Genomic DNA, 56,775 nt, shown 5'->3' with positions numbered 1-56,775 from the left:
GTCCACCCGGACATCCGCATCCATGAGAACGGACACCCCGCCAGCGCCCGTCGCCGGCCGCGGCATGCTGATCGCCATTGCGATCGTGTGCTGCGGAATCGAAGGAACGCTGTGGCTGGCCGATTGGGGCCTGTTCGGTCCCTATCGCTGGCGCGTGATGTCGCTGGAATACGGGGCCTTCTGGCGCGGATTGTTGCTGAACTGGAAACCGAACTATCCCGGCCAGCCCCAGGCGATGTTCGTCACCTATGCGTTCCTGCATGGCGGACCGCTGCATCTGCTGGGCAACATGCTGGTGCTGGCCTGGATCGGTCCGCAACTGGCCGACCGGGTGGGACAGGCCCGGTTCGGACTGGTCTGGCTGGTCTCGCTGCTGGGCGGGGCCGTGGCCTTCGCGCTTCTGTCGGCATCGCTTTCGCCCATGGTGGGGGCGTCCGGGGCGCTTTTCGGGGTCATCGGCGCGCTGGTCGCGCTGCGCTGGCGGACCGACCGCGACTGGCGCCGGGTCGCCTGGGCCAGCGGGGGGCTGGTGCTGCTGAACCTGGTGACGTTGATCGCGCAGGGCGGCATCCTGGCCTGGGAAACGCATCTGGGCGGGTATCTGGGCGGGCTGCTAGCGGGGGCGAGACTGACTTACCGACAATTCGACGAAGATGAGTGGCATTCGGATTTCGGGCGGTAAGAAACGCTTTACGATTGTCTTTCATCCCTTTGGGCAAGACCCGGAGGAACGGCATGATCATCGCACTCGTCATCATCGGTATCGTCAGCGGACTGGCCAGCAGCATGGCCGCGGCGCTGGCGGGGTTCGGCATCGCGCTTTGCCTGCTGGCCTATCCTGCGGGCGGGCTGCTGGGGATGGGGCTGGCCATCGCCTTTCTGCTGTCGGGCGGTCCCCGGACGGGGCAAAGCGCCATCGCCGCGGCGCAGGCCGCCGGCTGAAGCCGGGTTTGCCGCCCCGACCCCGCGCCGCTAGACCGGACGCATCGACGGGGTGTCGGGATGCAGGACGGAACGGCTCCGGGCAACAGGGCGGGCGGCGGATTGTCCGCCCTCTGGCGGCGGCTGACGCGGCGGATCGCCGGCGGCCCTGCCCTGCCCCGCCCTGGGGATCCGGTCTGCCTGATCGGCGATATCCACGGGCGCGCCGATCTTCTGCTGCGGATGCTGGCGCTGATCGAAGCGCAGCCCGGCGCGGCGCAGGCGCGCGTCGTCACGCTGGGCGACATGATCGGCCGGGGGCCGGCCTCGGACGCGGTTCTGGCGCTGCTGCGCGACAGGCAGCAGGCCGATCCCGTGCGGACGATCTGCCTCATGGGCAATCACGAACGGATGCTGCTGGATTTCCTGACATCGCCCGACGCCCATGCCGGCTGGCCGCACGCGGCAGGCCGGCAGGTGCTGGCCGCCTTCGGCGTGGCGGCGGACGGTCCCGAAAAGACGGCGCGCGCCCTGCGCGCCGCCCTGCCCGCCGGGACGGAAGCCTGGATCGCCGCGCGACCGCTCTGGTGGCAGGCGGACGGGATCGCCGCGATCCATGCCGCCGCCGACCCGCGCCTGCCCCTGCCGCATCAGGACGAGGCCACGCTGCTCTGGGCGCGGCCCGACCGCATGCGTCGGCCGCGCCCGGACGGCCTGTGGGTGGTGCATGGCCATACGGTCGTCGCGGCGCCGCAGCTGTCGCCCGGCCGCGTCGCGGTCGATACCGGCGCATGGAAGCACGGCGTGCTGAGCGCGGCTTGGTTCGACGCGGACGGACTTCGGTTCCTGCAGGCGACCGCCTGAAGATCAGCCTCGGCCCGCGGTGTCCGTCCCGTAGGCGTCCTGCAAAAGCGCCACGGCCTTTTCCAGCGTCTCGCCCAGCCCCCAGCCCTGCGCGTCGGCCACGGCGCAGAAGGCGGCGATCGTCTCGGGGCGCGCCTTGAGGTTGAACTGCGCGTTGCGGCCCGTCCGGCGGCGGCGCGGCTGGCCTTCGGGTGCAGGGCCGGGCACGGGTGCGGATACGGGGCCGGACATGGGCGCAGGCGGCGGCACCGGCGCGGCCCCCTGCCCCGCCTCCCGGCTGCGAAAGCCGGTCCGCGCCGCGATCTCGCGGGTCTGTGCCGCCTCGGGCCTGGCGCGCGCCGCCGGATCGGGCGCCCATTCCGCGGGATCGAACGCGTCCAGCGCGTCGCCGAAGCCCAGATCCGCCCGTTCGCGTGCCATCACGCGACCCCCTTGGCGGGTTCGGCCGCGTCGCGCAGACGGGCCACGACCTCGGCGGTATAGGCGCGGGCATTGGCGCGGGCCTTGTCCACGTTGCTGACCTCGGCACTGGGAAGATCGGCCAGCAATCCGCCGTAATCGAAGATGTCGCGGAAGGCCGCGCGCTCGACGATGCCGTTGGCAAACATCGGGATGCCCGCCGCGTCGAGTTGCGCGCGCACATTGCGCAGTGCCCGGCTGGCGACGGCGGCCGAGATGCGGGTCATCAGCACCGCATGCGCGATGGGCCGGCGCGTCATCCGTTCCTGGTTGCGGATCAGCTTGATCATCTTGGCCGCCCCCTTGGCATCCATCGACCCGCCCTGCGTGGGGATGACCACCAGATCGGACATGCCGACGGCATTGGCGACCATCAGGCTAGCCGTGCCTTCCAGGTCGATGATGACGAATTGCGTCGCGGCTGCCTCGTCGGCGATGACATCGACGATGTCCTCCTCGCCCACGCCCTCGACGATGCGGATCGTGTCGGGCTTGCCGGGCAGGCGGCCCCATTGCGAGATCCAGCGTTCGGGATCGGCGTCGATGATGGTGACGCGCGCGCCCTTGCTGGCCAGTTCCGAGGCCAGCAACAAGGCGGCGGTCGTCTTGCCTGCGCCCCCCTTGGGGTTCGCGAAAGCGATGACGGGCATGATGCACTCCTGCTCGATGGTGCGGTTTTTTCGTCATTCTGGCACGAACGGATAGCTAGCGGGTAGCTATCCGCTATGGCCGCGGTCTTGGCGCCAGACTGTTGCCGATCTGCCGGAAACAACTGAAATGCCTCGCTAGCTAACAGCTAGCTATCCGTTAGCTAGTGGAATGCTATCCGATAGCTATCCGGATATCCCAGAGCTACCCGATAGCTATCGGGTAGCCGGCTAGGACGGGTTTCCGTTGCGGCTTTGCCAGGTCGTGCAGAACTTCAGAAACAGCGCGTCGGGATTGCGCGGCACCGGCTTGCCGATGCGGCCCCACCAGGCGGCGAAGGTATCGGCCAGGTGGTGCACGTCCCAGCCCGGCGCAGCATCGCGCGCGGCATCGAAGCTGTCGGGCGACAGCCGTTGCAGGATCGCGCGGGCGTCGGCCTCGGCCTTGTCGCGGTTGCGGGGCATAGTGTTGCGGTTGATGAACGTCACCAGATCCGCCGTCTCGTCGTAGACGATCATGTAATCGGGCAGATAATCGCCCTCGATGATCGGCTTCATCTGGCGGCGGAACTCGCGCAAAGTGCCTTTCGATCCCGACTTGTGATGCAGCGTGGTCATCAGGAAGGCCCAGCTTTCGTCCTGGCCCACCGCCTTGCGCGCGATCTCGTAGATCCGCCGCTCGATGGGGCGGGACAGGCGGAAATAGTCGCGATGCAGCGTCAGAACGTTCATCTCCTCGACCGAGCTGACGACCATGTCGCTCAGCTTCAGCTCTAGCGACTTGACCTTGCCGGTGCGGTCGTCGGTCTTCATCTTGGCGCCGTCGATCAGACCCATCCATTCGTCGGTGCGCGTGCCCTCGAACAGGATGTTGGTGCGAAAGCGCGTGCCGTCGATCCGGTCCAGACTGTCGCAAAGCGCGTCGTAATCGCGGCCGCCCACGCCGCGCTGGGTGAAGACCAGGAAGGCATAGGGGTCGATCAGGACGCGCTTCGAGATGGCGCGCCCTTCCTTCATGCCGGCGATCAGCTGGCTGATGGCATAGATGATGAGATCCTTGTCGTAGATCGTCGGCATGCCCTTGATGGACGGGCGGAACTCGATCCACTGGCCCTTCCATTCATAGCGGCGCGGATCGCGGTCGGGCTTCTTGGACAGAGAATAGAACGGGTGCTCCATCGAGGCGAGGTCGTCCTTCAGGATGACGTCGGTGATGTCGCAGACGAAAAGATCCCCCTGCGGATGCTTGATGGGCTTGAGGTGCTCGCTCATGGCGTTCTCCGGTTTTGCGCCGCTTCGCCCGCAAGGGCAGGGGTGTGTGCAAGTGTTCGGGAAACACACACACCCTGCCATTACCATTCGGGAATCACACACGGTTGGCAAGGAAAAACTCGGGATTTACACATGGAGTCGGCGGTTCGATCTCTGCCGGCAGGGATACAGAGCGACCGGAGGGTCGCCTGGATCGTGCGAAACCGAATCGGACCCCGCCGACAAAGCGAATCGGATTCGATCAGGGGACGAATCGGGATTTACACACGCAATTTCGGGATTCACACACGCCCGAGTCGGGATTCACACACGGGCAAGGTCGGAAATTGCCTTCCAACCCCTTGTCGCCCAAGGATTATTCGGAAGGTTCGGATCCCTAAACACTATATTCAAACACATAAAAACACCCGCAAAGTCGGGATGGCACGGAATGGACCATGAAACGATCCACCTTCGGACATGAAATCGGCCGATTCGGCTTGCAGGGAATGACAATCCGAATCGGCGGCGAAAAGGACGGATTTGCCGATTGGCCCGACATAGGGAACAGACATGGGGAACAGACACGGGGGGCGACCGGGATGGGCGCGGGGGATAGATCTGGCGCGGTCCTTTCCATAGAGGACGCACATCACCGGCCCTGGCGCCGGACGGACAGGCAGGGGACGCCATGAAAATCCTTGTGACCGGCGGATCGGGCTTCATCGGATCCGCCGTGGTGCATCTGGCCCGCGCGCGCGGCCACCGGATCGTCAATCTCGACGCGATGACCTATGCGGCCAGCCCTGCCAGCCTGGCGGATCTGCAAGGCGATCCCGATTACCGGTTCGAACAGGCCGATATTCGCGACCGTGCCGCGCTGGACCAGATATTCGCCGCCCATGCCCCCGATGCGGTGATGCATCTGGCTGCCGAAAGCCATGTGGACAGGTCCATCGACGGCCCCGCCGCCTTCGTCGAGACGAACGTGCTGGGCACGTTTCACCTGCTGGAGGCCGCGCGTGCCTGGTGGACCGGGGCAGGGCGCCCGGACGGCTTCCGCTTCCACCATATTTCCACCGACGAGGTGTTCGGATCGCTGGGCGAGACGGGCCGCTTCGACGAGACGACGCGCTACGATCCGCGGTCGCCCTATTCGGCCAGCAAGGCGGGCAGCGACCATCTGGTGCGCGCCTGGGGCGAAACCTATGGCCTGCCGGTGGTGCTGACCAATTGCTCGAACAATTACGGACCGCGGCAATTCCCCGAAAAGCTGATCCCGGTCACGATCCTGAACGCGCTGGCCGGCCGGAAGCTGCCGATCTACGGGGCGGGCGACAACGTGCGCGACTGGCTGCATGTCGAGGATCATGCCGACGCGCTGCTGACCGTGCTGACCCGCGCGGCCCCCGGCACCACCTATGCCATCGGCGGGCAGGCCGAAGCGCGCAATATCGACATCGTGCGCAAGCTTTGCGCCATCCTCGACGATCGCCGGCCTCAGGGCGCCCCTCACGCCGATCTCATCGAGCATGTGACCGACCGGCCCGGCCATGACCGCCGCTATGCCATCGACCCCGCGCGCATCCGCGACGAACTGGGCTGGCGGCCTTCGGTGACGCTGGACGAGGGGCTGGAACGGACGGTGGACTGGTATCTGGCCAACGAAGCCTGGTGGCGTCCGTTGCAGACGCGTCAGGGCGTGGGCGAACGGCTGGGCCGCGCCTCGTGAAGGTGCTGGTCTTCGGACGGACGGGACAGGTCGCGCGCGCGCTGATCGACCGAGGCCCCGGTCGCGGCATCGCGGTCGCGGCGCTGGGACGCGATGCCGCGGATCTGTCCGATCCCGCCGCCTGCGCCGCGCGGATCGCGCGAACGGATGCCGATGCCGTCGTCAACGCCGCCGCCTGGACGGCGGTGGACGCGGCCGAGGCGGACGAGGATGCCGCGCGCATCGTCAATGCCGACGCCCCCGCCGCGATGGCCCGCGCCTGCGCCGCGCGCGATCTGCCTTTCGTCCATATCTCGACCGATTACGTATTCGCGGGCACGGGCACCGATCCCTGGCGGCCCGATGATGCCACCGCCCCCGTCAATGCCTATGGCCGCACCAAGCGCGCGGGCGAGCAGGGCGTGCTGGAAGCCGGCGGTCGCGCGGTCGTCCTGCGCACGTCGTGGGTCTTTTCGGGGCAGGGGGCCAATTTCCTGACCACCATGCTGCGTCTGGCCCGGACCCGCGACGCGCTGGATGTGGTCGAGGATCAGGTGGGCGGCCCGACGCCCGCACCCGCCATTGCCGATGCCTGCCTGACCATCGCGGACCGCCTTGTGCGCAGGGAAGGGCAGGGGGGCATCCACCATCTGTCGGGCGCCCCCGATGTCAGCTGGGCGGATTTCGCCCGCGCGATCTTCGCCGTCAGCGGCGACCGGGTGGCCGTTACCGGCATTCCCACCGCCGCCTGGCCTACCCCCGCGCCGCGACCGGCCAATTCGCGGCTCGACTGTTCGGGTCTCGCCGCGGCTTTTGGGATCGGCCGGCCCGACTGGCGCGCGGTCCTTCCTTCCATGATCGAGGATGCAAGATGCGCACACGCAAGGGATTGATCCTGGCCGGCGGCACGGGGTCGCGGCTCTATCCGATCACGATGGGGCTGTCCAAGCAGCTGATGCCGATCTACGACAAGCCGATGATCTACTATCCGCTGTCGGTGCTGATGCTGGCCGGCATCCGCGAGATCGGGATCATCACCACCCCCGAGGATCAGGCCCAGTTCCGCCACCTGCTGGGGGACGGGTCGCAATGGGGCCTGTCGATCGCCTGGCTGGTGCAGCCGCGCCCCGAAGGTCTGGCGCAGGCCTATCTGGTGGGCGAAGATTTCCTCGACGGCGCACCCTCGGCGATGGTACTGGGCGACAACATCTTCTTCGGTCACGGCCTGCCCGAATTACTGGCGCGGGCGGGCGCGCGGGATGCGGGCGGCACCGTCTTCGGCTACCGCGTGGCCGATCCCGAACGCTATGGCGTGGTGGCGATGGACGGCGCGGGCCGCGTGACCGGCATCGTCGAGAAGCCCGACCGCCCGCCTTCGAACTATGCGGTGACGGGGCTTTACTTCCTCGACGGCACCGCGCCCGAACGCGCGCGCGCCGTCACGCCCTCGGCGCGCGGCGAACTCGAGATCACGACGCTGCTGGAAAGCTATCTGGCGGACGGTACGCTCAACGTCGAAAGGATGGGCCGCGGATTCGCCTGGCTCGATACCGGGACGCATGGCAGCCTGCTGGATGCGGGCAATTTCGTGCGCACGCTGCAATCGCGCCAGGGCATGCAGACCGGCTGCCCCGAGGAGATCGCCTATGACGCGGGCTGGATCGACCGGGCGGCGCTTCGGGCGCGGGCCGAGATGTTCGCCAAGAACGCCTATGGCACCTATCTGGCGGGATTGCTCGACGGATCCTGAGCGCTGTCAAATAATCCCGAAAGAACCTTTCGCGTTCTTCGGGCTTCCCATGCAATCGCGAAGCGCCATCCTAGGGCCCAACCGAACCAGCGGAGCGTTCCGATGTCGTCTTCCCGTTACTATGCCCCGACCGGGGGCCATCCGCCGCAGACCGATCTGCTGACCGACCGCGCGGTCTTCACCGAAAGCTATGCGGTTCTGCCCAAGGGCACGATGCGCGACATCGTCACCAGCTTCCTGCCTTTCTGGGACGATACCCGCCTGTGGATCCTGGCCCGTCCTATGACCGGCTTCGCCGAGACGTTCTCGCAATACATCATGGAAGTGCAGCCGGGCGGCGGATCGGACCGACCCGAAACCGACCCGGCGGCCGAGGGCGTGCTCTTCGTGGTCGAGGGCGGCTTCACCCTGACGATCGGTGGGCAGACCCACGATCTGGGCGAGGGCGGCTATGCCTATCTTCCCGCGGGGATGGACTGGACCTTGCGCAACCGCACCGGCGCGGTCGCCCGGTTTCACTGGATCCGCAAGGCCTATGAAGCCGTGGAAGGGTTGGACCGCCCCGATCCGCTGGTCCTGAACGAGGCCGACATCGCGCCGTCGGTCATGCCCGGCACCAACGGCGCCTGGGCCACGACGCGCTTCGTCGACCCGAACGACCTGCGCCACGACATGCATGTCACCATCGTCACCTTTCAGCCGGGCGGCGTCATCCCGTTCCTGGAAACGCATGTGATGGAACACGGGCTTTACGTGCTGGAAGGCAAGGCGGCCTATCGCCTGAACCGCGACTGGGTCGAGGTCGAGGCGGGCGATTTCATGTGGCTGCGCGGATTCTGCCCGCAGGCCTGCTATGCGGGCGGTCCGGGGCCGTTCCGCTACCTGCTTTACAAGGACGTGAACCGCCACGCGGCCTTTCTGGGGCGCTGATCCCCGTCAGTCCCGCGCGCCCATCCCCGCCGAGACCGACGCCGCTGCCGTCATCACCCGCACGGCAAGCGCTTCGGTCTTGTCGGGGGTCATCCGGCTGATCGGACCCGAGACGGACAGCCCGGCAATCACCTCCTGATGGGCGTTGCGGATGGGGGCGGCGATGCAGCGCATGCCCAGATTGCGCTCCTCGTCGTCAATGGCATAGCCGCGTTTGCGGATCGCTTCCAGATCGGCCAGCAGCGCATTCGGCTCGGTCAGGGTGCGCGGCGTATAGCGCGTCAGCCCCGCCGCGACGATCCGTTCCAGCCGCGGGGCGTCCATCGCGGCCATCAGAACCTTGCCGATCCCCGACGCATGCATCGCCGATCGCGTGCCGGGCGGAAAGAAGGCGCGGATCGGGGCGTGGGTCTCGACCTGGCTGACGAACAGCACCCGGTCGTCGCTGGCGATGCCCAGATTGGCGGTCTCGCCGCTTTGCTCCATCAGCCGGCGCAAGGCGGGGCGGCTGCGCTCGACCAGGCTGGTGCGGCGCAGGAAGGCCGATCCGATCAGGAAAGCGCCCGGTCCGACATGCCAGGTCTGCGCGGCCTCGTCCGCCTCGACGATGCCGTGGGCTTGCAGCGTCACCAGCACACGGTAGACCGTGGCCGGCACGTCGCCCGTTTCCTGCGCCAGGGCGGTCAGCGTCGCGCCGTCCATCCGCGACAGCGCCCGCAGGATGTCCATCGCCCGGTCCAGCGCCTTGATGGTGTTCTGCTCGGTCTTTTCGTCGAAGGCGCGGGGACGGCCGCGGGGGCGGCGGCCGGTCGGCTCCGGCGCGCCATTGTTCGGGGAATCCATAAGCTGCTGCCTCCGAAACCTGAAACTGCCCAAAGCCGAGTGAAAAACCCAAGGGTCTGGAAAGACTAGCCTATCCGCCGAGACTCGAAAACAAAAAACGTTTTCAAAAAAATATGCCCAAGGCGGCGGCGTCTGTAGGGTCGACCGGAACATATCCGACGGAGGATCCCATGAGCTTTCAGAACCCGGTCTTCATCCCCGGTCCGACCAACATGCCCGAGGCGATCCGCCAGGCCTGCTACATGCCGACGATCGACCACCGCTCGCCCGTCTTCGGCCGCATCCTGCATCCCTGCCTCGACGGTGTGCGCCGGGTGCTGAAATCGGAATCCGCCCATATCTTCATCTTCCCCTCGACCGGCACCGGCGGCTGGGAAACGGCGCTGACCAACACGCTGTCGCCCGGCGACACGGTGCTGGCCGCGCGCAACGGCATGTTCTCCCATCGCTGGATCGACATGTGCCAGCGCCACGGTCTGACCGTGCAGGTGATCGAGACGCCTTGGGGCGAAGGCATTCCCGCCGGCAAGATGGAGGAGGCGCTGCGCGCCGACAAGGACCGCGCGATCAAGGTCGTGCTGGCCACCCATAACGAGACGGCGACCGGTGTGAAGTCCGACATCGCCGCCGTCCGTCGCGCGCTCGATGCAGCAGGCCATCCCGCGATGCTGTTCGTGGACGGCGTCAGCTCGATCGCGTCGATGGATTTCCGCTTCGACGAATGGGGCGTGGACGTGGCCGTGACCGGCAGCCAGAAGGGCTTCATGCTGCCCGCGGGCCTGGCCATCGTCGGCTTCAGCGAAAAAGCGATGAACGCGGTCGAGACCGCCAGGCTGCCGCGCACCTTCTTCGACGTGCGCGACATGGCCAGGGGCTATGCCAACAACGCCTTCCCCTATACGCCCCCCGTCGGCCTGATGAACGGCCTCAAGCTGTCGCTTCAGATGATCGAGGACGAGGGACTGGAGAACGTCTTCGCCCGCCATCGCCGCATCGCGACGGGCGTGCGCCGCGCCGTCGATGCCTGGGGGCTGGAACTGTGCGCCGTATCGCCCGACGTGCAGTCCGACACCGTGTCGGCCATCCGCACGCCCGAAGGGTTCAACGCCACCGACATCGTCACCGTCGCCGCGCGCGACTATGGCATGGCCTTCGGCGTGGGCCTGGGCGAGGTCGCGGGCAAGGTCTTCCGCATCGGCCATCTGGGCAGCCTGACCGACGCGATGATGCTGTCGGGCCTCGGCACCGCCGAGATGGTGATGGTCGATCTGGGCCTGCCCATCAAGCTGGGCTCGGGCGTGGCCGCGGCGCAGGACGTCTATCGCCGCGGCGGCGAAGCCAGGAAGGCGGCCGCGTGATGAAGGACGCGGAGATGCAGATCCCCACCTATGACGACATGCTGGCGGCGCATGAGCGGATCAAGCCGTACATCCGCCGCACGCCGATCCGCACCTCGGATTACCTGAACGAGCTGACCGGCGCGCAGCTGTTCTTCAAGTGCGAGAACTTTCAGGAGCCGGGCGCCTTCAAGGTGCGCGGCGCCTCTAACGCGGTCTTCGGTCTGAGCGAGGAGCAGGCGAAGCTGGGCGTGGCCACCCATTCCAGCGGCAACCATGCTTCGTGTCTCAGCTATGCCGCGATGCGCCGCGGCATCCCTTGCAACGTGGTGATGCCGCGCACGGCGCCGCAGGCCAAGAAGGACACGGTCGCGCGCTATGGCGGCAGGATCACCGAATGCGATCCCTCGACCAGCTCGCGCGAGGCGACCTTCGCCAAGGTGCAGGCCGAGACGGGTGGCGACTTCGTCCACCCCTATAACGATCCGCGCGTCATCGCCGGGCAGGGCACCTGCGCCAAGGAGATGATCGAGCAGACCGATGGCCTCGACATTGTCGTGGCTCCCATCGGCGGCGGCGGCATGATTTCAGGCACCTGCCTGACGCTGTCGACGCTGGCTCCCGAAACGCAGGTCATCGCTGCCGAACCCGAGCAGGCCGACGACGCCTATCGCAGCTTCAAGACCGGTCACATCATCGCCGACGACGCACCCAAGACCATCGCCGATGGCCTGCTGGTGCCGCTGAAGGACCTGACCTGGCATTTCGTCAGCAATCACGTCACCGAGATCTTCACCGCCTCCGAGCAGGAGATCATCGACGCCATGAAGCTGACATGGAAGCACCTGCGCATCGTGATGGAGCCCAGCTGCGCCGTGCCGCTGGCGGTCATCCTCAAGAACCCCGAAATCTTCGCAGGCCGCCGCGTCGGCGTCGTCGTCACCGGCGGCAATGTCGACCTCGACAAGCTGCCCTGGATGCAGAAATGAAGGACACGAACATGAAAGACATGGATTATTCGGATCTGGATGTCGGCTTCGACGTTCCCGCGATCCCCGGCATGGACGAGGCCGACATCCAGACGCCGTGCCTGATCCTCGATCTGGACGCGCTGGAGCGCAACATCAAGAAGATGGGCGACTATGCCAAGGCCCACGGCATGCGCCACCGCAGCCACGGCAAGATGCACAAGTCCGTGGACGTGCAGAAGTTGCAGGAGGAACTGGGCGGTTCGGTCGGCGTCTGCTGCCAGAAGGTCTCCGAGGCCGAGGTTTTCGTGCGCGGCGGCATCAAGGACGTGCTGGTCTCCAACCAGGTCCGCGATCCCAAGAAGATCGACCGGCTGGCCGCGCTGCCCAAGCTGGGCTCGAAGATCACCGTCTGCATCGACGACGTGGCCAACGTGGCGGATCTGTCTGCGGCGGCGGTGAAGCACGGCACCACGATCCATTGCTTCATCGAGATCGATTGTGGCGCGGGACGCTGCGGCGTGACGACGACGCCCGCCGTGGTCGAGATCGCAAAGGCCATCGACGCGGCCGAGGGGCTGAAGTTCACCGGCATCCAGGCCTATCAGGGCGCGATGCAGCACATCGACAGCTATGACGAGCGCAAGGCCAAGATCGACGCGGCCGTGGCGCAGGTGAAGGATGCCGTGGACGCGCTGACCGACGAGGGCCTCAAGCCCGAATTCGTCTCGGGCGGCGGCACCGGCAGCTATTACTTCGAAAGCAATTCCGGCGTCTACAACGAGCTTCAGTGCGGATCCTATGCCTTCATGGATGCCGATTACGGCCGCATCCACGACAAGGACGGCAAGCGCATCGACCAGGGCGAATGGGAAAACGCGCTGTTCATCCTGACCAGCGTCATGTCCCACGCCAAGTCCGACAAGGCCATCGTCGATGCCGGCCTCAAGGCGCAGTCGGTCGATAGCGGCCTGCCCTTCGTCTACGGGCGCGACGACGTACAATACGTCAAGTGCTCGGACGAACACGGCGTGGTCGCCGATCCCCAGGGCGTGCTGAAGGTCAACGACAAGCTGCGTCTGGTGCCGGGTCACTGCGATCCGACCTGCAACGTGCACGACTGGTATGTCGGCGTGCGGAACGGAAAGGTGGAAACGCTCTGGCCGGTCTCGGCCCGCGGCAAGGCGTACTGAGCGCGTCCACTTCAAGGCAGGCGCCCCCGATCCTCGGGAGGAGGCCCCGAAAGGGGCGGGGGCGCCTGCGCCATTAAAAAGGAACCGCCATGATCATCGTTCCCGAAGCCGCGATCGCCAACCTCGTCACGCCCGAAGCCAGCTTTGCGGCGGTCGAGAAGGTCTTTGCGTCGATGGCCGCGAAATCCGCCTACAACTTTCCGGTCATCCGCGAGGCGATCGGCCATGCCGACGCGCTTTACGGCTTCAAGTCGGGGTTCGATCGCGCGGCGCTGAACCTGGGGCTGAAATCGGGCGGCTACTGGCCGGGCAACGCGGACAAGGGGCTGACGAACCACCAGTCCACCGTGTTCCTCTTCGACGCCGATACCGGGCGCTGCCGGGCCGTGGTGGGCGGCAACCTGCTGACCGCGCTGCGCACCGCCGCCGCCGCCGCCGTCAGCGTGGCGCATCTGGCGCGGCGCGACGCCAAGGTTCTGGGCATCGTCGGCGCGGGCCATCAGGCCGCGTTCCAGTTGCGCGCCGTGGCCGCGCAGCGCCCGTTCGAGCGCGTCGTCGCCTGGAACCGCTCGCCCGAAAAGCTGTCGGGGTTGCGCGAGGTCGCCGAAGGGCTGGGCCTGGCGTTCGAGACGGTCAGCCTCGACGATCTGGGCGCGCAGGCGGACGTGATCGTGACCATCACCTCCAGCTTCGACGCGATCCTGGGCGCGGATCAGGTCCGCCCCGGCACGCATCTGGCCTGCATGGGCACCGACACCAAGGGCAAGCAGGAGGTCGACGCCGCCCTGCTGGGCCGCGCCACCGTCTTCACCGACGAGATCGCCCAATCGACCACCATCGGCGAGGCGCAGCACGCCATCGCCGACCTGACCCTGCGCCTGGAAGACATCGTCGAACTGGGCGCCGTCATCAACGGCGATCACCCCGGCCGCAGCTCGGACGACGAGATCACGCTGTTCGACGGCACCGGCGTGGGCCTTCAGGATCTGGCCGTGGCCGCGGCGGTCGTCGATCTGGCCGTGGAACGCGGCGTCGCCACCGAGGTGGAGTTCTAGTCTTGATGAGCCTGCGCGTCGCCATCAACGGCTTCGGCCGCATCGGGCGCACCGTGCTGCGCGCGCTGGCGACGGCGCGCAAGGACGCGGGCGTGGATGTCGTCGCGATCAACGACATCGCGCCGCTGGATGTCTGCGCGTATCTGTTCGAATTCGACAGCGTGTTCGGCCCCTTTCCGGGCCGGGTCGAAACCGGCGCCGGCAGCCTGATCGTCGATGGCCGCACCATTCCCTTCCACCGTGCCGGATCGCTGGCCGATCTCGATCTGTCGGGCGTCGGCGTGGTGCTGGAATGCACCGGCCATGCCGGCACGCGCGACGTGGCCGAACTGGGGCTAGCGGCGGGTGCGGCGCGCGTCCTGATCTCGGGCCCGTCCGATGCCGCCGATGTCACGGTCGTGCCGGGCGCCAACGACGCCGTGCTGGATACGCAACGCATCGTATCGGCCGCGTCCTGCACCACCAACGCGCTGGCGCCGCTGCTGCGCCTGCTGGAGGATGCGTTCGGCGTGGAAAGCGGCCACATGACCACCATCCATTGCTATACCGGCAGCCAGCCCACCATCGACGCGCCCAGGGGCGACGCCGCGCGCAGCCGGGCCGCCGCGCTGTCGATGGTCCCCACCGGCACCAGTGCCGGGCGGCTGATCGACACGGTGCTGCCCGATCTGGCGGGCCGGGTCACGGCGCGCGCGGTGCGGGTGCCGGTGCCCAGCGTCTCGGCGGTGGATCTGACGGTGCGCCTGCGCGACCGGGCGGATTTCGACGCGCGGCTGCGCGCGGCCGTCGATGCGTCCCCGGTGATGGGCCGCACGGCGCGGCCGCTGGTCTCGACCGACCTGCGGGGCCGGCCGGAATCGCTGGTTCTGGCCGAATCCGAGACGGTGCACGGACGCGATTTCACCCGCCTGTTCGGTTGGTATGACAACGAATGGGGATTTTCCAATAGGATGATCGACATGGCGCTGCGCATGGGCGCCGTGCCGCAGGGAGGATTATGAATGTCGCTGGATGACACCAAGAAGACCGCCGAGAAGCAGGCGGCGCTGAACTATCACGAATTTCCCCGCCCCGGTAAGCTGGAAATCCGGGCGACCAAGCCGATGGCCACGGGCCGCGACCTGTCCCGCGCCTATTCACCCGGCGTCGCCGATGCCTGCCTCGAGATCGAGAAGAACGCCAAGGACGCCTTTCGCTATACCGCCAAGGGCAATCTGGTGGCCGTCATCTCGAACGGCACGGCGGTGCTGGGTCTGGGCGATATCGGTGCGCAGGCCTCCAAGCCGGTGATGGAGGGCAAGGCGGTCCTGTTCAAGAAGTTCGCCGGCATCGACTGCTTCGACATCGAGGTGAACGAGACCGATCCCGAACGTCTGGCCGATCTCGTCTGCCGGCTGGAGCCGACCTTCGGCGCCGTCAACCTCGAAGACATCAAGGCGCCCGACTGCTTCATCGTCGAACGCCTCTGCCGCGAGCGGATGGGCATTCCGGTCTTTCACGACGACCAGCACGGCACCGCCATCGTCGCCGCCGCCGCCGCCACCAACGCCCTGCGCGTGGCCGGCAAGCGGTTCGAGGATATCAAGGTGGTAGCGCTAGGGGCAGGGGCCGCCGGCATTGCCTGCCTCAAGATGTTGATGGTGATGGGGGTCCAGAAGGACAATATCACCATGCTGGACAGCAAGGGCGTCGTGCATGACCAGCGCAACAACCTGACCCCCGAAAAGGCCGAATTCGCCCGCGCCACCGAGATGCGCACCACCTCGGACGCGATGGAGGGGGCGGATCTGTTCCTGGGCGTGTCGGGCCCCGGCCTGCTGACGCAGGACATGGTCCGCAAGATGGCGGCGCATCCGATCATCTTCGCGCTGGCCAACCCCACCCCCGAGATCATGCCGGAACTGGCGCGCGAAGCCTCGCCCGACGCGCTGATCGCCACCGGCCGGTCGGACTATCCCAACCAGGTCAACAACGTCCTGTGCTTCCCGTTCATCTTCCGCGGCGCGCTCGATGTGGGGGCGACGCAGATCAACGACGAGATGAAGGTCGCCTGCGTCGAGGCCATCGCCGGGCTGGCCCGCGCCACCGCCAGCGCCGAGCTGGGCGCGGCCTATCAGGGCGAGCGGCTCAGCTTCGGTCCCGAATACCTGATCCCCAAGCCCTTCGATCCGCGCCTTCTGCCGACCGTGGCCGTCGCGGTGGCCAAGGCCGCGATGGAAAGCGGCGTGGCGACGCGGCAGCTCGACCTCGAGGAATACGCGCGCGGGCTGCAAGGCCAGGTCTATCGCTCGGCGCTGGTGATGCGCCCGGTGCTGATCGCCGCGCGGCAGGCCAAGCGGCGCATCGTCTTCGCCGAAGGCGAGGAACCGCGCGTGCTGCGCGCCGCGCAGGCCATCAACGACGAGGGCGTCGGCCGTCCCGTGCTGATCGGCCGACCCGAAGTGGTCGAGGCCCGGATCGAGCGCGAGGGCCTGTCGCTGGTCGCGGGTCAGGATTTCGAACTGGTCAATCCCGAAAGCGACACGCGTTATCGCGATTACTGGACGACCTATCACGGCATCATGGACCGGCGCGGCGTGACGCCCGATCTGGCGCGCGCGATCCTGCGCACCAACACCACCGCCATCGCCGGCGTGATGGTCCAGCGCGGCGAGGCCGACAGCATGATCTGCGGCACGGTCGGGCAGTATCTGTGGCATCTGGACTATATCCGGCAGGTGCTGGCCAACGACGACCTGCATCCCGTGGGCGCGCTGTCGCTGGTGCTGCTGGACAAGGGGCCGCTGTTCGTCGCCGACACCCATGTCAACGCCGAACCCTCGCCCGACGACGTGGCCCAGACCATGGTGGCGGCCGCGCGCCATGTGCGCCGCTTCGGGATCGAGCCCAAGCTCGCGCTCTGTTCGGGGTCGCAGTTCGGCAACCTCGACAGCCGCTCGGGCCGGGTCGCGCGCGGCGCGCTGGCGATCCTCGACACCTTGTCGCCCGATTTCGAATACGAAGGCGAGATGCATACCGACGCCGCCCTCGATCCCGAATTGCGCGAACGGCTGATGCCGGGCAACCGCCTGACGGGCCGCGCCAACGTGCTGGTCTATACCAATACCGACGCTGCGGGGGCCGCGCGCAACCTGCTGAAATCGGTGGCCGACGGGCTGGAGGTCGGGCCGATCCTGATGGGCATGGGCAACCGTGCGCATATCGTCACCCCCGGCGTCACGGTGCGGGGACTTCTGAACATCGCCGCACTCGCCGGAATGCCGGTGGCGAGCTACGGCTGAGACATCAACAGGGACATGAGGGAGGAAACCAAGAAATGTCAGTGACCTACGATGAAACCACGCCGTATAACGATCCGGTGAACGAACGGATCGCGGCGCCGAAACTCTTCACGCTCGGGTTGCAGCACGTGCTGGTGATGTATGCCGGCGCCATCGCCGTGCCGCTGATCGTCGGGCGCGTCTTGGGGCTTGCGCCCGTCGATGTGGCCTTCCTGATCTCGGCCGACCTCTTCGTCTGCGGGGTTGTCACCATCATCCAGTCGCTGGGCGCCTCCAAGTGGTATCGGCGTCAAGCTGCCGGTGATGATGGGCGTGACCTTCGCCTCCGTCGGCCCGATGGTGTCGATCGCGGCGTCCAATCCCGGTGCCGAAGGCGCGCGCATGATCTTCGGCGCGATCATCGGCGCGGGCATCATCGCCATGCTGATCGCGCCCCTGGTCAGCCGCATGCTGCGGTTCTTTCCGCCGGTCGTGACCGGAACGATCATCCTGGTCATCGGCGTCACGCTGATGCGGATCGGCATCAACTGGATCTTCGGCCTGCCCGTCGGTCCCACCGCGCCCAAGCTGGTCGATCCCCAGCACGCCGCTTGGCTGGAACAGGTTCGTGCGTTGACCGACGCGCCCGCCATTCCCGGCGGCCTGGCGCTGGCCCCCTCGGCCGAGAATCCGGCCTATGCGACCGTGCAGAACATGACCATCTCGGGCATCGTGCTGCTGACGATCATCCTGGTGATGAAGTTCGCGCGCGGCTTCTGGGCCAATATCTCGGTGCTGTGCGGCATCGTGGTGGGTGGTCTGCTGGCCGGTTTCCTGGGTCTGATGCACTTCGACCACGTGGACGAGGCGAAGTGGTTCGCGCTGATCGCGCCCTTCCACTTCGGATTGCCGATCTTCGATCCGATCATGATCCTGACCATGACGCTGGTGATGATCGTGGTGATGATCGAATCGACCGGCATGTTCCTGGCGCTGTCGGAAATGTGCGGCAAGAAGCTGGAGCGGCCGTCGCTGTCGGCGGGGCTGCGCACCGACGGTCTGGGCACGCTGATCGGCGGCATATTCAACACCTTCCCCTACACCTCGTTCAGCCAGAACGTGGGCCTTGTCGGCGTGACCGGCATCCGGTCGCGCTATGTCTGCGTGATGGGCGGTGCGATCATGATCGTGCTGGGCCTGACGCCCAAGATGGGCGCGCTGGTCGAGGCGCTGCCGGTGGCGGTGCTGGGCGGCGCGGGTCTGGTGATGTTCGGGATGGTCGCGGCCACGGGCGTACGCATCCTGGGCGGCGTGGACTTCAAGGTGAACCGCTATAACGGCCTGATCGTCGCGATCTCGCTCGGCATGGGGATGATCCCGCTGATCGCGCCGGACTTCGTAATGCACCTGCCCCATTCGATCCATCCGCTGATCGACAGCGGCATCCTGCTGGCCTCGATCTCGGCGGTGCTGCTCAACGCCGTCTTCAACGGCACCTCGCGCGCCGAGGCCGAGGCCGAGGCGCGTCGGGCGGCCATGGCGTCGGACGGCGGCCACTGACCTGACGACGGATCCGGCGGCATCCCCGCCGGACCCCCATTTTCCGGGCGGTGCCATTCCGGCGCCGCCCGTTCCCGTTCGGAGAGACGACATGCTGCTGGGTCTGGCACTGCTTTACGTGGGCGTGGTCCTCTACATCAACGGTCTGTGGATGATGGACCGGATCGAGGATCGCGAGATCGTCCTCGTCAACCTGGCCGCGGCCTTCGTCACGCTGGTCGTGGCGCTGTCCTCGGCGCTGGGGTTCGGGGCGGACATGGCGGCGGTGAAATCGGCGGCGCTGACGCTGCTGTTCAGCACCACCTATCTGTGGGTCGCGGTGAACCGGATCATCGGCGCCGACGGGCGGGGGCTGGGCTGGTTCAGCCTGCTGGTGGCCATCACCGTCGTGCCCGTCGCCGTCCAGAGCCTGTTGGCCGCCCACGACCTGCGCAGCGTCTGGCTGGGCCTCAATTGGGCGGTCTGGGCGGTGCTCTGGGCGATGTATTTCGCGCTTCTGGCGCTGCATGTCCCGATCCGGCGCGCCACCGCCTGGGTCACGCTGCTGTCGGGCATCTTCACCGGCTGGCTGCCGGGCCTGCTGCTGCTGAACGGCGCGCTTTAGGGCGCGCGCACCGTCCAGGGATCGGCCAGCTTGTGTTCTTCCAGATTGGCGCCCGTGCCGATCCGGTCCACCACCGCGAAAAGGCCGGGATCGGCCAGCGGGCAAAGCACCCCGTGCCAGACGCCCCGGTGCAGGTTGACCGCCTGTCCGGGGCCGGCAAGGAAGGCCACCGGCGTGCCGGGCGTGCCGTCCTCGTCGGGGGCGGCGATCACCAGCCAGGGATTTTCGTGCATCGGCATGAAGGCCTGGCTCCCTTCGGGGTGCCGTTCCAGCAGATCCAGCCGATAGGGCAGGGCGCGGGCCTGCGCCTGAAAGATGCTGATGCCCGCGCGTCCGTCGGCGAAATCCAGCCGCGCGCGGTCGTGAAAGCGCCCGCACATGCCTTCGTTGATCAGCCTGTCGGGCGCGCCCGCGGCTTCCAGAACGTCGCCGAAGGGGGCGAAGGACGCGGCGTCCAGCGGGCGGGCGATAAGGGTGCGGTTCATGGCATCATGTCCTTCAGACGCAGTTCGGCGATGCGTTCCACCTGCGCGCAGGCGGCGGCGAATTCGGTGTCGCGGTCGTTGTCGATGCGCCGCTCGAACGCGGCCAGGATGCCCGGCTTGTCGTTGTCGCGCACCGCGATGATGAACGGGAATCCGTGCTTGGCGACATAGGCGTCGTTCAGCCGGGTGAAGGTGCTGCGTTCCTCGTCGGTCAGCGCGTCCAGCCCCGCCCCCGCCTGTTCGGACGTCGATTCCGCCGTCAGCTGCCTGGCCGCCGCCAGCTTGCCCGCCAGGTCGGGGTGGGCGGTCAGAACGCCCAGGCGTTCCTCGTCGGTGGCGCTGCGAAAGACGCGGACCAGCGCGTTGTGCATGCCCGCTGCGGTGTCGTGGGCCGGTCCCAGTTCCAGGCCATGGGCGCGCTCGGCGATCCAGGGGCTGTGCTCGAACACGCCGCCGAAGCGCGCGACGAAGGTGTCGCGGTCCATCGCGCTCGGCCGTTCGCGGCGCTTGTGGGGATGGGTCCGCGCCCAGTGATCGGCGATCTGCTCGCGCGTGGCGAACCATACGCCCTCCTGCGCGCGCACATGGTCGAGGAAGCGTCGCAGCGCCAGCGCCCGGCCCGGACGGCCCACCAGCCGGCAATGCAGCCCCACCGACAGCATCCGCCCGCCTTCTTCGTGCAGGCAGTCGAAACTGTCGCGCAGGTAGCAAAGGAACTGGTCGCCCGAATTGAAGCCCTGCGGCGTGGCGAAGCGCATGTCGTTGCAATCCAGCGTATAGGGCACGATCAGCTGGTCGCGGTCGCCGAATTCCGTCCAGTAGGGCAGATCGTCGGCATAGGCGTCCGCGACATAGGCGAATTGCCCCGTTTCGGCGGCCAGGCGGATCGTGCGTTCGGACGACCGGCCGGTATACCAGCCGCGTGGGGCGCGGCCCGTCACTTGCGTATGCAGGCGGATCGCCTCGGCGATGGCCGCGCGTTCCTCGTCCTCGGGCATGTCCTTGTGCTCGATCCATTTCAGGCCGTGGCTGGCGATCTCCCAGTCCGCCTCTTTCATCGCAGCGACCTGGGCGGGGCTGCGCGCCAGCGCGGTGGCCACGCCATAGACGGTGACGGGCAGGTCGCGCAGCATCCGGTGCAGCCGCCAGAACCCGGCACGCGCCCCGTATTCATAGATGGATTCCATGTTGGCGTTCCGTTGTCCCGGCCAGGCTGCCGCGCCCACGATCTCGGACAGGAACGCCTCGGACGCGGCGTCGCCGTGCAGGATGTTGTTCTCGCCGCCCTCTTCGTAGTTCAGCACGATCTGCACGGCCGTGCGCGCGCCGCCGGGCCAGTGCGGATCGGGCGGATTGGCACCATAGCCGTGCATGTCGCGGGAATAGCGCATCGAACCCTCCTCATTTTGCGTTGCCGGATATACCCGAAAGACGCCCGCTTCTTTCAAGAAAAACGAGAAGCAGCCTCGGGCAACGAAGGCTGTCGTTTTCCGCCGCCATCCCTATTCTTCGGGACGATCGGCAAAAGGGACGCGTCATGGCAGGATACCTCACCACGCATGTTCTGGACACGGCGCGCGGTTGCCCCGCCGAAGGACTGGAAATCGCGCTTTACCGGATCAAGGGCGAAACGCGCCGGCATCTGGTCACGATGACCACCAACGCGGACGGGCGCACCGACGCCCCCATCCTGAGCCAGGACGATTTCGCCGCCGGCACCTACGAACTGGTGTTCCAGGCCGGGGCCTATCTGGACCGGACCGGCACGCCGCCCGAAAACCCGCGGTTCCTCGATGCCGTGCCGCTGCGCTTCGGCATGTCGCAGGCGTCGCATTACCATGTGCCGCTGCTGCTGTCGCCTTTCGGCTATTCCACCTATCGCGGCAGCTGATCCGGCCCCGATCCGGTCTCTTTCAGGGCGGTGCCGATCCGCGCGATCATGAAATCCATGAACAATCGCGTCTTGGGATCCTGATGGCGGCGATGGGTGTAAAGGCATGCCATCTGCACGGGCAGGGGGGGCGTGTCCTCGGCCACCGCCACCAGCCGCCCCGCGCGCAGATGCGCCGCCACCTCGAAGACGGGCTTGAGCGCGATGCCGTGCCCGGCCAGCGCCCAGTCGGTCAGCACGTCGCCGTCGTCGGTCTCGAACCGGCCCGATACGGCGAACTTGCGCGGACCTTCGGAGGTGCGCAATTCCCACTGGAACTCGGCCGCGCCCGGAAAGCGCAGATTCAGGCAATTGTGCCGTCCCCCCGCGATGTCGTGGCCGGTGCGCGGCATGCCGCAGCGCGCCACGTAATCGGGACTGGCGCACAGCACCCGGCGGCATTCGGCGATATTGCGGATGCGCATGTCGCTGTCTTCGGGCCGGCCCAGGAAGAACGCCACGTCCAGCCCTTCGGTCGTCAGGTCGATCCGCCGGTCGCTGAGCCGCAGGCGCAGGGTGATCAGCGGATAGGTTTCGGCGAAGGCGGGGATCTGCGGCGCGATCAGCCGCCGCCCCAGCCCCAGCGGCGCCGCGACGAACAGCGTGCCGCGCGGATTTTCGGTGGCGTCCACCACCGCCGCCTCGGCCGCGTCGACCGATGCCAGCACCGCGCAGGCCCCTTCGTAGAACAGATGCCCGTGCTCGGTCGCGTTCAGGCTGCGGGTCGTGCGCTGGAACAGCCGCACCCCCAGATGCCCCTCCAATTGCGAGATCCGCGCCGACGCGACGGCGGGCGAAATCCGCTGGTCGCGGGCCGCCGCCGACATGCTGCCCAACTCGAAGACGCGCACGAAGGTCCTGACATTGTCGAGGTAGGACATTATTCGGACTTTTTTGACGCTGCTTGGTCAAGCACCAGCCTACCGGGATAATCAACCCTGCGATAGCCTGGACGCATAGCTCAAATCGGATTCGGGAGGAGTCCTCGATGTATGACGTCGCCATCCTGTGGGATTGGTTCGCCTTCGCGGTGCGCTGGTTGCATGTCATCACCGCGATAGCCTGGATCGGCTCGTCGTTCTATTTCGTCGCCCTGGACCTGGGGCTGAACCGCAATATCAAGGGGCCCGCCGACGGCGAGGAATGGCAGGTCCACGGCGGGGGTTTCTATCACATCCAGAAATACCTCGTCGCCCCCGAGACGATGCCCGAGCATCTGACCTGGTTCAAATGGGAAAGCTACGCCACGTGGCTGTCGGGCGCGGCGCTGCTGATGATCGTCTACTGGGCCGGGGCGGAACTGTTCCTGATCGACCCCGAAAAGGCCGATCTGGCGCTGTGGCAGGCTATCCTGATCTCGGCGGGCTTCATCGCGGTGGGCTGGCTCGGCTACGACTATCTGTGCCGTTCGCCGCTCAGGGAATATCCGACTGCGGTGATGCTGGTGCTGTTTCTCGGCATCGTGGTGGTGTCCTGGGCGCTGAACCACATCTTCACGGGCCGCGCGGCGCTGCTGCATCTGGGGGCGATGACCGCCACGATCATGACGGCGAACGTGTTCTTCGTCATCATGCCGAACCAGCGCATCGTGGTCGACGACCTCAAGGCCGGCCGCAAGCCCGATCCGAAATACGGCAAGATCGCCAAGCTGCGCAGCACGCACAACAACTATCTGACGCTGCCGGTTCTGTTCCTGATGCTGTCCAACCACTATCCGCTGGCCTTCGGCACCGAATATAGCTGGATCATCGCGGCGCTGGTCTTCCTGATCGGGGTCAGCATCCGGCACTATTTCAACACCATGCACATGCGCCAGAAGGTGCCGACCTGGACCTGGGCCGTCACGGCGGTGCTGTTCATCTCGCTGGCGTGGCTGTCCACCGCCAACACCTGGGACGGCGATTTCGGCGCGCTCGAGGCCAAGCCGCTGACCCCGCACGAACAGGAATATGCCGCCGCCGCCGGTTTCGCCGACGCCGCCGACGTGGTGATGGGCCGCTGTTCGATGTGCCATGCCCGCGAACCCGTCTGGGAGGGCGTCCGCTGGGCCCCCAAGGGCGTCTATCTCGAGACCCCCGCCGACATCGCCCGCGAGGCGCGCCAGATCTACCTCCAGGCGGGTGTCAGCCACGCCATGCCGCCGGCCAACATCACCGGCATGACCGACGCGGACCGCGAGACGATCGCCGACTGGTTCCAGGGCGTCAACGAAGGCCGGATCGCGGGTCTCGTCCGCTGATCCCGGCCCTGTCCGGCGGCGCGTCGAAAAGCCGACGCGCCGTCGCCCTGCCGCAGGATTGCGGCGCCCGATCTGCGGCCCCCGGCCCTCTGCCACAGGGGCACGGGCGCCCGTCCGCCCCGGCGATTGCGCGACAATCCCGTCCGGCGATTTCCAGAACCCTTCACTTTTTTCGGAACCGGATCCCCGGTGCCGGTCCTGTCCTGACAGCACGATCTTCGTCGTTCCGTTTCGTATTGCCCGCTCCAGCCGAGGAGATGACACTATGAACCGCACCCCGTTCCTTTCATTCCCCGCCACTTCCGTTCACGCGGCCTTTCTGGCGGCCTTGCTCGGCCTGTCGCCGGCCTCGGCCCAGCAGGATCAGGGCAGCCAGCAAAATCAGGGAAGCGCCGCGTCGCAAGGCGGTTCCGGGCAGGATCAGGGCGGTCCGGCCCCCCAGGACGGACAGGATGCCGACCCGTCGAACGACACCGAAACGACGGTGCGGACGCCCGCCGACGGCCCCTCCTTCGTGGCGGTGCTGGATTTTACCGTCGAACTCGGGGCCGACATCGATCCCGTCGCGGCCGTGACCCAGATGGCCCAGTCCGAACATCTGGCCCGTCTCGACACCGATCCCGATCTGGCCATCGGCACCAGCGGCAAGCTCGTCTTCCAGGATCCGGCCGATTACGCGACCTGGCTTCAGGAAGAGGCGGATACCTTCTTCGGGCCGGTGGGCGGGCTCGAGGCGGTGAATCTGAACGCGCTGGTCTTCCGCCCGGACCTGCTGAGCATCAGCGATCCCGAGGCGCTTCTGGCGGGGCTCGAAAACCTGTCGATCCGCTATGTCAACATGGGCAACCGCTCGGACGGGGATGCGGATATCGACGCCGTGACCGTGGTCTGCACGGGACGCGGGGCCGACTGCAAGCCAAGCAACTGACACGAGGAGGCGCGGATGGAACGAGCGACATTCCTCGGACGCGGCGGGGCCGCCGGTCTGGCATCGGCCGCAATGCTTCTCGGCGCCTGCGCCGAAACAGGGACGACCGTGCTGCCGCCCTATCAGCTTGCGAACGGGCGGATGCTGCAGGACGTCGTGTCGGTCGCCTCCGATCCGTCGGGCGGCGCGCCGGTCATCACGTCGCTGACGACGTTCGATGTCGGCGCGTCCGAAGGGGTGCGGGTGATCGCGCGGGATACGGCATCCTCGCCGGGCGTCGGACAATCGCTTGCGAAGGGCCTGGGCAGCGCCGCGATCTCCACCGCGGCCATCGTGGTCGCCGCGGAGGTGGCCAACAACAACGACGACAGGGGCACCACCGTCAACGCCAGCTATGCGACATCGGGAAACACGGCCACGGGCGGCGGGGATGCGGGCGATATCGACGCGCTTACCGTGGGATGCACGGGACGGAACCCGAACTGCACCCCCAGCAACTGAGACCGGGCAGGCGCCGTCCCGCCCGCCGCGACGGATTTCCGCCGATCCGGCGAATCCCTGAAAACCCCTGTCCCGACGCCGCGAATCGCCACGCCGCCGCATTGGGATCGCAGCCCATCGGCAGGAAATGGCCCTCCCGGCGCGGTTTGGCGTCAACGGTGTTGTCGGAAGGGGTCCGCTGGTCCACATTGAAGCGACAATGTCCAGCAGGCCCAGCATGATCGACGTCCCGTTCCGTACGGACCCTTGCGGCGAAGCGAGGCCGTAAACCATTCGTTAAGGTCCCGAGAGTAGCTCTGACAGCGATCTCGGATCATGCAGACGTTCCTGGAAAACTGAGACTCCCCGCTTTTCACGGAGGTTCGATGTCGGCCCTGAATCCAACGCGCGCGGAACTTCTGCGTACCTTCGCCCTCGACACGCGGCTTGTGCGCGGTTCGGGATGCCACCTGTTCGACGATCAGGGGCGGCAATATCTGGACTTCCTATCGCAATACGGTGCGCTGCCGTTCGGCCACAACCATCCCCGGCTCTGGTCCGGCCTGATGGCCGCGCAGCACGACGAGCTGCCATCGCTGGTCCAGCCCCTGCACGCGGTCGAGGCCGAGCGTCTGGCCCAGCGTCTGGCCGACATCGCGCCCGGCGATCTGGGCATCACCACGCTGACCAACAGCGGCGCCGAAACGGTCGAGGCGGCGATCAAGCTGGCGCGCGTGCGCACCGGCCGGACCGAAATCCTGTCCACCTCCAACAGCTTTCACGGCAAGACGCTGGGCGCGCTGTCGGCGACCGGCAAGCCGCTCTATCAAAAGGGGTTCGCGGCCCCCGCGCCCGGCTTCGGCTATCTGCCTTACGGCGATCTCGACGCGCTGCGCGCCCGGCTCGAAGCGGGCGCCGACCGTCTGGCGGCCTTCATCGTCGAACCGATCCAGGGCGAGGGCGGCGTCGTCCGTCCGCCCGAAGGCTATATCGACGGCGCGATCGCGCTGTGCCGGTCCCATGGCGTGCTGACGATCCTGGACGAGATCCAGACGGGTCTGGGGCGCACCGGCGCGCTGTTCGCCTGTTCGCGCGGCCGCGAAGTGCCCGACATGCTGCTGCTGTCCAAGGCGCTCGGCGGCGGGATGATGGCGATCGGGGCCTGCATCGTGCGCCCGTCCGTCTGGGACGACCGGTTCGGCCGCCTGCACAGCTCGACCTTCGCCAACAACAACCTGGCCTGCCGCGCGGCGAACGTCACGCTCGACCTGCTGCTGGAAGACGACGGCGCGCTGGTCGAAAGCGTGGCCTGGAACGGCGTCCATCTGGAAAACCGCCTGACCGACCTGCAACGCGCCTATCCCGAAGTCATCCGCGAGGTGCGCGGTCAGGGCTACATGATGGGTGTCGAATTCCACCGCTTCGACGACCGCATCGATTCGGCGACGATGGCGTTTTCCAGCCTCAACGGCGGCGTGACGCCGCTGATCAGCTCCTACCTGATGAATATCGAGGGCGTGATCACCGCGCCGTTGTTCAACGACAGCCACGTTCTGCGCCTGCAGCCGCCGCTGATTTCCGGCCGGGCCGAGATCGACCGCGCCGTCGATGCGCTCGGCGCCGTCTGCGATATCGTCGCCGGGCGCGACTATTACCGGATGGTGCGCCATCTGGTGGCGACGCCGCCGCAACTGCCCGATGCCGCGCCCGCCGATGCCGGTCCGGCCGCCGCCGCCGTCGATGCCGCGACCCCGGTGCCGGGCAAGTTCGCCTTCCTCATCCACTATACCGAGGAAGAGGACATCTTTCGCTCGGATCCCTCGTTCCGCCAGTTCGACGAGGCCGAGCTGGGCAATTGGTGCGACTGGGTCAAGCAGCTCGGGCCGGGCTATGTACGCCGCATCCCGCCCGTCACCTCGCTGACCGGGCAGACCGCCGAGGGCTGGATCCTGTCGGTGCCGATGCTGCCGCGCGACATGCGCGGGCGCGAACGCGCGGTGGCCGCCGCGATGATCCGCGACGCCGTGGACATGGCGCAGGATGCCGGCGTGTCGCGCCTGGGCCTGGGCGCCTTCACCTCGATCGCCACACGCGGCGGCGAAATGGCGACCGGGCGCGGCGTGCCGATCACCAGCGGCAACACCCTGACCACCGTTTCGGCGGTGCGCGCGATCGGTCGGATGGCGGAACGGTCGGGGATGGACATGGCGAACGCGCATGTCGCGGTCGTGGGGGCCTCGGGCGCCATCGGCCGGCTGGGGGCGCTGATGCTGTCGCGCCTCTGCGGTCGCATGACGCTGGTGGGCAACGCGAAAAACCCCTTCTCGCCCAAGCTTCTGGCGCATGTCGCCGACGAGATCTGCGCGACCCTGTCGGTCGCCGATACGGACCGCGCGAATGGCGCGATGGCCGGCACGATACGCGGCGGCGCGTCGCGGTTCGGGCTGGCCGGAACGGACGTGAAGGGTCTGGCCGAACGGTTCGACACCGCCTTCCGCACCACGGGCCGTCAGGCGCCGCTCGACTGGACGACCGATATCGACGCGGCCATGGCCCATGCCGATATCGTCCTTGTCGCGACCAGTTCCGAAACCGCCGTCATCGACACCGACCGGCTGAAGCCGGGCACACTGGTCTGCGACGTGGCGCGTCCGCAGAACGTCGCCAAGGCCGACATTTCCGACCGCGGCATCCTGGTCTTCGACGGGGGCCTCGTCAGTCCGCCCTTCGCGGTGGATCTGGGCGCGTTCCAGACATTGCCCCAGGATCTGTGCTGGGGATGCCTGGGCGAGACGATGCTTCTGGCGCTGGCGCGGCAGGACGGGGATTACAGCATCGGCTCCAGGCTGTCGCTGAAGGATGCCGACCTGATCGCCGAACTGGCCGAACGTCACGGGTTCGAGCCCGCCGTCGCCCAATGGCACGGCCATGTCTGGACCGATGGCGAACTCGACCGTTTCGCACGGGCCGTCGCCGCGACCCGCCGGGGCGCCGAGGATCGGACGTTCGGGGGCCAGCAGGCACCGCGCGCGCAGATCTGACCGGGCGCGGTTCGGGGCGCCGCTTCCAAGGCCACCGCGCAAAAGCAAAGGGCCACGCGAAACGCTCGCGTGGCCCTTGTCCGTCAGGGCCCCCCGGAAGGGGCCCGATGCGCTATCGCTCAGCTCTTGCGGCGGCGGGCCCGCATGACCGACAGGCCGCCGATGCCGCCCAGCAGCAGCAGCGCCGAAGCCGGCAGCGGAACGACCGGGGGCGTGTCGCCGGCCTGGACCGAGATCGAGTTCAGAACGCCGTCGATGCTGATGGCGGTGCCTTCGGTGCTGATGAAGAATTCCAGTGCGCCGACCTGGCCGAAATCGAAGCCCGCATCGCCCGTCAGCGACCCGAAATCCAGCGTGGTCTCGAAGCCGCCGGCCAGCGTTTCCTGATACGACACCTGGTTGCCCAGCATGTCATAGGCGGTCAGCCGGAACAGGGCGTTGCCGTCGAAGGCCGCCGAATCGACATCGAAGGCGAAGAACGGGTCGGTGCCGATGTTCAGGTTCACGCCGCCCAGGCCGAACGGATTCAGCGTGGTCGGATCGTCGTCGCCGTCATAGGTGACGGTGCCGGTGCCGCGGGCCTGCGCATTGTTGTTGAACGCCAGCGACGTCCCCGTCGCTTCCAGTTCGGTCGCGTTGGTGGGGTTGCCGTTATTGGCGGTGTTGCTCACCTGAAGGTCGCGGAAACCGCCCAGGATGCCCGGTCCGGCCGCCTGCGAGGCGTTGGTCAGGCCGGCCGACGGTACGTCGCTGACCGATTGAACGGTGCTGAAATCGTCGATCAAAAGCGTCGCGGCGAATGCCTGGGCACCCGATACCATGACCGCCGCCGCCGCTGCCGCTCCGAAAAGTTTCGTATACATGCATAATCTCCCTGCAAGATGTCGTTAACTTACCTTAACCCAAGGCCAGAACAACTGGAACAGTATTTGGTTCGCCCGGAAAAATATTTTGTACGGCAGGGGACCGGGTTCTAGACCACTCCTGCGCGCAGCAGGTCGTGGACATGCAGGATCCCGACCGGCCGGCCCTCGGGATCGGTCACGATCAATGCCGATACGCGGTGGTCGTGCAACAGCGACAGCGCTTCGACGGCCAGCATGGCGGGGGGCACGGTCACGGGATCGTGATGGGCGATCTCGCCCGCGCGCCGGTCCAGAAGCCCCGCCATGTGGCGCCGCAGGTCGCCGTCGGTGATGACCCCGGCCAGCCGCCCGTCCGCGCCGATCACCGCGGCGATGCCGAATCCCTTCGACGTCATCGTCAGCAGGACCTCGGCCATGGGCGTGTCCGCGCCCACGGCGGGCAGCCGGTCGCCGCCATGCATCAGCTTTTCCACCCGCGCCAGTTGCGCCCCCAGCTTTCCGCCCGGATGGAAGGTGGCATAGGTCTCGCGGGTGAATCCGCGCAGCTCCATCAGCGCCACGGCCAGCGCGTCGCCCAGGGCCAGCGCCGCCGTGGTCGAGGTGGTGGGCGCCATGCCCATCGGGCACGCCTCGGGGGTGGGGGGCAGCGTCAGCCGCCAGCGCGCCGCCGCCATCAGCGTCGAGCGGGGATCGCGCGAAATGCCGATCAGGGGAATGTCGAAGCGCCGGCAATAGGCCAGGATGTCGCCCAGCTCCGCCGTCTCGCCGGAATTGGAGATCAGCACGACGATGTCGTCGGCCCCGATCATGCCCAGATCGCCGTGGCTGGCCTCGGTCGGATGCACGAAAAGCGCGGGCGTCCCGGTCGAGGCCAGCGTCGCCGCGATCTTGCGCGCCACATGGCCGGACTTGCCGATGCCCGCGACGATCGCCCGGCCCCGCGCGGCCCGGATCGCATGGACCGCGCCCGCGAAATCGGCCGGCAGGTCGTCCGACAGCGCCGTCAGCGCCTCGGCCTCGATCCGCAAGGTGCGCCGCGCCGCCTTCAGGATCGCGATGTCGTCGCCCGTGTCGTCGCCGGTATCGGGGGCAGTATCGAGGCCGGTATCGGGGGCAGGGTCGGGGCGGGCGGCGGTCACGGCCGGTCGCGCCGCAGGCCGAGCCGCAGGCGGCGCAGCGGCGCCGTGATCCGCCACGAGGTGCTGGCGCGCAGGGCGGCGTTATGCGTCTCGCTGGCGTCCAGCCTGGCGCGCATCTCCTCCAGCTCGGCCTGCAGACTCTCAAGCTCGGCCGGGGCGGCGTTCAGGGTCTGCGTCGCGGCCAGCCGTTCCTCCAGCACGATCACGCGTTCCTGCGCGTCGCGCAGGGATCGCAGCAGCGCCAGAAGGTCGGCATCCCGCGCCGGGTCCGGGATGGCGTCGGGGACGGTATCGGGGGCGTCGGTCATCCGCGGATCCCTGCTTGCGGCCATTGCGGCCTGCCTTAGCCTGCGCCAGAACCGAACGCAAAGCCGCGGACGCGGTCCCGGTCCCGCCGGCCCGCAACCCCAAGGTGCCCCGCATGAACGATGCCTTCCCGCCCCCCTCGTCGTCCGCCTCCGCGCGCGTGCGCGACCGGCAGGCGCGGTTTCCGCGCCTCAAGGTCTTCCACCGGACGGACGATCTCGACGTGATCTTCCTGCATGACGGGATCGGCGCCATTCCGGGCCTGTGCGCCGAGGGTATCCTGCCGGATGCGTTGTGCTGTTTCACCTTTTCGTGGTTCGTCTCGGACAAGAGCCTGAAGTTCATCCGCGCCCGCTTCGACGAGGCGTGCCGCGCGCTGGGGGATGCGGCGGCGGCGGCGCGCATCCGGTTCCTGCTCAATTCCGCCGACGAATACGACCGCGCCCGGCAAATCCTGCCGCCCGAGACCTGCGTGTTCTTCAACAACGCGGCCCTTCTCAACGAGGCCCAGTTCGGCCTGGCCACCGGGCCGCAGCGCTTCGATGCCGTCTACAACGCGCGCGCCAACGATTTCAAACGGCACGAGCTGACGCGCGACGTCACCGACAAGATCTTCGTCTGCTACGACTGGAAATGGGCCGACCTCGATCTGGCAAGCCTGTCGCCGCGCCGCATCTTCCGCAACCTCAAGGGCGAGCGCGTGTCGCAGGCCATCGGCAAGGCGCGGACGGGGCTGATCCTGTCGGCCGAGGAAGGGGCCTGCTATGCGTCGCTGGAATATCTTCTGTGCGGCCTGCCCGTCGTCAGCACGCCCTCGCGCGGGGGGCGCGACGAATATTACGACGCGGACAATTCCGTCATCTGCGACCCCACGCCGAAGGCCGTGGCCCTGGCCGTGGCCCTGGCCGTCGGACGGCTGAAGGACGGCACCTTCGATCCCGCGCGCATCCGCGCCGGGGCGCTGGCGCGGATGGCCGCCTTCCGCGGCACGCTGTCGGCCGAAATCTCGGCGTCGCTGGAACGGCTGGGGCAGGCGCCCCTGCCGCCCGGCTATCTCGAAGGGCGGCTGGCCGAGACCAACAAGCTCTGGAAATACCGCAACATGCGCATCGGGTCGGTGGATCAGTTCCGCGCGTCCTGACCCCCGCCGCGCCAATCCAGCACCGCGCCGAAATCGGGCCAGGGCCATCGTTCGGCCGTCTGCCGGGCATTGGCGGCGATCTGCGGCAGATCGCCCGCATCCTTGCGCGCCAGCAGCGTCCTGACGGCCTTTTCCAGTGCATCCCGGCCCTCTGCCGCGTCGTAAAGCAGCCCCGCGTCCCGGCCCTCCAGCACTTCGCGCGTCATCGCCACGTCGGGCAGGATCGTCGGCAGACCGAAGCTCAGCGCCAGCAGCATCGAGCCCGATGTCAGGATCGCCCGATAGGGATAGACGGCGAAATCCGCCGCGCGGAAGAAGACCTGCATCTCGGAATCGGCGACGAACCGTCCCGTCGCGCGGATGCGGTCGCGTTCGGTCGGCGCCAGCTCTGCCAGCAGGCCGTCCAGCGCGCCGAACTTGTCGCGCCCCGCCAGCAGCAGCAGCGTCCGCGGACGCTCGGCCAGCAGACGCCGCACCACCGCGACCAGATCCTCCGCTCCCTTGTAGGGCCGGATCTGCCCCGACATCAGGATCACGTCGTCCGCGTCGTCCAGCCCAAGCTGGCGGCGCGCCTCGGCGCGGGTGACGATATCGGGATAGGCGCCGATATAGTTGCCATGCGCCGATACCCGCGCCTTGTGCGCGGGAATGTCGAATTGTTGCGCGATCTCGGCCACCTGCCCGGCGGAATGGACATGCAGCACATGCGCGCGCCGCGCGATGCCCGCGGCCAGACCGGCCTCGATATCTGCGAAGGGGCTGTCATGCGACAGGGTGTTGTGGATGGTCCAGACCAGCCGTCCGCCGATGGACAGGAACCGGTCCAGCCGTTCCAGGAACGCCGCCGCGCGGGCCTGCGCCTCGGTCCTGTCGGCGGCGTCGAGGAACAGGAAGTTCACCCAGTGCAGGTGGAACGTCAGGTCGGCGGGATCGTCCATCATCCAGATCGCCTGCAGCGCGGTGTCGATATCGCCCGCGCAGACCTCGGTCCTGTGGCGAAGGCCGCCGTAAAGCAGCGGCTGATAGGGGTTCGACCACGAATAATCGGGCCAGAACAGCACCAGCGGCGCGCGGGGCCGGCGCATGTAGGTGATCCGCCGCGGCTGCGCGGTGTCGAGAACCTTCACGTCCCAGAACCGCGCCAGCCCCAGCCGCCCCAGCGCCTCGCGCTGGACGCGGTGGGTGTTGGCGGTCTGGAACGTCTCGTTCACGTTCGACGTGTTGCGGCCGTGCCAGCGGCGCTGATACAGCACCTCGTCCACATGCCGCATCTTTCCGGTTTCCGACAGCTTGAGGAAGAAGTCGTAATCGACCGCGTTGGCGATATCCTCGCGGAACTTGCCGCTGCGCGCCCAGGCGGTGCGGCGGAACATGCGGAAGTGATGCGCGATCGAGGTGACCATCATCTTCTCGCGCGAAAAGACCGGCCAGCTGTATTCGTCCTGCACGTATCCGCCCGCGGCGTCGATGCGTTCGCACGATCCATAGGCGCAGACGACATCGGGATTTTCGTCCAGCACCTCCATCAGGCGGCGCACCGCGCCGGGCTTCAGCCGGTCGTCGGCATCGAGCTGGCCGATATAGGGCGCGCGGATCATGCCGATGGCGCGGTTGGACGCATGGCCGATGCCGCCGTTGCGTCCGCCTTGCCAGCGCACCCGGTCCAGCCCGCCATAGCGGCGTTCCAGCATGTCGGCGGTCCCGTCGCACGATCCGTCGTCGGCGATGCAGACCTCCAGATCGGCAACGTCCTGGTCGAGGATGCTGTCGATGGCCCGGCACAGATACCGCCGCGCGTTGAAGGCGGCGATATAAACGCCGACGCGCGGCACCTCGAACCGGCCGTCCCCGCCTTTTCCGCTGCGGTCCCAGGCATTGGGGCAAAGCGCCGTGTAAAGGGCGCGGTCCTCGGGCGTGTCGTCTGCCTCGGGGCGCAGATCCGGCACCCGCAGCGGCGCCAGCCAGGCGCCGTCGTTGACCATGCGGAAGGCCAGCTCCATCCCCGCCCGCCGGGTGCCCGAGAACCGCGTATCGGGCAGGCCCGCGCGCCGCAGCAGCGCCGCGGGCACCGCCATGTTCAGCCCGCGCATTTCCCGGAACGGATGGCGCGAGGCGAAGAATCGGGACTGCGGCGGCGCGAACGGCGTGTCGAGCGGGGCTTCGGGGACGAAGGGCACCAGCCCCAGCGCCAGCGCGTCCGACGCCTCCAGCAGGTGTGTCGCGCGCGCGACGGCGCCCGCGTCGAACCGGGCCGTGCCCGACACGAACAGCACCATGTCCGCCTCGGCCGCGATCCGGGCCAGCCGGTCTGCCGCCGCGGCCCCCAGGATGCCGCCCTCGACGATTTCGGGCATCAGCGCGGCGGGCAGATCGAGGGTGGGATCGGGCCGTTCGGCGAATACCGTCAGCCGGATGGTGCCGGCGAAATCCTGCGCAGCCAGGCTGCGGGCCGTGGCCGCGATGTCGGGCCCGCTCAGCGCCACATGCACCCGCCGCATCCGCGAAGGGCGCGCTTGCGCGGCCAGCCCCGCGGCCATGTCCGCGATGAAGCGGCTGTCGTTGCCGCTGCCCGTGATCCGCGGCAGCGCCATCAGCGCGGGATAGGGAAACGGCACCTCGCGCCCCGCTTCCATGCGGCGCAGCGGCGCCGTGCCGCGCGCTCCGCCCGGATCCGGCGCGGGCAGCCCCAGACGCCGTTCCAGCAGGGCGAAGACCTCTTTCGGCAAGGCGGGGTGATAGCGCAGCGCGTCCAGCGTCTCGCGCAAGGCCGCGGGATCGCCCGGCCCCTCGATCGCGGCCAGAAGGCGCGCCCAGGGATTGCGCGGGCTGAACCCGGCCCGGCCCGTCTGGCCCGTCTGGCCCGTCTGGCGCGGTCGGAGAAAGGCGGTCACGGCATCGGTCTCCGGTCGGTCGTCGCTGTCCGATAGGCCCCGCGCGCCCGGTCTGCAAGGCGCCGGAACATCCCGGCCGGTTTATCCCGCATGAAGGCCCGGCGAAGATGGCCGCGACGGGGCGCGTGATGCAGGCGACCCGGTGCTGGTCCGCGCGGCCCGACATCGCCCTGCCGGTCGAGGATCTGCTGCACCGGATACGCGACGGATTTCCCTCGGGTTGCTGGATTTCAGGCCGATCGCCTTCGTCGCGGCATGCCTCGTTCCGTCAAGCTGTTGCACACACGCACGGTCGGCCTGGGCGGTCAGCAGGCCGAGATGCTTTGCCATGCCGGACAGATCGGCCGCGACGCGTCGAGGATCGCCGGTCGGGACATCCGGCGCCTGCGCGACGCGGGGCTCAGCATCGCCCTGGCAGCCGCGCTCCGCAACATCCTCAGCCGGTATTTCGACGCGGTCGGCGCGCCGGTCGGCGCGGATTTCCTCGATCCCGACCCGGACCCGCGCCGCAAAATGCCGGTCGGCGGACAACAGTCCCGATCGGGGCGCGGGGGGCATTCCCGATCCGGGGCGCCGCCCGATCCGGCGGAAACCGGCCCGGCGGGGGCGTCCTTGCGCAAAAATCCGCGAATCATCGTTATGTCATAACGACTGTTTCTCCCGCCGCCATTGCCACAACGGCCCGATACCGCTAGCAGAAATACGCGCTATGCGGTAGCAACGCAGGGGGAGTTGGGTCGATGCTACAACCTGAAGCAGACAAGGCGCCGGTCGTCGTCATTTCCGGCCAGGGCCGTTCGGGGTCGAACCGGTTGCTCGACATGGTCGATCTCAGCCCCCTGGTCGTATGCCGCAGCGAACCGGACGAGATTGCGCGCGGCGATTTCGGGTCCGTCGGCGGCAAGCTCTTTCCCGGCGCCTTCGACGGATCCATGCGCCGCGACCTGCTGCGCGCCGTTCCGCGGGCGCGTGCCAGACGCTCGGCCCGCGACCGGCTGAACCGGCTCGACAAGGCGTTCTTCCGTCCCGCCGCGCGCCCGCTGCTCTGGCCGCTGTCGAAGACCCGGATCCGCGCGCTGGCCGGCAGGGCGCGCCTTCTCGATCCGGCGGGCGAATGGACGCTGCCCCCGATCTGCCTCCGGGCGGACAGGCTGGGCCGGGCGGCGCTGGTGCTCAAGCTCAATGCCTGCCCGGTCTGGGCGGCCGCGCTGCACGAGGATGCGGGCGCGCGGGTGGTGCGCAACATCCGCGACCCGTTCGAATACCTCAATTCGTGGTATAACCGCTTCGTTCTGGCCAGATCCCGCCCCGAGGATTTCCGCCGCCATTTCGGCGACGTTCCCCGTATCCTCGCCTATTTCGGCCGCGACGATGCCGACCGGCTGGCCGATCTGTCGCATGAAAGCCTGGTCGAGATCGAGATCTGGCGCTGGCGCTATACCAACGAGTTTCTTCACGACACGCTCGACGGATCGCCGCGCGGCCTGGTCGTGACCTATGCCGGAACGCAGGCCGATCCGGTCGGCACCGCCGAACGCCTTTACGCCTTCGCCGGCCTGCCGATCGACGACCGCATCCGGGACGCGGTGGCGCGGATGCCGAACCGCCTGTTCGCCGGCGGGCACGAGACGCGTCTCGACGAAGGTCCGTGCCGGCGGCTGATCGACCGGGTGCTGGACGGCAGCCCGCTGGCGGACCTGCCCGCCGCCCCCGCGCCCGCCCGGACCGCCCGGACCGCCGCCTAGGGCAGCAGCAGCGCGATCTCGTCCCTGTGCAGCCAGCAGGCCGCCCCGGTCACGAGGAACCCCGCCGCGATCAGCGCCCCGTCGCCCAGGGGATCCCAGGATTTGTAGCGCCGCACGAACAGCGCCATCAGCGGATAGGCCCCCAGCTGCGCCGTCCCGATGGCCAGCGCCGCCCCCGGAATGCCGAAGACCGGCGCCGCCGTCACCAGAACGGCGATCTGGATCAGGGCGGTCGCCACGATCACCAGCATGAAGCGCAGCGAATCGCCCTTGGCCAGCACCGACTGCATCGTGCTGTGCAGCACGACCTGCGGCACGACGGCCATGCTGACCAGCGCCACGATCGGCCCCGCCAGCAGATAGCGGTCGTCGTAAAGCACATCGACCAGGACCGGCCCCGCGAAGGCCATGATCCCCGACAGCGCCAGCGCCCCCGCGGCGACCATCCGCCGGCTGGCGAAGATCTTGGGCCGGTTGGCCGGATCGTCGGCCGGGTGCCGCATCCGGTAAAGCGGGAACACCACCGACCCATAGACCGTCATGGCCAGCATCAGCGGCAGCGTCGCCAGCGCGAAGCCGATCGAATAGATGCCCAGCATCTCGATGTCGATCAGCCGCCCCAGCACCGCCCGGTCGCTCTGGTTGATGAGATAGGTGGCGATGGTGCTGATGAACAGGAACTTGCCCAGCCCGAAGATCTCGCGCAGCGCGTCCCGCTCCAGCCGGAACCGGTTGCGGATGCCGGGCAGGAAGCGGGTATAGACGGCCAGCGCCAGGATCGGCTGGAACACCATGTTCAGGACCAGCGCCCAGACCGAATGCAGCCACCAGGCCATCAGCGCCAGCACGATCAGGCTGATCACCTGGATCGCCAGGTTCAGCGCGCTGTAGCGGCCCAGCCGAAGGTGGCGCTGCGCGCTCAGCACCTTGGTCGGATGCAGCCCCGCGATGACCAGCCCGAAGGCCGCCACCGGCAGAAGCTGCGCCAGCAGCGGTTCGGCGTAGAATTGCGCGGCCGGGACGGCCAGCGCGCAGACCGCCAGCCAGACCACCACCCCGCGCGCCGCCTGAAGCGTCCACGCGGTATTGAGGAAATTGGGCTCGTCGCCACGCGGGTTCTGCATGACCGACACGTGCAGCCCGAAGGTGGTCATCAGCGACAGGCCGGTGACGATGACCTGCACCAGCGCCATCAGGCCGAACGCTTCGGGAAACAGCAGCCGCGTCAGCACCAGGTTCGACACGAAGCGCAGCACATGGCCGCTTCCCGCCAGCCCCAGCGACGCGATCGTGCCGCGCAGCGCCCGCGCCTTGACGCCGTCGCCCGCCAGATGCCGCCTCATCGCGGCACCCGCCCCTGCCGCGCCCTGCAGGATCGGTCGGGGAAGGGAAAGACCGGCATTCCGCATGAATCCGTACTCTTGACGATGGGGGGTGAACGGGTGGAGGATCTTTGCCGGGCGTGTCCTGCTAACTGCTTTGTCCTGGCGCCGCAACATGGCCCGAATGTGGCCTTGGCACGGCCGGACGGGGGGTGCAGACCGGGTGCCGGCTGGACCGGACGCGCGCGATCTGGAACAAGCCCGAACACGTCCGGGGGCACCCCCCTCAAGGAGGCCGCGACATGCCGACCATCGCCCTGCTCGGCTGGCCCCTGGCGATGCTGGCGATCTTCGCCCGCCAGCCGGTGGCCAGCGCGCTGGTCTGGACGGTGATCGTCGGGCACCTGTTCCTGCCCCAGGGCATCGCCTTCGACTTTCCGGGCGTCCCGGCCTTCGACAAGACCAGCATCCCGGCCGTCACGCTGGTGGTGGCGGTGCTGATCTTCGGCCGGCGCGGCCGGCGGGGCGTGCCGGACGCGCCGCCCCTCGTCGATGCCGGGCCGGGGGTCGGGCGGGTGCTGATCTGCCTGGCGCTGCTTCTGGTGGTCTCGCCGCTGCTGACGGTGCTGTCGAACGCGGACGGCGTCAGCGTCGGCGCGCGCTGGCTTCCGGGCTTGCGCATGTGGGACGTGTTCAACGTGTCGGCCGGGCTGCTGGCGCCCATCGTGCCCTTCTTCGTGGCGCGCCGCTATCTGGTCACGGTGGAATCCCACCGCCTGGTGCTGCGGGCGCTGCTGGTCATGGGGCTGGTCTATTCGCTGCTGATCCTGATCGAGATCCGCATGAGCCCGCAGCTCAACGTCTGGATCTACGGCTATTTCCAGCATTCCTTCGCCCAGCATGTGCGGGCGGGCGGCTATCGGCCCATCGTGTTCCTGCCGCACGGGCTGTGGGTGGGGTTCTTCCTGTTCAGCGTCGTCGTCGCCGCCGTGGCGCTGGTGCGCGTCTCGCCCAAGGGGACGACGCGCACGCGGTATGTCTGGGCCGCGCTGTGGATGCTGCTGATCCTGTCGCTCAGCCGCAATCTGGGGGCGATGGCGCTGGCGCTGATGCTGGCGCCGCTGGTGCTGCTGGTGCCGGCGCTGTGGCAGGCGCGGGTGGCGATGGCCGTCTCGCTGGTGGTGCTGTTCTATCCGGCGGTCCGCCAGGCCGGGCTGATCCCGATGGACCGCATCACCCGGATCGCCGCCAGCATTTCGCAGGACCGCGCGCAATCGCTGCAATTCCGCTTCAGGAACGAGGATCAGCTTCTCGAACGCGCGCTCGAACGGCCGGTGGCGGGCTGGGGCGGCTGGGGGCGCAGCCGCGTCTACGACCCCGAGACGGGCAACGACATCTCGACCACCGACGGCTACTGGATCGTGATCCTGGGCACTTCGGGCTGGGTCGGCTACATCGCGCTTCTGGGCCTTCTGACGATGCCGGTCATCGCGTTGCCGCGCACCGCCCGGCGCAAGCCCCTGCCGCCCGAGACGGCGGCGCTGGGGCTGATCATGGCGGGCAATTTCATCTACATGGTGCCCAATTCCACGCTCAGCCCGATCGGCTGGATGATGGCCGGCGCGCTGGCGGGTTTCGCGCAGTTCGACCTCGTCCGCGCCGCCCCCCCCGCCGAGGCGCGGCCGCTGCCCCGCAATGCCGCGCGCGCCCCCCGCTACACCCGGTTCGGCAAATCCGCCCCCGCCCCCGCATCGGCCCCTGCATCGGCATCCGCCCCCGCCAGACGCTCGGGCCGCAGCCCCCACAGGCGCTCCACCTCGACGCCATAGACGTCGCGCAGCCGCAGAAGGTCGGGCGCCAGCAGCCCCAGCAGCAGCCGCTCCTCCTCGGGGTGCAGCGCGAAACGGCCCTCGATCTCGACCCGGCGGTGCAGCCCGGCGCGGATCGCCCGGCGCAGCCTTTCGGGCAGCAGCCGCCGGCCCAGCGGCATCAGCGGCGTGCGCGCCAGCCGGTCCCAGCCCCGCACCATCTGCATCCGCCCCGTCCGCGCCCGGTTGGCCTGCGGCAGCGCGTCTGCCAGGGGCGGCGGCTCCAGCCCCAGAAACGTCCAGATCCCCGCCATGACCCGCGCCGGATCCGTCTGCAGATCCTCCAGCGCCACCAGATGCATTTCGCCCGCCGCCCAGAGATCCGCATAGACGTCGATCTGCGCGGCATAGCGCGCCACCGCCAGCGACGGCAGCGACACGCCGCTGTCCAGCCCGTGATCGGCGCGCGGCGACGGGATCTGCCCCACTTCCTTGCCGGTCACCTGCGTGTGGCGGGCATGCGACTCGATCCGCCGCAGCGGGTGGCGCATGATGTAGATCAGCCGGAACGCCGCGTCCGGATGCGCGGCCATGCGCGCCCGCACCCCGTCCGCGAAGGGCGCCTTGGTATAGTCGGTGCTGGCCTCCAGCCGCCAGTCGTGGCGCGCGGGATCGAACCCGAACAGCCCCTCGTACCAGTCGGCCCCCCGCGCGGCCACGTCATCGAAGGCGAAATAGCCCGGCTCCTTGGGGCGCGCCGCCGCGATCCGCGGATGCGCCGCCAGCAGCGAGAACAGCGTCGTCGTGCCCGACTTCATCGCGCCGACGATCAGCACGTGGCGGCGCGGGGCCGGGCCCGTCACTTGTATTCGATCAGCGCGGTGCGCCGGCCCCGGCGGCGGTTCAGGCGATAGTCCAGCACGCCGCGCGCCGCCGCGACATTGCCCGCCATCGTCAGCGCGGCGTGCTGCCAGGCCTCGGTCCCGCCGCCCGCGCGCCGCGCCATCCGCGCGATCTGCGCGGGATAGGCCAGCGCCGGCGCCAGCCCCCAGGGGCCCAGGACCGGCAGCGCCGCCGCGATCCCCAGCGGCAGCGCCAGCCCCCACAGGATCGCGCGCCGCTGGCCCGCCACGCCGTCGCGTTCGGGCGGCTGCCCGTGCAGCGCGGCCCGTTCGGCATAGGCATGTCCGCCCCGCCGCGCGCGGCGCCAGAACTGCCCGAACCGCGTCATCGCCGCGTCGTGCAGCGCCATCTCGGCGTCCAGCCGCCAGATCCGCCAGCCATCGGCGCGCAGCCGCACGCAAAGCTCGGGCTCCTCCCCGGCGATCAGGCGTTCGTCGAAACCGCCCACGCGGTCCAGCGCCGCCATCCGCATCGTCGCGATGCCGCCGCAATTGCGCGCCGGGCCGGCCGGCAGATCCCATTCGGCATCGCACATCCGGTTATAGACCGACGCCTCGGGAAAGCGTTCGCGCAGCCGCCCCGCCACCACGGCCACCTGCGGATGCGCGGCCATGAACGCCCGCGCTCGCGGGATCCAGTCCGGGTGCAGCATGCAGTCGCCGTCGATGAACTGGACCAGATCCGGCGCGTCCGGCCCCGCCCGCAGGGCCGCCAGCCCCGCATTGCGCGCCCGCGCCGCGGTGAAGGGCCGCGTCATGTCCAGCTCGACCACCCGCGTTCCGGCGGCGCGGGCCGCGGCGACCGATCCGTCGGTCGATCCCGAATCGACATAGACGCTGCGCGCCCGCATCCCTTCGGGCAGCGCGTCCAGACAGGCCACCAGCCGCGCGCCCTCGTTGCGGCCGATGACGACCGCCCCGACGATAGGGCCGATGGGGCCGTCCGCCCCGTCCCGGTCATCCCTTGTGGTCATCGCTCACCGAATCCGCGCGCAGCCCCAAGGCCGGGCCCATCGCATGGGCCCAGAAATCCCCGAAGAACCGCTCGATGCGGGGGGGGTCGCGCCGGGCCAGCCGCGACAGGACGTGATTGCCCGCCATGCCCGCCATCAGCGCCAGCCCCGCCAGGATCGCCCCGCCCCGTCCGTGGTTCTTGGTGTAGTAATGCCGCCACGACCGATAGCGATAGGCCGGCCGCCGCGCCCGGACGGGCCGCCCCGACCCGGTCGCCGCGCCCTCGACATGGACGATGCGCGCGCGTGGCACATGGCGCGCGGTCCAGCCCAGCCGCGCGCCCTGCCGCATCAGATCGACCTCTTCGTAGTAAAGAAAGAAGGCCGGATCGAAATGGCCGATCTCGCGCAGCGCCTGCATGCGGATCAGCACCGCCGCCCCCGTCACCCAGTCCACCCGCCCCTCGGGATGGTCGGGCGGCAGCGGCACGAGGCGCGACCGGCAGGCCCGCGCCACCGGCCCGAAGCCGAGCGCCTGCGCGAACTCTCCCAGGGCGGAAGGAAAGCGGAAGGCCGCGGTGACGGGAACGCCCTCGGGCGACAGGACGCCCGCCCCGGCGAAGCCCAGGCGCGGATCGGCCTCAAGGCTGGCGGCGAGGATGTCGATCGCCTCGTTCTCCAGCCGCGCATCGGGGTTGAGAAGGAACACCGCGTCGGGCGGCGCGTCCCCCGCCGCCAGGGCCTGCGACACCAGGTTGTTGGCGCGGCCGAAGCCGTGATTGACCGTCTGCGGCCACAGCGTGACGCGCGCCCCCCAGCCATGCGCCTCGTGCGCGGCCGCCAGCGCCGCCGCGTCGCCGCCGGGCGAGGCGTTGTCGACGACATGCACCGCGACGTCGCGGCCGCCATGATGGCGCGCCAGCACGCTTTGCACCGCGGCGATCGTCAGATCGGCGGTGCCGTAATTCACGACGATCGCCGCGATCCGCTGCATGGGGCTGTCCTGGGGCATGTCCATCCGTCTTGCCGTCGCGGGCCGTCGCGGGGCTCGCGTCAAAGCCCCAGTCGGCGCAGCGGCCCGGCCAGCCGGCGATAGAGGATCGGCGGCAGGATGTCCCGTGTCATCGCCCGCCGCGCGCCTGCCCGGTCGGCCTGGTCCACGGTGCCGGGGCGCGGCTTGAACAGCGTCGAATGCTCCTTGCGCGATTCGTCCCAGGTCGCGGTGTAGTAATAGAGCGCGATCGAGAAGCGATGCTCGCCTTCGGGGTGGTTCACCGGCTCGGGGTTGCCGTGGAACGTGTCCGACCCGGTGGAAAAGCAGACCATGCGGTTGTAGGTCGGCACGAAGCTGGCCTCCTTGCGGGTCATCTGCTTGTCCCACACCTCGAACGAGCCGCCCCATTCCTCGCGCCATTCGGGGTTGAGGTAGATCAGCACGTTCAGCCGGCGTTCCAGCTTCATCTGGCCGTGCAGGTTGAAATCGGCGTGGATGTCCAGATGCCCGCCATTGGCGACCCGGTGGATCCCCGCGCCGATGAAGTAGGGATCGGGGATCAGCCCCTTGATGCCGGTCAGCTCCTCCAGAAACAGGATGAAGGGCCGCGAATTGAAGGCCTGGAACAGGTGGCGCGTGTAATCGGGCAGCCGTTCGGGATTGTAGGAGGTCTTCAGCCGTTCGCGCGCATTGTCGAAGGCGCTTTCGGCACCGGGCAGTTCGCGCAGGTCGGCGCGCACCCGCCGCAGCACCGCGTCGGGCAGGAAATCGTCGATGCAGATATGGTTGTAGGGCCGGGCCGACTGATAGGCCGCGGCCAGCGGCCGCGCCGCGGCCCGCGCGGTCTCGGTGTCGATCGTCAGGGCTTCGACATCGAGCGGATAGGTGGGGGATGTCATGGGGAACCTCGACGGATGAAAGGACGCTCATGGTAGGGCCGGCGCGCTGTTTTGGCAACGCGGCGGGCATGGCGGATGCGGTTCGGCGGCGGGTTCGCTCCTACGGGATTCTTACGCGAATCTCATGGAAATCTCATGGCGTTCGGGGCGCTTTCGCGGCCCCCGTGGTTGCCGCCGCCCCCGTGGTTGCCGCCCCCGTCGCTCCCGTCCCCGTCGCGACCCCGAAATCGCGCAGCGCCGCACTCAGCCGGGCGGGATCGCGCCATCCGGCCCGCAGGTCCGATCCCGGCGGGGCGGGGTTGGTGCCCGGATAGCGCACCGGCCCGCCCGCCAGCGCGGCGCCGATGGCGGGCCGCAGGTCGGTGCGGGTCAGCGCGGGAAAATCCCCTTCTGTCCAGACGCTTGCGGTGCGCGGCCCGTGATAGGCCGATACCCACAGGCAATCGGTGATCGACCGCAGGAACCCCATATGCGCGCCCTGGCCCACCGCGCCCCGGTTCCAGATCGCGGCGCGGAAATCGGCCATCACGGCACGGTCCACCGGCCCCGCGGCCCAGCCCGGCAGATGCCGCGCCCCGCGCTTCCAGACCTTGCGCGCCAGCTTGACGCCCCTGTCCCGCCGCGCACTGTAGGACCGCCAGTAATCGGTCAGGAACGCATCGGCGAACTGGCCTTTCCAGAACACCGCCTCGTGCCCCAGACCGTCGGCGATGGCGGCCAGATGCGGCGTCCATTTCCAGTTGCGCATGTCGACCAGGGTGCAGGCCTCGGCGATCTCGCGCGCGCGCATCGCGTCGTCCGGCGGATCGTCGCGCAGTTCGCGCACCTCGAATCCCAGGGCGTTGTCGCGTACGAAATCGCGCACCAGCGGCAGGTTCGGCTCGGCGCTCAGCACCAGGACGGGGTTTTTCCAGGGGATCAGCAGCAGGTTCAGGCTGTCGCGGCCGCCGCACAGGATGACGTTGGCGCGCCCCGGATTGGCGGCCTCGATCGCGGCGGCGTCGGCCGTCATGGCGGCGGCGATGTCGCGCACGAAGGCGTCCGGGTCGCGCCGCGTGCGGGGCAGCGGCGGCGGGCCGCCCAGCCGCACGATGTCGCGGTCGATGAAGGGCGCGGGCCGGCTGACATCGTTGCCCCGCCGGTCCAGATCGCGCAACGCGGTCGGATCGGGGTCGAGATGCCCCTTGGCCATCAGCAGCGGCAGCGGCGAATAGGAATGAAGGTCGCCCCAGCGATAGACCGGATAGAAGAAGGGCGGATTGGCGACATTGTCCGCCCGGACCAGCGGCGCGCCGTGGCGCTGCCAGAAGGCCGCGCAATCCAGCGTGCCGACCGTTTCGGGCGGTCGGGCCACGCGGGCGCGGAATGCGGTGTCGGTCATGGCGGCGCGGTCCCGTGGCGTCGTTACGGTTGCGCAGGCTATAGGTGAAAAGACAACAGGCGGTAAATCGCGTGCATTTACCTCGAAGGCCGTCCACAGGGCCGTTGAAGCGTCGCGCCGTTCCGGTCTAGGCAGACGCATTCCGCCCCAGCCGAGGCCCGCCTTGCCCGATTTCCCCATCGCCCCCGGCCGCCGCTATGCGCTGGTCACGCCCTGCCGGAACGAGGCGGACTATATGCGTCGCACGCTGGATTCGGTCGCGGCCCAGACGGTGCGCCCCGCGCTTTGGGTGATCGTGGACGACGGCTCGACCGACGCCACGCCGCGCATCCTGGCCGAATACGCGGCGCGCCACGACTGGATCCGCGTGGTGGCCAAGCCCGACCGCGGCCACCGCGCCGTCGGTCCCGGCGTGATCGAGGCGTTCTATGCCGGGTTCGATCACGTCGATACCGATGCCGTCGACTATATCTGCAAGCTCGACCTCGATCTGGACCTGCCGGCGGGATATTTCGCCGGGCTGATGGACCGGATGGCCGCCGATCCGCGCATCGGCACCGCGTCGGGCAAGCCCTGGTTCCGGCCGGGCGGGGCGGCGCAAGGCGGCTCGGCCCCCCGCGACGCGGCGGACGCCATCGTCACAAGCGGCATGATTTCCGAAAAATGCGGCGACGAGATGTCGGTCGGCATGACCAAGTTCTACCGCACCGACTGCTTCGCCGAGATCGGCGGCTTCGTGCGCGAGGTGATGTGGGACGCCATCGACTGCCACAAGGCGCGGCAACTGGGCTGGATCGCCTGTTCGTGGGACGCGCCCGATCTGGCGTTCGAGCATCTGCGCCCCATGGGATCGAGCCAGTCCGGCGTGCTGACGGGGCGCGCGCGGCACGGGTTCGGACAGTATTACATGCGGTCCGATTTCGCGTTCTTCACCGCCTCGTGCCTCTTTCGGATGGCGCATCCGCCTTACGTCCTGGGCGGGCTGGCCAGCTGGTGGGGCTATGTGAAGGCCTGGATGCTGCGCCGTCCGCAGATGGAGGATGACGCGCTTGCCGCCTTCATCCGCGCCTATCAGCGCCGCGCGCTGGCGGTGGGCAAGGCGCGCGCCACGTCCGAGATCGTCGCGGCGCGCGCGCCCGTCTGGCAGGCTCGCCCGGCCAGGACGGGCGCCGGGGCATGAGCGCGGCCCCGCTGCGGGTTCTGGTCGTCTCGGCGCTGTCGGAACGTTGGACATGGCTGTCGCGGCATTTCGATCCCGCCCGGTTCCGCTGGACCTTCCTGACCTGCGGCGAAGGCACGGGCCGGGCGGCCCTGATGCGGCTGTCCCTGCGCGCCGCCCGCGCCGCGCGCGGGCACGATGTGGTGGCGACGCACGGGCCCTGGACCGCGCTGTTCGTCGCGGCCGCCTTGCGCGCCCTGCGGGTGCGCAGGCCGCATCTGGCCTTCACCTTCAACCACGGCAACGGCATCTTCTTTCGCGGCCCCTTTCTGGCGCTGGCCCGCCGGGTGCTGCCCGCCACCGATCTTTTCGTCACCCATTCCCGTCACGAACGCGGCCTGCTGTCGCGGAAATACGGCATCCCGGTCGAACGGATCGCGTTCACGCATTGGGCCGTGGCGCCCCCGCCCCAACGGCCCGCACCCGACTACCTGCCCCAGGGGCCGTTCGTCTGCTGCATCGGGCGCAACAACCGCGACCTGCCGACCTTCATCGAAGCCGTGCGCCTGGCCCGGATCCCGGCGGTGCTGATCTGCGGGGCGGGGCAGGCCGACGGGCTGGATCTGCCGCCCGGCCTTGTCCTGCGCAGCGATGTGCCGTTCGACGAATGCGATGCCGTTCTGGACCGCGCGCTGGCATCGGTCGTGCCGCTGATCGACGATTCCACCGGCGCGGGCCATATGACGGTGGTGACGTCGCTGCATTACGGTACGCCCGTCATCGGCACGCAGGGTCCGATCCTGTCGGACTATGTCATCGACGGCGAAACCGGGCTGACGGTGCCGCGCGGATCGCCGCAGGCCCTGGCCGACGCCATCGCGGCCTTGCGCGACGATCCCGCGCGCCGGGCCGCCCTGTCGGGGTCGTGCCGCGCCTTCGCGGCGGCGCATCTGTCGCAGGATTGCGCGATCGCGTTTCTGGACAAGGTGCTGGCGCGCTACGATCCAGCCGGCAACGACAGGTCGGGCGGCCCGTCCGCGCGGCCCGTCACCCAGTCGTAGACGCGACCGATCTGGCGCGCCTTGGCGGCCCAGGTGAACCGCGCGGCGACGTGATCGCGGGCGCGCGCGCCGGTGGCGGCCAGCCCGTCCGGGTCATCCGCCAGCCGGTCCAGCGCCGTGCCCAGATCGGCGACGATGCGCTGCCGCGGCCCCAGCGGCACGGTATAGCCCAGCCCCGGCCGGACCAGTTCGCCCGGACCGGCATAATCCACCACCAGCGGCGGGATCCCCAGCGCCATCGCCTCGAGCACGACGCCGCCGCCGAATTCGCGGATCGACGGAAACGCCATCAGATCGCAGCCCGTCATCGCGTCCTGCACCAGCCGGTGATCCAGCCAGCCGTGGAACGTCACCGCCTCGGCGATCCCCAGCGTGCCGGCCTGCGCCTTCAGCCCCGCCAGCATCGGGCCGTCGCCGATCAGATCCAGCGTCATGCGCCCCCCGCGCAGCAGCGGGGCCGCCGCCTGCAGCAGCATGTCGGGGCCCTTGTAGGGCACCATCCGGCCCACGAAGCAGGCGCGCATGGGCCGGCCCGCGCGCATCCCCGCCCCCGGATCCGCGCGCCGCGAAAAGCGCGCGGGATCGACCGCGTTCTCGGGCAGATAGAGCGTGCGGGCGCGGTGGCGGGCGGGGATCTCGGCTTCGGTATGGCGCGACCCGACCAGGATCGCCGCCGAGGCGGCCAGCGTCCCCGCGCGGCCCGGCAGGATTTTATAGACGCCCCGCACATAGGACAGCCATTCGCGTTCGCGCCGCCTTTCGCCGTCGAAGCCCGCGGGCCAGGGCACGCCGCCATTCAGCGGGCCCAGCACGAAGGGCACGCCCGCCGCCGCCACGCGCGGCGCGACGAAGCTGGACTTGGTGGGGCTGAGGGGGGTCACGCGATGCACCACGTCCCATTCGCGCGCCGCGATCCGGGCACCGGAGACGCGCCAGGCCAGCCGTTCGAACCAGGCATGGGATATGGCGCCGATGGCCTGCCCGGTCGTCCAGCCCTTGCCGGATCCCATGCTGACCGCCCTGCTCAGCCGGTGCATCGGCCGGGCCACGGCCTCGGAATCGATGGCGTTGAAATCGCGCCCCTCGACCAGACCGGCCTCGAGGAAGGCGGCGCGGTTGCGGATCTGGGTGACGACATGCACATTGGCCACATCCGCCAGCGCCCGCGCGATCGACCATCCGACCAGCGGCACGCTGACCATGTCGGGATTGGCGGCCTCGGCGAGCAGAAGAACCCTGTGGCGCGGCATCTGCATCGTCCGTCGCCCTCGAGGCCGCGCAAGATGGCTTGCGTCGCGAAACCCTTGCCGAACCGGATCGCATGCTGTTCGGCAGGTGGCAACCCGAGATTGAGAAGGGCCGGATGCCCTTCGTGGCGGCAGAAAGGCGTCAGGTCCGCGCGTAAGGGGCAGGCAGCGCTTCGCCGGCCAGGACCGCTTCGTAGATCTCGGCCGTCAGATCGGCCTTGCGCGCCCAGAGATAGCGGTCGCGGGCATGATCGGCGGCGGCGCGGCGCCTGGCCCGTTCCGCCGGGGTTCCATGACGCTCGGCGGCCTGCTCCATCCGGTGCCGGAAGGACGTCACCAGATCTTCCAGCGGCGCCATCGGCACCTTGACGCCGCGATCCGGCGCCACCAGATCGGCCGGCCCGCCGTAATCCACGACGATGCACAGCATGCCGCAGGCCATCGCCTCGACCACGACGCCCGCCCCCAGTTCGCGGATCGACGGAAACACGAACACGTCCGCGCCGCGCATCTTTTCGGCCACCCCGGCCTGATCGAGACGGCCCTCGAAAATCACCCGGTCCGCGGCGCCCGCCTGCTCGACCATCCGTTGCAGCCGGGGCAGTTCGGGGCCGTCGCCCACGACATGCAGCACCGCATCGCCCAGATGCGGCGATCCGACGAAGGCGCGCACCGCGACCTCGGGCAGCTTGTAGGGCACCAGCCGCCCGGCGAACAGGAACCGCAGCGGCCCTTCGCCCGCGGATTCCGTATCGGCGGGGGGATGGAAGATCGCGTCGTCATAGCCGACTTCGGGAAACATCACGATCCGGTCCGGCGGCACCGCGTCCAGATCGTCGATCGTATGCCGGAAAGCGGCCAGCACGGCGGCAGATCGGGCGAAGGTGCGCCGGGCGAAGGGCATGTATCTGTAAAGCGCGCGCAACCGGCGAAGACTTTCGCGTTCGCGTTTCTGCTCGGCGGCGAAGGCCTTCGGCCAGTCGAGATTGCCGTTGAGTGGACCCAGCACGAACGGCCGCCCGCCCCGCCCCGCCATGTAGCTGGGCATCGTCGGCGACATCGGCGTGATCCGGTGGACAATATCGAAGGACCGGCCGCGCAGCGCTTCGCGGAACCGCTTCCAGACCTGCCGTTCGAATTCGACATAGGACGGATAGGCCATGATCATCCCCGTCGACCAGGCCACATCGGTCCCGCCGCGCAGAACCCGCGACAGCCGGTGCAGCGGCGCGGCGATGTATTCGGTGTCGATGAAGACGAACGACAAGGGCGCGCCCGGCACGGCCTCTCCGGCATCGGGGTGCAGCTTGAGGATGTTGGGGCGGTTGCGCACCTGAGTCGCCACGACCACATCGCAGACCCGCGACAGCGCGACGGCATATTTGTAGCCCACCACCGGCAACGAGGGCCATTCGGGGTTGCAGTCCGAAGCGAGGATCAGGATGCGGCGGCGGGTCATGCCGCCGACGTTACCGGCAGGATGCCTCGGGCCGCAATCCCTGGGGCAATCCGCCTTGCAAGCTTCCCTCGACAAGCCGGGCAAGCCACGCGGCCTCGCGATCTGCGTCGAAATCCCGTGCCACCCTGGCGCGGCCCGCCTGCCCCATCCGCGCGCGCAAGGCCGGATCGTCCAGAAGCCGCGCGATGCGGTCCGTCAGCGTGTCGGTATCGCCGGGCGGCACCAGGTATCCCGAAACCCCTTCCTCGACCAGTTCGGGCACGCCCGCGACCTGCGGACCGATCACCGGCAGGCCCGCGGCCATCGCCTCCATCAGCACGACGGGCACGCCTTCGGCGAAGGACGGCAGAACGAAGATGTCGGTTTGCGCCAGCCGCCCGGCCACCGCGTCCTGCCCCAGATAGCCGGTGAACGTCACCGCATCCGCGATCCCCAGATCGCGGGCATATCCTTCCAGCGTCGCGCGTTCGGGGCCGTCGCCCGCCAGCGTCAGATGCGCGTCGGGATGGCCGGCGCGCAGCGCGGCGAACGCGTCGAGCAAGACCGCCACGCCCTTCACCCTTGCCAGCCGCCCGACGAACAGCAGCCGCTGGCCCGGCGCCCCGCGCGGCGCGTCGTAAAGGCCGGGCGCCACTCCGCAATGCACGATCCGCAGCTTCGGCCAGTCCTTGCGCGCGGCGAAGATCATTACCTGCGCACGGGCGAAATGGCTGATGCAGGCGACGAAGGCCGCCCCGGCCACCTTGGCGCCCAAGGCGTTTTCGTGCGGATTGAAGAACTCGGTCGGTCCGTGGACGGTAAAGCTGTAGGGCGGTCCCCCCAGCGCCCGCGCCAGCATCGCCACGCTGGTCGCGTTGGACGAAAAATGCGCATGCAGATGCATGACCCCGTCGGCCGCCGCCGCCCGGCGCAGGACGATCGCCTCGGCCAGATAGGCCATCTGCCGCACCGGGCCGCCGCCCGCCCGCATCAGCCGCAGCGCGCAACCGAAGGCGCGCGCCATGCCGCGCGGATTGGCGGCGGTTTCCGACAGAACGGCGCGCAGCATGTCGCGCCGGGGGCCGGTCAGCAGATAGCGGGTCAGCCCGCGTTCGCGCCGGTCGCCGTCATCCACCAGATCGTCGGTCCAGTGCCGGATGGCATAGCGGCGCACGGTCGCGCCCATAGCCTCGATCGCGCGGATCTCGCGCCCGATGAAGGTGGTGCTGACCAGCGGATAGGTGTTCATCACATAGCCGACGGTCAGACCGGCCCCGGCCGCGACGGGCCGTTCCGCGACATCGTTGCCGACCAGTGCCGTGGCGTCTTGCAGGATATACTGGCCGTCCATCGCATCCCCCGGACCTGGCGGCGAACCGGCCACCCGAATGCGGTCCGTATAGCCCCGCCGGTCGCGGCGTGGCAAAGAAATAGCGTATAAAACTTATTGTTATCAGATGTTTAATGACTAGCGGTCGGGGTTTCGCCCCCGCCTTGCGCCGGCCGCAATCCCTGGGGCAATCCGCCTTGCAAGCTTCCCTCGACAAGCCGGGCAAGCCACGCGGCCTCGCGATCTGCGTCGAAATCCCGTGCCACCCTGGCGCGGCCCGCCTGCCCCATCCGCGCGCGCAAGGCCGGATCGTCCAGAAGCCGCGCGATGCGGTCCGTCAGCGTGTCGGTATCGCCGGGCGGCACCAGGTATCCCGAAACCCCTTCCTCGACCAGTTCGGGCACGCCCGCGACCTGCGGACCGATCACCGGCAGGCCCGCGGCCATCGCCTCCATCAGCACGACGGGCACGCCTTCGGCGAAGGACGGCAGAACGAAGATGTCGGTTTGCGCCAGCCGCCCGGCCACCGCGTCCTGCCCCAGATAGCCGGTGAACGTCACCGCATCCGCGATCCCCAGATCGCGCGCCCGTCTTTCCAGCCCGGCCCGCTCGGCCCCGTCGCCGACCAGCGTCAGGTGCAGTCCGGGGCGGTCGGCATGCAGCCGCGCCACCGCGTCCAGCAGCAGCGCCACGCCCTTGATCGCCGCCAGCCGCCCGACGAACAGCAGCCGCTGGCCCGGCGCCCCGCGCGGCGCGTCGTAAAGGCCGGGTGCCACCCCGCAATGCACGATCCGCATCCGGTCCCAATGGACGGGATCGGCAAAGACCATGCCCTGCGCGCGGGCGTAATGGCTGATGCAGGCGACGAAGGCGGCGCGGGCGATCTTTTCGTCGATGCGCCAGTGTTCGGGGGCGAAGAACTCCATCGGGCCGTGCATCGTATAGCTGAAGGGCAGGCCCGCCATCTCGGCCGCCAGCATCGCCACCGAACAGCTGGAATTGCCGAAATGGTTGTGCAGATGCACCGCGCCCCTGTCGCGCAGCCGCTGCGCCAGCACCCCCGCCTCGAGGAAATAGAACGCCTGCCAGAGCGCCGCCTTCATCCCCGGCGGCCGGGTGCGCCAGGCCAGCCGCAGGGCCGACAGCCAGCGCCGGCCCATCATCGCCCCATGCGCGCGCAGCAGGTGCAGCGGACGCTTGGCGGCGGGCTGGATCCGGAAGGTGGCGGCATGTTCGGCGCGCTGTTCGGGGCCGACATGGTGATGGGCCGCGGTGGGGCGGACGGAATGGGTCAGCACCTCGATCCCCAGCGCGCGCAGGCCCGCCACCTCGCGCTGGATGAAGGTGTCGGTGGCGCGGGGATACTCGCCGGTCAGATAGGCGACCGGACCCGGTATTCGCGTCATGCGCCGCGCATCCTTGCGGCGAAATCCCCGCCGGCCGCCAGTCCCAGACGGTCCTGCGCGCGCGCGGCGCTGTAACGCAGCGGGCGGAACCGCGCGGCCAGCGTCGCCTCGCGCAGGCCGGTGGGGATGCGACGGCCGAAAGCGGGCCAGAGATCGCCCGCCAGATCGAGCGCGCGCGCGCCCTTCATCAGCGGCCCCGGCGGCAGGCGCAGCACGCGCCGATGCCCCGCCGCCGCCAGCCAGTCCGATTGCGCGGGCGGATCGGGATCGACCAGGTTGACGATGCGGATCCGGCCCCCGCCCGACAGGACCGGCAGATCGTCGGGCCAGCCCGCATCGCTGGCGAAGGCGGCCGCGACCAGGCCCGCCGCGCAGGTCTCCACATGGATGGCGGGCACCGGCACGTCGCCGCCCGGACAGACGACCCGCGCACCCCGGCGCCAGCCCAGCCGTGCCGTCCAGGTCCGTCCCGGCCCCCAGATCGCCCCCGGCCGCATGATCCACAAATCCAGCCCGCCGGTCTGCGCGCGGGCGATGGCCAGCCCTTCCTGCGCGATCTTGGCGCGAGCATAGGCGTCGCGGTGCCGCGGGTCGCGATCCACGGGCGACGTTTCGTCCAGCGTGGCGCCCGCCGGCATCCCCGTCACCGCATAGACCGAAAACGACGAGACCAGCACCAGCCGCGCGCCTTGCGGCAGGGCATCGAGCAGCGCATCGGTCGCTTGCAGCGTATCGCGGGCATGGGCCGCATCGCCGCCCGATCCGGCGGCGGCATGGATCACCACATCCGCCCCGCGAAGGGCCGCCGCCGCGTCGCCCCCGCCCGCCAGATCGGCCGCATGCACCGAAAGGCCGCCATCGTCCCGCCAGTCCGGCAGGATCGCGCCGTCGCGGCGGACCAGCGCCGTCACCTCGTGCCCCGCGGCGCGCGCCGCCCTGACCGCGGCGCGGCCCAGAAAGCCGCCTGCCCCGGTGATGGCGATCCGGCTCATGCCGCGAACCCCGCGATGGGCGCGAACCGCGTCACCGGCGCATAGGGCATCCGGTCGAGCCGGCCCTCGAACCCCGCATCCGCCCCCGAGGGATGGGTGGCGAAATGGCAGGCCAGCGTCACCTCGGCGATATGGGCGGCGAAATCGGCGCCGGTCAGCGGCGCGCGCCCTTCCCGCAGGGCCTGGCCCATATCGGCCACCGCGCGGCAGAAATCGCGCACCTGCGATCCGCGATAGCGCGCGATGCGCTCGCCGCCGCCCATCAGCCGCACCCGCCGCCCCACCGGATCGAGGAACCGGCGGCGGCGCAGGCGGCGATAGCGGCGCAGGCGGATGGCCGAGGCGTCGCTGCGCGGATCGGCGACCTCGACCGTGCCCTCGTCGCCGTAGAATGTCAGCCGGTGGTCGTGGCGCGCGTAAAGGCCGTTGGTCATCCGCGCGACGACGCCGTTCTCGAACCGCAGCACGGCCACCGACAGATCCGGCGCGGATGGCAGGGCGATGCCGGGGATCTTGTCGGGCATCAGTTCCTCGGCATGGGCGGTCAGCCGCGTCACCGGACCGAACATCGCGCAGAGCCAGCTCAATACATAGCCCGCATGCTCGACCGTGCAGCCGGTGGCGTATTCGTCCACCGCGGGCCAGGCCATGCCCGCCTCGTTCACCCAGCGATGGACGGGCGCGCGCGGCACCATCCCGTCCTCCATCTCGGCATGGACCAGACGGATGCGGCCGGCCGTCCCCGCGGCCAGCGTCCGGTGCAGCGTGCGCGCCACCGGCCCCAGCAGCGTGCAGGGCGCGGATACCAGATGCAGCCCCCTGGCCTGCGACAGCGCGGCGAGCGCGCGCGCCTGGTCCAGCCGCATCGCCAACGGCTTTTCGGTATAGACGTGCTTGCCCGCCTCCAGAAGGGCGCGGGTGGTGGCGTAATGTTCGGACGGGTTGGTGAGATTCAGAACGATGGACGGGCGCGGATCGGACAGCAGCGCGTCCAGATCGGGATAGGCGTCCGCCCCCGTCAGCCGCGCCATCGTCTCGCAGCGCGACCGTTCGCGGTCATGGACGCCCACCAGCGTCAGGTCGGGATGCCCCTCCAGCGTCAGGCGGTACATATTGGCGACATAGCCGCAGCCCAGCATGGCGATACGGGTCCGCCCCATCCGTTTCTCCGGTCAGAAGATCGACCCGCAAGAGGCCACGGGCGGACCCTTACCCCGTTCCGGCGCGGCATGTATAGGGAACCCGCCATCCCGCCCGATCTCGCTTGATTCCGACCGACCCGGAGACCGACTTGGCCGACATCATCCGCTTCGGCGGCCCCCCGACAAACAGCCAGCCCGATACGCAGGCCGATACGCAGGTCGAGGCGGGCACCGTGCGCATCACCCATCCGGGTCGCGCCGCGCTGCTGGACGACATCGCCGCGCATCTGCACGACGGGCGCGGCTTCACGCTGGCGACGCTGAACCTCGACCATGCGGTCAAGCTGGACCGCGATCCGGCCTTCCGCGCGGCCTATGCCGCGCACAGCCATGTCGTGGCCGACGGCAATCCGGTCGTGTGGCTGTCGCGGCTGGCCGGACGGCGGGTCGAGCTGATCCCCGGATCGGAACTGATCGCACCGCTTTGCGCCGTCGCCGCCCAAGCGGGCGCGCCCGTGGCCCTGCTGGGCGCGACCGAGGCCACGCTGGCGCGGGCCGCCGACGCGCTGGAAGCCGCGCATGAAGGATTGCGGATCGTCTGCCGCATCGCGCCGCCGATGGGGTTCGATCCCGCGGGCGCCGGGGCGGACGCGGCCATCGACCGGATCGGCGCGTCGGGGGCGGCGCTTTGCCTGCTGGCGCTCGGCGCCCCGAAGCAGGAGATCTTCGCCGTCCATGCCGCGGCCCGGCTGCCGGGATGCGGGTTCGTGTCGATCGGCGCGGGGCTCGACTTCATCGCCGGCAGCCAGATCCGCGCACCGGCCTGGACGCGGGCCGTGGCGATGGAATGGGCCTGGCGGATGGCCCGCGATCCGGGCCGGCTGGCGGGCCGCTATGCCGCGTGTTTCGGAACGCTGCCGCGCCTGACCCTGTCGGCCCTGCGGGCAAGGCGCGGCTGAGCGGACGGCGGCCTTTCGGCCCGCATGACGCAATCGGACCCTACGCGCGCGCCTTCATCCTTGTTCTTAAAAGTCATCCGTAACCGGTTGATCTGGCTATATCATGCCGCGCGGACCAGCCCCACCGGCCGGCGCTTCAACCGCAGGAACGCCTGTTCGAACGTGCGGAAGCTGACCTCGGAGATGGCGATGGTGACAAGGGTATAGACGACGAACACCGCCCAGTCCGCGGCCAGCCCCGCCTGCGGCGTCGTTCCCAGCGCCACGTTCGTCACATGCAGCCCGATCAGGTGATAGAGATAGATGCCATAGCTGATCTCGCCCACGCGGGCGACGGGCCGGAAGGCCAGCACGGGGCGCAGTACATGATCCTCGCGGATCACGATGCTGGCCAGGCACGCCGCCATCGACAGATGCATCACCAGGTTCGGCCAGCCGATCAGGTTGCCCGGCAGGATCTGCCACAGCACCAGCAGCAGCCCGAACGTGGCCAGCGGGGCGGCGCGATGGCCCAGAACGCGCGCCAGAACGGCATATCCGCGTGCGTCGTCCAGCAGGATCGCCAGCGCGGACCCGATGAGGATCGGCGCGTAAGTGGCGTTGAACATGTAGAAAACCAGCGGCCCCACCGATACCGCGCGGATGCCCAGCGGCGCCAGCGATCCGGTGACGGCCAGAAGGCACAGCACCACGCCCAGAACCAGGGCAGGCAGCACCCACCGCCGCGGCAGCACCAGCAACAGCAGCGGCCAGACCAGATAATACTGTTCCTCGACCGACAGCGACCATGTCGGCGCCAGCAGGGGAATGTCGCCGATCAGGAAGTTCGACAGAAAGAGATAGTAAAAAGGAAGGAATTCAAGGTACTGCATTTCCTTCTTCACGCCGATGTAATAGGCGGCGACCGCCGTGACGATCAGGAAGTAAAGCGGAACGATCCTCAGGAACCGCCGCCAGTAGAAGCCCCGCAGCGAAAACCGCCCCTTCGCACGCCGTTCGCGCACCAGCAGCGTCGTGATCAAAAAGCCGCTGAGAACGAAGAAGAAATCGACGCCGGCAAAGCCCCGTGTCAGGATCAGCGCCGGATCCGCCAGCCCGGTCCAGACGGGCGCGTGATGCCAGAGCACCGCCATGATGCAAAGGAAGCGCAGCCCGTCGAGGCTGCCGAACCTGCGGGTGGCGTGATAGGCTGCAAAGCCCCCTTCGGACCGTTCTGCCATGTCGTGCATGAGGATCCC

General features: G+C 68.9%; 50 protein-coding genes and 1 pseudogene. 27 read left to right on the top strand and 24 right to left on the bottom strand.

Features of this window, described 5'->3' with window-relative positions; translation table 11 throughout:
• Positions 1-22: 22 nt before the first annotated feature.
• From OCGS_RS13415 to OCGS_RS13405, 3 genes are read left to right on the top strand one after another with little or no spacing between them, the layout of a single operon-like run.
• Entirely contained in the window at positions 23-682 is a 660-nt protein-coding gene (locus tag OCGS_RS13415; RefSeq protein WP_156801065.1) for a rhomboid family intramembrane serine protease, read from the top strand.
• A gap of 53 nt (positions 683-735) precedes the next feature.
• A complete protein-coding gene (locus tag OCGS_RS13410) occupies positions 736-942 on the top strand; it encodes a hypothetical protein (RefSeq protein WP_007427787.1) in 207 nt (68 codons plus the stop codon).
• Between the two features lie 60 nt (positions 943-1,002).
• A complete protein-coding gene (locus OCGS_RS13405) occupies positions 1,003-1,785 on the top strand; it encodes a metallophosphoesterase (protein ID WP_007427786.1) in 783 nt (260 codons plus the stop codon).
• A gap of 3 nt (positions 1,786-1,788) precedes the next feature.
• Here OCGS_RS13405 and OCGS_RS13400 read toward each other — a convergent pair whose 3' ends face one another.
• From OCGS_RS13400 to OCGS_RS13390, 3 genes are all read right to left on the bottom strand, one after another.
• A complete protein-coding gene (locus OCGS_RS13400) occupies positions 1,789-2,205 on the bottom strand; it encodes a hypothetical protein (RefSeq protein WP_007427785.1) in 417 nt (138 codons plus the stop codon).
• Entirely contained in the window at positions 2,205-2,894 is a 690-nt protein-coding gene (locus tag OCGS_RS13395; RefSeq protein ID WP_007427784.1) for a ParA family protein, read from the bottom strand. Before OCGS_RS13395 ends, OCGS_RS13400 begins: the two co-directional genes overlap by 1 nt.
• Before the next feature lie 228 nt (positions 2,895-3,122).
• Positions 3,123-4,163 (bottom strand): replication initiator protein A, encoded by a 1,041-nt coding sequence (locus OCGS_RS13390; RefSeq protein WP_007427783.1) that lies wholly within the window; start codon positions 4,161-4,163, stop codon positions 3,123-3,125.
• A 670-nt stretch (positions 4,164-4,833) separates the two neighbouring features.
• On the opposite strand from OCGS_RS13390, the gene rfbB reads away from it, so the two are divergent.
• The 4 genes from rfbB to OCGS_RS13370 all read left to right on the top strand — a co-directional run bounded on the left by rfbB (position 4,834) and on the right by OCGS_RS13370 (position 8,533).
• Positions 4,834-5,874, top strand: coding sequence for a dTDP-glucose 4,6-dehydratase (gene rfbB / locus OCGS_RS13385; protein WP_007427782.1), 1,041 nt, complete (start codon positions 4,834-4,836; stop codon positions 5,872-5,874).
• A complete protein-coding gene (gene rfbD, locus OCGS_RS13380; RefSeq protein ID WP_007427781.1) occupies positions 5,871-6,746 on the top strand; it encodes a dTDP-4-dehydrorhamnose reductase in 876 nt (291 codons plus the stop codon). Before rfbB ends, rfbD begins: the two co-directional genes overlap by 4 nt.
• A complete protein-coding gene (gene rfbA / locus OCGS_RS13375) occupies positions 6,725-7,603 on the top strand; it encodes a glucose-1-phosphate thymidylyltransferase RfbA (protein WP_007427780.1) in 879 nt (292 codons plus the stop codon). Before rfbD ends, rfbA begins: the two co-directional genes overlap by 22 nt.
• A gap of 102 nt (positions 7,604-7,705) precedes the next feature.
• Positions 7,706-8,533 carry a bifunctional allantoicase/(S)-ureidoglycine aminohydrolase gene (locus OCGS_RS13370; RefSeq protein WP_007427779.1) on the top strand — a complete coding sequence of 276 codons (828 nt, stop codon included), beginning with the start codon at positions 7,706-7,708 and terminating at the stop codon, positions 8,531-8,533.
• A 6-nt stretch (positions 8,534-8,539) separates the two neighbouring features.
• Here the strand turns inward: OCGS_RS13370 and bhcR are convergent, their stop codons facing one another.
• Positions 8,540-9,376, bottom strand: coding sequence for an HTH-type transcriptional regulator BhcR (bhcR, locus tag OCGS_RS13365; protein ID WP_007427778.1), 837 nt, complete (start codon positions 9,374-9,376; stop codon positions 8,540-8,542).
• Positions 9,377-9,546: 170 nt separating this feature from the next.
• Here bhcR and bhcA point away from each other — a divergent pair, with 170 nt between their 5' ends.
• The 9 genes and pseudogenes from bhcA to OCGS_RS13325 all read left to right on the top strand — a co-directional run bounded on the left by bhcA (position 9,547) and on the right by OCGS_RS13325 (position 19,353).
• Entirely contained in the window at positions 9,547-10,734 is a 1,188-nt protein-coding gene (gene bhcA / locus OCGS_RS13360) for an L-aspartate--glyoxylate aminotransferase BhcA (protein ID WP_007427777.1), read from the top strand.
• Positions 10,734-11,702, top strand: a complete 969-nt coding sequence (gene bhcB / locus OCGS_RS13355) for a beta-hydroxyaspartate dehydratase BhcB (RefSeq protein ID WP_007427776.1) — start codon at positions 10,734-10,736, stop codon at positions 11,700-11,702. Before bhcA ends, bhcB begins: the two co-directional genes overlap by 1 nt.
• A gap of 11 nt (positions 11,703-11,713) precedes the next feature.
• Positions 11,714-12,874 (top strand): 3-hydroxy-D-aspartate aldolase BhcC, encoded by a 1,161-nt coding sequence (gene bhcC, locus OCGS_RS13350; protein ID WP_420798916.1) that lies wholly within the window; start codon positions 11,714-11,716, stop codon positions 12,872-12,874.
• 89 nt (positions 12,875-12,963) lie between these two features.
• On the top strand, positions 12,964-13,929 hold the full coding sequence (gene bhcD, locus OCGS_RS13345; protein ID WP_007427774.1) for an iminosuccinate reductase BhcD: 966 nt from the start codon (positions 12,964-12,966) through the stop codon (positions 13,927-13,929).
• A 5-nt stretch (positions 13,930-13,934) separates the two neighbouring features.
• Positions 13,935-14,930 carry a type I glyceraldehyde-3-phosphate dehydrogenase gene (locus OCGS_RS13340; protein WP_007427773.1) on the top strand — a complete coding sequence of 332 codons (996 nt, stop codon included), beginning with the start codon at positions 13,935-13,937 and terminating at the stop codon, positions 14,928-14,930.
• Positions 14,931-17,210 (top strand): NADP-dependent malic enzyme, encoded by a 2,280-nt coding sequence (locus OCGS_RS13335; protein ID WP_007427772.1) that lies wholly within the window; start codon positions 14,931-14,933, stop codon positions 17,208-17,210. It begins immediately after the preceding gene.
• A gap of 35 nt (positions 17,211-17,245) precedes the next feature.
• A pseudogene (locus OCGS_RS15570) lies at positions 17,246-17,416 on the top strand (hypothetical protein); the annotation flags it as partial.
• A gap of 97 nt (positions 17,417-17,513) precedes the next feature.
• Positions 17,514-18,749 (top strand): nucleobase:cation symporter-2 family protein, encoded by a 1,236-nt coding sequence (locus OCGS_RS13330; protein WP_007427771.1) that lies wholly within the window; start codon positions 17,514-17,516, stop codon positions 18,747-18,749.
• 91 nt (positions 18,750-18,840) lie between these two features.
• Entirely contained in the window at positions 18,841-19,353 is a 513-nt protein-coding gene (locus tag OCGS_RS13325) for an AmiS/UreI family transporter (protein ID WP_007427770.1), read from the top strand.
• Here OCGS_RS13325 and OCGS_RS13320 read toward each other — a convergent pair.
• Together OCGS_RS13320 and puuE are read right to left on the bottom strand one after the other, a co-directional pair.
• Positions 19,350-19,838, bottom strand: coding sequence for an ureidoglycolate lyase (locus tag OCGS_RS13320; RefSeq protein ID WP_007427769.1), 489 nt, complete (start codon positions 19,836-19,838; stop codon positions 19,350-19,352). The genes OCGS_RS13325 and OCGS_RS13320 overlap by 4 nt on opposite strands.
• Positions 19,835-21,229 carry an allantoinase PuuE gene (puuE, locus tag OCGS_RS13315; RefSeq protein ID WP_007427768.1) on the bottom strand — a complete coding sequence of 465 codons (1,395 nt, stop codon included), beginning with the start codon at positions 21,227-21,229 and terminating at the stop codon, positions 19,835-19,837. Before puuE ends, OCGS_RS13320 begins: the two co-directional genes overlap by 4 nt.
• Positions 21,230-21,375: 146 nt before the next feature.
• On the opposite strand from puuE, the gene uraH reads away from it, so the two are divergent.
• Positions 21,376-21,729 carry a hydroxyisourate hydrolase gene (gene uraH / locus OCGS_RS13310; RefSeq protein ID WP_007427767.1) on the top strand — a complete coding sequence of 118 codons (354 nt, stop codon included), beginning with the start codon at positions 21,376-21,378 and terminating at the stop codon, positions 21,727-21,729.
• Here uraH and OCGS_RS13305 read toward each other — a convergent pair.
• A complete protein-coding gene (locus tag OCGS_RS13305; protein WP_007427766.1) occupies positions 21,714-22,649 on the bottom strand; it encodes a LysR family transcriptional regulator in 936 nt (311 codons plus the stop codon). The two genes, uraH and OCGS_RS13305, sit on opposite strands and share 16 nt — an antisense overlap.
• A 107-nt stretch (positions 22,650-22,756) precedes the next feature.
• Here OCGS_RS13305 and OCGS_RS13300 point away from each other — a divergent pair, with 107 nt between their 5' ends.
• The 4 genes from OCGS_RS13300 to OCGS_RS13285 all read left to right on the top strand — a co-directional run bounded on the left by OCGS_RS13300 (position 22,757) and on the right by OCGS_RS13285 (position 28,456).
• Positions 22,757-24,007: a urate hydroxylase PuuD gene (locus tag OCGS_RS13300; RefSeq protein WP_007427765.1), complete on the top strand. Its 1,251-nt coding sequence runs from the start codon at positions 22,757-22,759 to the stop codon at positions 24,005-24,007.
• 265 nt (positions 24,008-24,272) lie between these two features.
• Entirely contained in the window at positions 24,273-24,935 is a 663-nt protein-coding gene (locus OCGS_RS13295; RefSeq protein WP_007427764.1) for a hypothetical protein, read from the top strand.
• A gap of 15 nt (positions 24,936-24,950) precedes the next feature.
• Positions 24,951-25,436 (top strand): hypothetical protein, encoded by a 486-nt coding sequence (locus tag OCGS_RS13290; RefSeq protein ID WP_007427763.1) that lies wholly within the window; start codon positions 24,951-24,953, stop codon positions 25,434-25,436.
• 365 nt (positions 25,437-25,801) lie between these two features.
• Positions 25,802-28,456, top strand: a complete 2,655-nt coding sequence (locus OCGS_RS13285) for an aminotransferase class III-fold pyridoxal phosphate-dependent enzyme (protein ID WP_007427762.1) — start codon at positions 25,802-25,804, stop codon at positions 28,454-28,456.
• Positions 28,457-28,575: 119 nt separating this feature from the next.
• Here OCGS_RS13285 and OCGS_RS13280 read toward each other — a convergent pair whose 3' ends face one another.
• The 3 genes from OCGS_RS13280 to OCGS_RS13270 all read right to left on the bottom strand — a co-directional run bounded on the left by OCGS_RS13280 (position 28,576) and on the right by OCGS_RS13270 (position 30,769).
• Positions 28,576-29,319 carry a VPLPA-CTERM sorting domain-containing protein gene (locus tag OCGS_RS13280; protein ID WP_007427761.1) on the bottom strand — a complete coding sequence of 248 codons (744 nt, stop codon included), beginning with the start codon at positions 29,317-29,319 and terminating at the stop codon, positions 28,576-28,578.
• Positions 29,320-29,429: 110 nt separating this feature from the next.
• The gene (locus OCGS_RS13275) at positions 29,430-30,461 is read right to left on the bottom strand and encodes a KpsF/GutQ family sugar-phosphate isomerase (protein WP_007427760.1); all 1,032 of its coding nucleotides are present in this window, start codon (positions 30,459-30,461) and stop codon (positions 29,430-29,432) included.
• The gene (locus OCGS_RS13270) at positions 30,458-30,769 is read right to left on the bottom strand and encodes a hypothetical protein (protein WP_007427759.1); all 312 of its coding nucleotides are present in this window, start codon (positions 30,767-30,769) and stop codon (positions 30,458-30,460) included. Before OCGS_RS13270 ends, OCGS_RS13275 begins: the two co-directional genes overlap by 4 nt.
• A 113-nt stretch (positions 30,770-30,882) precedes the next feature.
• On the opposite strand from OCGS_RS13270, the gene OCGS_RS14630 reads away from it, so the two are divergent.
• Positions 30,883-31,908: a glycosyltransferase gene (locus OCGS_RS14630; protein WP_007427758.1), complete on the top strand. Its 1,026-nt coding sequence runs from the start codon at positions 30,883-30,885 to the stop codon at positions 31,906-31,908.
• On the opposite strand, the gene OCGS_RS14625 is transcribed toward OCGS_RS14630, so the two are convergent.
• A complete protein-coding gene (locus OCGS_RS14625; protein ID WP_007427757.1) occupies positions 31,890-34,799 on the bottom strand; it encodes a glycosyltransferase in 2,910 nt (969 codons plus the stop codon). The two genes, OCGS_RS14630 and OCGS_RS14625, sit on opposite strands and share 19 nt — an antisense overlap.
• A gap of 740 nt (positions 34,800-35,539) precedes the next feature.
• Here OCGS_RS14625 and OCGS_RS13250 point away from each other — a divergent pair.
• The gene (locus OCGS_RS13250; protein WP_007427755.1) at positions 35,540-36,544 is read left to right on the top strand and encodes a hypothetical protein; all 1,005 of its coding nucleotides are present in this window, start codon (positions 35,540-35,542) and stop codon (positions 36,542-36,544) included.
• Here the strand turns inward: OCGS_RS13250 and OCGS_RS13245 are convergent.
• Complete coding sequence (locus OCGS_RS13245) at positions 36,541-37,887, bottom strand: oligosaccharide flippase family protein (RefSeq protein ID WP_007427754.1); 1,347 nt, start codon at positions 37,885-37,887, stop codon at positions 36,541-36,543. The genes OCGS_RS13250 and OCGS_RS13245 overlap by 4 nt on opposite strands.
• Positions 37,888-38,168: 281 nt before the next feature.
• On the opposite strand from OCGS_RS13245, the gene OCGS_RS15130 reads away from it, so the two are divergent.
• A complete protein-coding gene (locus OCGS_RS15130; protein WP_007427752.1) occupies positions 38,169-39,695 on the top strand; it encodes an O-antigen ligase family protein in 1,527 nt (508 codons plus the stop codon).
• Here OCGS_RS15130 and OCGS_RS14890 read toward each other — a convergent pair.
• The 5 genes from OCGS_RS14890 to OCGS_RS13215 all read right to left on the bottom strand — a co-directional run bounded on the left by OCGS_RS14890 (position 39,581) and on the right by OCGS_RS13215 (position 44,803).
• Entirely contained in the window at positions 39,581-40,537 is a 957-nt protein-coding gene (locus tag OCGS_RS14890) for a sulfotransferase family protein (RefSeq protein ID WP_156801063.1), read from the bottom strand. The genes OCGS_RS15130 and OCGS_RS14890 overlap by 115 nt on opposite strands.
• Positions 40,534-41,550, bottom strand: a complete 1,017-nt coding sequence (locus tag OCGS_RS13230; protein WP_007427751.1) for a glycosyltransferase family 2 protein — start codon at positions 41,548-41,550, stop codon at positions 40,534-40,536. Before OCGS_RS13230 ends, OCGS_RS14890 begins: the two co-directional genes overlap by 4 nt.
• The gene (locus tag OCGS_RS13225) at positions 41,534-42,541 is read right to left on the bottom strand and encodes a glycosyltransferase (RefSeq protein WP_162136614.1); all 1,008 of its coding nucleotides are present in this window, start codon (positions 42,539-42,541) and stop codon (positions 41,534-41,536) included. Before OCGS_RS13225 ends, OCGS_RS13230 begins: the two co-directional genes overlap by 17 nt.
• A 41-nt stretch (positions 42,542-42,582) precedes the next feature.
• The gene (locus OCGS_RS13220; RefSeq protein WP_007427749.1) at positions 42,583-43,422 is read right to left on the bottom strand and encodes a 2OG-Fe(II) oxygenase; all 840 of its coding nucleotides are present in this window, start codon (positions 43,420-43,422) and stop codon (positions 42,583-42,585) included.
• 133 nt (positions 43,423-43,555) lie between these two features.
• Positions 43,556-44,803: a hypothetical protein gene (locus OCGS_RS13215; RefSeq protein ID WP_007427748.1), complete on the bottom strand. Its 1,248-nt coding sequence runs from the start codon at positions 44,801-44,803 to the stop codon at positions 43,556-43,558.
• Between the two features lie 163 nt (positions 44,804-44,966).
• Between OCGS_RS13215 and OCGS_RS13210 the strand changes: the two genes are divergently transcribed.
• Positions 44,967-45,983 (top strand): glycosyltransferase family 2 protein, encoded by a 1,017-nt coding sequence (locus tag OCGS_RS13210; RefSeq protein ID WP_007427747.1) that lies wholly within the window; start codon positions 44,967-44,969, stop codon positions 45,981-45,983.
• Positions 45,980-47,023: a glycosyltransferase family 4 protein gene (locus OCGS_RS13205; RefSeq protein WP_040611059.1), complete on the top strand. Its 1,044-nt coding sequence runs from the start codon at positions 45,980-45,982 to the stop codon at positions 47,021-47,023. The genes OCGS_RS13210 and OCGS_RS13205 overlap by 4 nt, the downstream gene beginning before the upstream one ends.
• On the opposite strand, the gene OCGS_RS13200 is transcribed toward OCGS_RS13205, so the two are convergent.
• The 6 genes from OCGS_RS13200 to OCGS_RS13175 form a co-directional block, all read right to left on the bottom strand.
• On the bottom strand, positions 46,960-48,273 hold the full coding sequence (locus OCGS_RS13200; RefSeq protein WP_007427746.1) for a glycosyltransferase family 4 protein: 1,314 nt from the start codon (positions 48,271-48,273) through the stop codon (positions 46,960-46,962). The two genes, OCGS_RS13205 and OCGS_RS13200, sit on opposite strands and share 64 nt — an antisense overlap.
• A 139-nt stretch (positions 48,274-48,412) precedes the next feature.
• The gene (locus tag OCGS_RS13195) at positions 48,413-49,729 is read right to left on the bottom strand and encodes a glycosyltransferase (protein WP_007427745.1); all 1,317 of its coding nucleotides are present in this window, start codon (positions 49,727-49,729) and stop codon (positions 48,413-48,415) included.
• A 10-nt stretch (positions 49,730-49,739) separates the two neighbouring features.
• The gene (locus OCGS_RS13190) at positions 49,740-51,059 is read right to left on the bottom strand and encodes a glycosyltransferase (protein WP_007427744.1); all 1,320 of its coding nucleotides are present in this window, start codon (positions 51,057-51,059) and stop codon (positions 49,740-49,742) included.
• Between the two features lie 110 nt (positions 51,060-51,169).
• On the bottom strand, positions 51,170-52,444 hold the full coding sequence (locus OCGS_RS13185; protein WP_007427743.1) for a glycosyltransferase family 4 protein: 1,275 nt from the start codon (positions 52,442-52,444) through the stop codon (positions 51,170-51,172).
• A complete protein-coding gene (locus OCGS_RS13180) occupies positions 52,441-53,436 on the bottom strand; it encodes an NAD-dependent epimerase/dehydratase family protein (RefSeq protein WP_007427742.1) in 996 nt (331 codons plus the stop codon). Before OCGS_RS13180 ends, OCGS_RS13185 begins: the two co-directional genes overlap by 4 nt.
• Complete coding sequence (locus OCGS_RS13175) at positions 53,433-54,596, bottom strand: Gfo/Idh/MocA family protein (protein WP_007427741.1); 1,164 nt, start codon at positions 54,594-54,596, stop codon at positions 53,433-53,435. Before OCGS_RS13175 ends, OCGS_RS13180 begins: the two co-directional genes overlap by 4 nt.
• A gap of 131 nt (positions 54,597-54,727) precedes the next feature.
• Here OCGS_RS13175 and OCGS_RS13170 point away from each other — a divergent pair, with 131 nt between their 5' ends.
• Positions 54,728-55,537, top strand: a complete 810-nt coding sequence (locus OCGS_RS13170) for a WecB/TagA/CpsF family glycosyltransferase (RefSeq protein ID WP_007427740.1) — start codon at positions 54,728-54,730, stop codon at positions 55,535-55,537.
• Between the two features lie 101 nt (positions 55,538-55,638).
• On the opposite strand, the gene OCGS_RS13165 is transcribed toward OCGS_RS13170, so the two are convergent.
• Positions 55,639-56,775: acyltransferase family protein (locus OCGS_RS13165; protein WP_052026194.1), on the bottom strand; the 1,137-nt coding region annotated here is incomplete at its 5' end.

It is taken from the genome of Oceaniovalibus guishaninsula JLT2003, from assembly GCF_000299575.1.
Lineage (GTDB): Bacteria > Pseudomonadota > Alphaproteobacteria > Rhodobacterales > Rhodobacteraceae > Palleronia > Palleronia guishaninsula.
This window is presented reverse-complemented; position numbering and strand designations above follow the sequence as displayed.

What these genes read in the sequence shown, in the direction of transcription:
- OCGS_RS13335 (WP_007427772.1), top strand. Translation starts at nt 14,931, where the DNA reads ATGTCGCTGGATGACACCAAGAAGACCGCCGAGAAGCAGGCGGCGCTG.
- OCGS_RS13410 (WP_007427787.1), top strand. Translation starts at nt 736, where the DNA reads ATGATCATCGCACTCGTCATCATCGGTATCGTCAGCGGACTGGCCAGC.
- OCGS_RS13270 (WP_007427759.1), bottom strand. Translation starts at nt 30,769, where the DNA reads ATGACCGACGCCCCCGATACCGTCCCCGACGCCATCCCGGACCCGGCG.
- OCGS_RS13325 (WP_007427770.1), top strand. Translation starts at nt 18,841, where the DNA reads ATGCTGCTGGGTCTGGCACTGCTTTACGTGGGCGTGGTCCTCTACATC.
- OCGS_RS13415 (WP_156801065.1), top strand. Translation starts at nt 23, where the DNA reads ATGAGAACGGACACCCCGCCAGCGCCCGTCGCCGGCCGCGGCATGCTG.
- bhcD (WP_007427774.1), top strand. Translation starts at nt 12,964, where the DNA reads ATGATCATCGTTCCCGAAGCCGCGATCGCCAACCTCGTCACGCCCGAA.
- OCGS_RS13280 (WP_007427761.1), bottom strand. Translation starts at nt 29,319, where the DNA reads ATGTATACGAAACTTTTCGGAGCGGCAGCGGCGGCGGCGGTCATGGTA.
- OCGS_RS13340 (WP_007427773.1), top strand. Translation starts at nt 13,935, where the DNA reads ATGAGCCTGCGCGTCGCCATCAACGGCTTCGGCCGCATCGGGCGCACC.
- OCGS_RS13405 (WP_007427786.1), top strand. Translation starts at nt 1,003, where the DNA reads ATGCAGGACGGAACGGCTCCGGGCAACAGGGCGGGCGGCGGATTGTCC.
- OCGS_RS13175 (WP_007427741.1), bottom strand. Translation starts at nt 54,596, where the DNA reads ATGGGGCGGACCCGTATCGCCATGCTGGGCTGCGGCTATGTCGCCAAT.
- bhcB (WP_007427776.1), top strand. Translation starts at nt 10,734, where the DNA reads ATGAAGGACGCGGAGATGCAGATCCCCACCTATGACGACATGCTGGCG.
- OCGS_RS13215 (WP_007427748.1), bottom strand. Translation starts at nt 44,803, where the DNA reads ATGACCGACACCGCATTCCGCGCCCGCGTGGCCCGACCGCCCGAAACG.
- rfbB (WP_007427782.1), top strand. Translation starts at nt 4,834, where the DNA reads ATGAAAATCCTTGTGACCGGCGGATCGGGCTTCATCGGATCCGCCGTG.
- OCGS_RS13285 (WP_007427762.1), top strand. Translation starts at nt 25,802, where the DNA reads ATGTCGGCCCTGAATCCAACGCGCGCGGAACTTCTGCGTACCTTCGCC.
- OCGS_RS13300 (WP_007427765.1), top strand. Translation starts at nt 22,757, where the DNA reads ATGTATGACGTCGCCATCCTGTGGGATTGGTTCGCCTTCGCGGTGCGC.
- OCGS_RS13290 (WP_007427763.1), top strand. Translation starts at nt 24,951, where the DNA reads ATGGAACGAGCGACATTCCTCGGACGCGGCGGGGCCGCCGGTCTGGCA.
- OCGS_RS13220 (WP_007427749.1), bottom strand. Translation starts at nt 43,422, where the DNA reads ATGACATCCCCCACCTATCCGCTCGATGTCGAAGCCCTGACGATCGAC.
- OCGS_RS13180 (WP_007427742.1), bottom strand. Translation starts at nt 53,436, where the DNA reads ATGAGCCGGATCGCCATCACCGGGGCAGGCGGCTTTCTGGGCCGCGCC.
- uraH (WP_007427767.1), top strand. Translation starts at nt 21,376, where the DNA reads ATGGCAGGATACCTCACCACGCATGTTCTGGACACGGCGCGCGGTTGC.
- puuE (WP_007427768.1), bottom strand. Translation starts at nt 21,229, where the DNA reads ATGCGCTATTCCCGCGACATGCACGGCTATGGTGCCAATCCGCCCGAT.
- bhcR (WP_007427778.1), bottom strand. Translation starts at nt 9,376, where the DNA reads ATGGATTCCCCGAACAATGGCGCGCCGGAGCCGACCGGCCGCCGCCCC.
- OCGS_RS13190 (WP_007427744.1), bottom strand. Translation starts at nt 51,059, where the DNA reads ATGGACGGCCAGTATATCCTGCAAGACGCCACGGCACTGGTCGGCAAC.
- rfbA (WP_007427780.1), top strand. Translation starts at nt 6,725, where the DNA reads ATGCGCACACGCAAGGGATTGATCCTGGCCGGCGGCACGGGGTCGCGG.
- OCGS_RS13245 (WP_007427754.1), bottom strand. Translation starts at nt 37,887, where the DNA reads ATGAGGCGGCATCTGGCGGGCGACGGCGTCAAGGCGCGGGCGCTGCGC.
- OCGS_RS13295 (WP_007427764.1), top strand. Translation starts at nt 24,273, where the DNA reads ATGAACCGCACCCCGTTCCTTTCATTCCCCGCCACTTCCGTTCACGCG.
- bhcC (WP_420798916.1), top strand. Translation starts at nt 11,714, where the DNA reads ATGAAAGACATGGATTATTCGGATCTGGATGTCGGCTTCGACGTTCCC.
- OCGS_RS13225 (WP_162136614.1), bottom strand. Translation starts at nt 42,541, where the DNA reads ATGCCCCAGGACAGCCCCATGCAGCGGATCGCGGCGATCGTCGTGAAT.
- OCGS_RS13395 (WP_007427784.1), bottom strand. Translation starts at nt 2,894, where the DNA reads ATGCCCGTCATCGCTTTCGCGAACCCCAAGGGGGGCGCAGGCAAGACG.
- OCGS_RS15130 (WP_007427752.1), top strand. Translation starts at nt 38,169, where the DNA reads ATGCCGACCATCGCCCTGCTCGGCTGGCCCCTGGCGATGCTGGCGATC.
- OCGS_RS13320 (WP_007427769.1), bottom strand. Translation starts at nt 19,838, where the DNA reads ATGAACCGCACCCTTATCGCCCGCCCGCTGGACGCCGCGTCCTTCGCC.
- bhcA (WP_007427777.1), top strand. Translation starts at nt 9,547, where the DNA reads ATGAGCTTTCAGAACCCGGTCTTCATCCCCGGTCCGACCAACATGCCC.
- OCGS_RS13205 (WP_040611059.1), top strand. Translation starts at nt 45,980, where the DNA reads ATGAGCGCGGCCCCGCTGCGGGTTCTGGTCGTCTCGGCGCTGTCGGAA.
- OCGS_RS13250 (WP_007427755.1), top strand. Translation starts at nt 35,540, where the DNA reads ATGCTACAACCTGAAGCAGACAAGGCGCCGGTCGTCGTCATTTCCGGC.
- OCGS_RS13400 (WP_007427785.1), bottom strand. Translation starts at nt 2,205, where the DNA reads ATGGCACGCGAACGGGCGGATCTGGGCTTCGGCGACGCGCTGGACGCG.
- OCGS_RS14630 (WP_007427758.1), top strand. Translation starts at nt 30,883, where the DNA reads ATGAACGATGCCTTCCCGCCCCCCTCGTCGTCCGCCTCCGCGCGCGTG.
- OCGS_RS13370 (WP_007427779.1), top strand. Translation starts at nt 7,706, where the DNA reads ATGTCGTCTTCCCGTTACTATGCCCCGACCGGGGGCCATCCGCCGCAG.
- OCGS_RS13195 (WP_007427745.1), bottom strand. Translation starts at nt 49,729, where the DNA reads ATGACCCGCCGCCGCATCCTGATCCTCGCTTCGGACTGCAACCCCGAA.
- OCGS_RS13390 (WP_007427783.1), bottom strand. Translation starts at nt 4,163, where the DNA reads ATGAGCGAGCACCTCAAGCCCATCAAGCATCCGCAGGGGGATCTTTTC.
- OCGS_RS13185 (WP_007427743.1), bottom strand. Translation starts at nt 52,444, where the DNA reads ATGACGCGAATACCGGGTCCGGTCGCCTATCTGACCGGCGAGTATCCC.
- OCGS_RS13200 (WP_007427746.1), bottom strand. Translation starts at nt 48,273, where the DNA reads ATGCCGCGCCACAGGGTTCTTCTGCTCGCCGAGGCCGCCAATCCCGAC.
- OCGS_RS13230 (WP_007427751.1), bottom strand. Translation starts at nt 41,550, where the DNA reads ATGACCACAAGGGATGACCGGGACGGGGCGGACGGCCCCATCGGCCCT.
- OCGS_RS13305 (WP_007427766.1), bottom strand. Translation starts at nt 22,649, where the DNA reads ATGTCCTACCTCGACAATGTCAGGACCTTCGTGCGCGTCTTCGAGTTG.
- OCGS_RS13330 (WP_007427771.1), top strand. Translation starts at nt 17,514, where the DNA reads ATGATGGGCGTGACCTTCGCCTCCGTCGGCCCGATGGTGTCGATCGCG.